We start from the raw sequence: 56,621 nt of genomic DNA on the forward strand, positions 1-56,621 counted from the left end.
AAGACCCACGCCAAAGTGTCGATGGTCGTTCGGCGAGAGGAGAAGGGATACCGCACCTACTGCCATTTCGGAACCGGGAATTACCACCCGCTGACGGCCCGCATCTACACCGACCTCAGCTATTTCACGGCCGAGCCGAAGCTGGGACGCGACGCTGCCAAGCTGTTCAATTACATCACGGGCTACCTCGAGCCGCGCAACCTCAAGCAATTGGTGCTGTCGCCGGCGACCCTCCGGTCCGAGCTCATCCGGCTGGTCGACGCGGAGATCGCCGCGGCGCGCCATGGCAAGCCCGCCGGAGTGTGGGCAAAGATGAACTCGCTGGTCGATCCGATCATCATCGAGAAGCTGTACGAAGCGAGCGCGGCGGGCGTGAAGATCGACCTCGTCGTGCGCGGCATTTGCTGCCTGCGGCCGGGCGTCCAGGGATTGTCCGAGAACATCTACGTCAAATCGATCGTCGGCCGTTTCCTCGAGCATGCGCGCCTGTGGTGCTTCGCCAACGGTCACGAGCTCCCGCATCCCGAGGCCAAGGTCTACATCAGCTCGGCCGACTGGATGCCGCGCAACTTCGACCGCCGGATCGAATATATGCTGCCGATCGAAAATCCGACGGTGCATGCCCAGCTCCTCGACCAGGTCATGGTCGCCAACCTCATCGACAACGAACAGAGTTGGCGGTGCAACCCGGACGGGACCTACAGCCGGCTCCAGCCCAAGCCGGGGCAGGAGTTCAACCTGCACAATTATTTCATGTCCAACCCGTCGCTTTCCGGCCGCGGCCAGGCGCTAAAGAAGGGCCGGATGGTTCCCAAGCTGCGTTTCCATCGCGGCCGCTAAGCCTGTAAGCGGCGGCTGGTGAGGAGCGCAGAGCCGGTCGCGATCATCGACATCGGGTCGAACTCGATCCGCCTGGTCGTTTACGCGGGCCCGCCACGGATTCCCACGCCGATCTTCAACGAGAAGGTCCTCGCCGGCCTCGGCTCGGGGCCGCCGGGTCAGCTGCCGGAAGAGGCGCGGGCGAGGGCGCTGACCGCGCTCAGCCGCTTCAAGCTGCTCATCGATCATATGCGGGTCAAGCGGACCCACGCGGTTGCCACGGCGGCGATCCGGGACGCCGGCAAGGAAGGCGCGAAGTTCATCCGCGAGGTCGGCAAGCTGGGCTTCGAATGCAAAGTCCTGAGTGCGGAGGAGGAAGCGACATTGGCAGGCGAGGGCGTGCTTTCCGGCATTCCCGCGGCCGACGGAATTGCGGGCGACCTCGGCGGTGGTAGCCTCGAGCTGGTGAGGGTCGGAGACGGACGGACCGAAGGCGGGATTTCCATGCCGCTCGGCGTGTTGCGTTTTGCCCGCACCGAGGATGCTGAGCACGCGGCGCGCAAGCTCCTCAAGAGCAGTCTCAAAGGGTCCGGGATTCGCGAGCGCAGCCGTGGGCGTCCGTTCTACATGGTCGGGGGATCGTGGCGCGCGCTGGCGCGGATCGACATGCTCGCTACGGACTTCCCACTGCCGATCACGCACCAATATCGGATGAAGCCGGGCCGGCCGAAGGAGCTGAAGAAGCTTCTTCGGGATCTCGATCCGCGGATGTCGGCCCTGATCGACCCGGCGCGATTGGCGACGTCCCCGCAGGCCGCCACCATCCTGCATATTCTTGCCGAGGAGCTCGAGCCGTCGGAGCTCATCGTATCCACGTTCGGGATCCGCGAGGGCCTGCTTTATTCGAGACTGAAGCCGGCGGTTCGACGCCGCGATCCATTGCTCGACGAGGCCCGCAACGCCGCGGGCGCCGAGCACCGCTTTGGGCAGCACGGCGACCTGCTGGATGAATGGATCGCGCCGCTGTTCGATGATTCTCCGGCAATGCGCCGGCTTCGGCTGGCGTCGTGCCTGCTGGCGGATGTTGCCTGGCAGGCCAGCCCCGATTTTCGGGCCGACCGGGGAATCGAAATGGCCTTGCACGGCAATTGGGTCGCGGTGAGTCCGGCGGGGCGTGTGATCATGGCCCAGGCCCTGTCCGCGAATTTCGGGCGCGACCGCCTGCCGGACGACCGGCTCGCCGAGCTGTGCAAGGACGGACAGCTGCGCCGCGCCCATTGCTGGGGCTTGGCGATGCGCCTCGGCCAACGGTTGTCCGGCGGCGTTGCAGCCGTGCTCGAGCGCACCAGCCTCAGCGCCGGCGACGGCTTCATCCAGCTCAATGTTCCGCGCGGCGAGGAGGCGCTGGTCGGCGACGCGGTCGAGCGCCGCTTGGTCCGGCTGGCCGAGATGCTCGGGTGCGAGCCGGTGATCAACAGCCAATGACGACGGGCGCGCCCGTCGCCACGAAATACACCTTCGATTTCGTGCGGCGAAGCCTGCCGGAACAGGCGCGATCGGTGCTCGAGATCGGCTGCGGCGCCGGGGAGCTGGCGGCGCGCCTGGCCGGCGCCGGTTTGCAGGTTCTCGCGCTGGATAGCGACTCGGCCTGCGTCGCAGAGGCCAAGGCGAGAGGTGTGGATGCGGTCGCGCTGGACTGGCCGTCGGCGATCGAACAGAGGTTCGACGCCGTGCTCTTCACGCGGTCGCTCCATCACATCCACGATCTCGACGGCGCGATCGCCGAGGCCGTGGCCGTGCTGCGGCCAGGCGAACGCGTAATCGTCGAGGACTTCCGCTCCGAAGGAGGCGGACCATGCGGTAGGGCTTGGTTCAGCGGTCTCGTAAGACTGCTGCATTCAGCCGGTGCGTTTCGTCCCGATTTCGACTTGGAACATACGCTCGGCAAGATCGAGACGGTCGATCATGAGCACCCGCTGCATTCGTCGGGCGCGATTGCCGATGCGCTGGCACGGGCGGGGCCGGTCGAAGCCGACGATTCGGCCTACTACTTTCGCTATCTGGAGGCGGATCTCCGCTCGCCCGATGCCGTCTGCCGGCTCCTCGAGTACGAGCTGGAGATGATCTCGGCCGACGCCATCGAAGCCCTCGGCAAGCGCTTCGTCCTCTCGACCTGACGGTGTGGCGTTCCGCCAGCGGCCCCGCTAGGAGCCCCGGCATGGGGGAATTGTCGTCCATCGAACAAGCCGCCGTCGAGCGCGCCGCGGTCGAGCCGATGCTCGACCAAGTGCTCGCCTGGTCGGCGATCAACAGCGGCTCGCGCAATCTCGGCGGGCTCGAGCGCATGGCCGACGTGCTGACCGACGCCTTTGCCGCACTGCCGGGGGTGCTTCGGCTCGACAAAGCGGAGCCGGTCGCATCGGTCGACAGCGCCGGCCGGTCGGTCCCGATCGAGCATGGACGGCACCTGCATTTGCACGTTCGGCCGATGGCACCCGTCCAGCTGCTGTTGACCGGCCACATGGACACTGTGTTCGCCATCGATCACGAATTCCAGGGCACCCGTTGGCTCGAAGAGGGGGTGCTCAACGGCCCCGGAGTCGCCGACATGAAGGGCGGCATTGCGGTGATGCTGGCGGCGCTCAAAGCCGTCGAGCTTAGCCCCCACGCCGACCGCATCGGCTATGAGGTGGTGATCAACAGCGATGAGGAGGTCGGCTCGCTGTCTTCGGCGCCGCTACTGGCGCAGGCCGCCGGCGGCAAGAAAGCGGCTTTGACCTATGAACCCGCCGCGCTACCCGACGGCACGCTCGCCGGTGCTCGGCCGGGAAGCGGCAACTTCGCGATGGTCGTCCACGGACGCTCGGCTCATGCCGGACGCAATCCCGAAGACGGCCGCAACGCGCTCCTCGCCGCCGCCGACCTCGCGCTGCGGCTCGGCGCCCTCCGGCGTGACGGCCTCAGCGTCAACCCGTCGCGGATCGAGGGCGGAAGCCCGAGCAACGTCGTGCCCGACCTCGCCGTGCTGCGCGTCAACCTGCGTCCGCGAACTCCCGAAATCGAGGCCGCCGCCCAAGCCGCGATCAACGAAGCGCTCGCCGCCGTTTCGGCTGAGCACGACGTGACGATCGACGTGTCCGGCGGGTTCGGCCGGCCGCCCAAACCGCTGACACCGGAGGCCGAGGCGCTGTTCAACCTCGTCAAGCAAGCCGGCGCGGACCTCGGCCAAAAGATCGCCTGGCAGCCTTCGGGCGGCGTTTGCGACGGCAACAACATCGCCGCCTGCGGCATCCCCGTCGTCGACACGATGGGCGTTCGCGGCGGCAAGATCCACAGCATGGAGGAGTTTCTGATCGTCGACAGCCTGGCCGAGCGCGCCGCCTTGTCCGCTCTCACGATCCTGCGCCTGGCCGGAAGCCGCGGATGAGCTTTCGCATTCGCCCGGCGCACGGCGAGGACTTCGCCGCGATCTACGAAATGGCCAAGCTGACCGGGGGCGGGTTCACCAACCTTCCGCCCGATCGCGGAACGCTGGTCGCCAAGCTGGAACGGTCGGAGAAGAGCTTCGCGCGAGCCGAGGACGCCCAGGAGGGCGACATGTACATGTTCGTCCTCGAGGACCCAAAGGAGCGGCTGATCCGCGGCACCTGCCAGATTTTCGGCCAGGTCGGGGTCATCCAGCCCTTCTATTCCTATCATCTGAGCACGCTCACCCAAACCAGCGCCGAGCTTGGCAAAACCTTCCGCAACCAGCGTCTGAGCCTGACCACCGATCTCGAAGGCTCATCGGAGGTCGGCGGGCTGTTTCTTCATCCGAAGTCGCGCGCCGGCGGCCTTGGCGCGCTCCTCGCGCGGAGCCGCTATCTGTTCATCAAGCAGCATCGCGGGCGGTTCGGCGAGCGGGTTCTCGCCGAGCTCCGGGGAGTGATGGACGAGGCCGGCAATGCGCCCTTCTGGGACGCGCTCGCCGGCAAATTTTTCGGCATGACCTTCCCCGAAGCCGACCAGTTCAATGCGGTGCATGGCACGAAATTCATCGCCGACTTGATGCCTCGCTCCCCGATCTATGTCGCCCTGCTCACCGACGAGGCACGGAGCACGATCGGCCAGCCACACCCGAGCGGCCGGGCCGCGTTGCGGATGCTCGAGGATGAAGGCTTCCGCTATGATCGCTACGTCGACATTTTCGATGGCGGACCGACCGTGACGGCGCCGACCGATTCGATCCGGACCGTCCGGGAATCGGTGGCCGAGACGATTTGCGAGATCGGCGAGGGCGGTCGCACCAAGATGCTGCTCAGCGCCGGGCGCCTGAAGGACTTCCGCGCCTGTTTCGCCGCCGCCAAACGTGTGCCGAAAAAGGGATTGTGCATCGACGCCGGGGCGGCGGAGCTGCTCCAGGTCAAAGTCGGCGACGCGGTCCTCGCGGCAGGACGCTGATGGCGCTTGTCGAGATCAATTTCGACGGCATCGTCGGGCCCAGCCACAATTATGCCGGGCTGAGCTTCGGCAACCTCGCCTCGACCAGGAACGCCGGCCAGTTGTCCCAGCCGCGGCGCGCGGCGCTCGAGGGCCTCGACAAGATGCGCGCCAATCTTGCGCTTGGCCTAACTCAGGGCATCTTTATTCCGCAGCCACGGCCCAATCGCCAATGGCTCGCCGCTCTCGGCGCCACGATCGAGGAAGCCGGGCCGGCGCTGGCAGCCAATGCGATGTCGGCTTCGGCGATGTGGGCGGCCAACGCGGCGACCGTCTCGCCCGCGCCGGATACCGCCGACGGCAAATGCCACCTGACGGTTGCCAACCTCCGGACTATGCCGCACCGCAGCCACGAATGGCCGGCGACCTTGGCTCAGTTGCGCACCGCCTTTCGAAACGAAGCCTTCGCGGTGCATGACCCCGTCCCTCCGGCCTTCGGCGACGAGGGCGCGGCCAACCACATGCGGATTGCCGCGGCGCACGGCGAGCCAGGTGTCGAGATCTTCGTGTACGGCGTATCGGGCGGCGCATTCCCCGCGCGCCAGCATATCGAAGCATCGAGCGCGATCGCGCGCCTGCACCGGCTCGATCCGGCGCGGACGCTGTTCGCCGAGCAGTCCGAACAGGCGATCGCCGCCGGCGCCTTCCACAATGACGTCGTCGCGGTTGCCAACGAGCGCGTGCTGTTCGCGCACGAGCATGCCTTCGCCGACAAGGCCAGCCTGGTCGCGGGGTGCGAGCGGCTCGTGCCCGGCTTTGAATATGTGGAAGTCGGCGAGACCGACGTTCCGCTCGCCGATGCCGTCAAAGCCTATCTGTTCAACGCGCAGCTGGTGACGCCGCCTTCGGGCGAGACGACGCTGATCGCTCCCGCGGAGGCGCGCGAAACCGCCTCGGTGTGGAGCTGGATCGAACGGCATATCGCCGGCAACGGCCCGATCCGCCGGGTCGAGGTGGTCGACGTCCGGCAATCGATGGCCAACGGCGGCGGGCCTGCCTGCCTGCGGCTTCGCGTCGTCGCCGACCCAGCCACGGTCGACCCGCGCTTCCTCGTCGACGACACGAAGCTCGATCGGCTTGCGGAAGTGGTGGCAAGCCATTGGCCCGAGCATATCGATCATGCCGAGCTGCAAGAGCCGGCACTCATCCGAACGGTCGAGGACGCGCGCAGCGCCCTGCTGGGCGCGCTCGACCTGGCAGAACTCGCCTAGAAAGTCCCGAAGCGGCACGACTCCCCAAGTATTATCGCGACTTTAACCTTGTCTCTTAGCACTTAAACGGCTCAAATCAGCCGAACACGCGTTTGGGTGTTAACGATGCTGAACAAGATCGGTCGCCTATTCCAGATCAAGACGCGCCTCGAGGCGTGGCTGGTGATCTATGCGATCGCTCTGGGCGCCGTCGAACGCGGTCGCCATTACCTTGAAACCTATCCGGGCTGGGGCGGCTGGATGCTCGCGGTCGCGTGCACCGGCGTCGTGTTTCTTGCCGGCGCCAAGCTGCTCGATTCCGTGCGGCGGCCGGTGCCTGCCGTCGCGATGGGGCCTTATGCGGCGCCGGTGAAGCGCCGGTCTGCTATTGGTCGTAGTCGACCCAGGCGCCTGCCGACGGATCGCGCTGCAGCGTTACGGACTTCACGTCGCATAGATTAACGCCGGCCCAGGTGACCGGTCCCGAGCCAGGGACCGAGGCGCGAATGTCGAACGCGCAATCGGGATCGCTGAACTGAATCGAGCCGCGAGCGCCCGCGGATGGAGCGGCGCCCAGCGTCTTCCACTCCGCCGTGCCGGCGCGGCGGATCGACAGCTCGGCGAGCGCGCCGCTGGTTCCGTTGACCAGGGTGAAGTTCGACGCGCCGGCCCAAGCCGGGGCCGACGAAGCCAGCAGGACGATGAGGGCGAGTCTTTTCATGCACTGGAGTATATACCCCAGCGCATTGGTCGGAAACGGGAATTTTGCGTCAGGCGGCGTTGAGCTCGGCGTAGTTCGGGCGGGCGCCGCTCCAGAAGGCGACGTTCGCGGCCGGGCCGCGGTTCGACGCTTCCTTGAGCGGCAGCGCGGTCGAGCAGAATGCGCACTCGGCGGAGACGCGGCCGATCAGCCAATGCGTCCGCCCGCAGCCGGGGCAGTGGTTGATCTCTCCGTCGTGATAGACGGCGTGATAGCCGCGGCTGCTCGGGTTGAACGCCTTGCGGGATTCGATCGAACTCAACATGGTGTTTTCCTTCGAAACCATTCGGTCACCCTAACGAGCGGCGAATCGTTAGGTTTCACCGATGATCCGTGAACGCGGCCAATGTGTCACGCGCCGGGACATCGATGTTCCAAGGTGGGACAGAAACGCTCATCGTGGCCGTTTCGGAGCCACTTATCCCCAGCCGCTGTGGATATTAACCATCGGTTAGCTATTCGCAGCGATGGTCCAAAGGTTCTCTGCGGAGAGGGGGACCAGTGGAATCGAATGAGCGTTATTATCGGCGCCGCGCGGTCGAGGAACGCATGGCCGCTCAGCGCGCGATGACCGAAACCGCTCGGGCCTGGCATGCCAAGCTTGCCGCGGAGTTCGCCGCGCGCTGCATCGACTGCACCGCAACCGCAACCGCAACCGCCACAGCGACCGGCAGCGCGCTCAGCGCCTGAGCCGTCAGGTTCGATCCGGAAGCAACCGGACTGCTTCGTCGAGCATTTGCAGGACATCCTTCCGTCCCAGGTGAAAAGCCTGCGCCTTCCACGCCGTTCCCGTCAGCCGCTCGAGCGCCATGAAGGCCGTGAAGCCTTCGCGCTGGGACCACCATTTGTCGTTGACGAAACCGGGCCGGACGTCGGCGGCCGGGACATCCGCGCCGTGCGGATCGACGAGCCAGCGATAGGCCATCCACTGTCCCGAGCCTTCGAGGGTCAGCCAGACCGGCTCGGCCAGGGCGTGATAGGCGTTCTTCCCGGTGAACCAGCGCGCATAGCGGGCCTTCATCATCTGGCGAGCCGAACGGACTAGCCGGACGGCCTCGGCCCGGTTGCTTGCTTCGGACGCAGCGAGAAACAGCTTTGATTCGCGGTCGATCGAGCTCGCGAACCCGGGGTCCTTCCCGAACTGCTCCTGGATCGAATCGTCGCTCCACTCCTCGGGAAGGTGATAGCGATCAGCGATCGCCCCGATCCGCTTACCGTAGCTGGGCATCTGCGCCACGTGCGTTGCCTCGTGCATCATCACCGCGGTCATCAGATTCTCGAGCGTGGTTCCCTTTCCGCTCTTGTTCGCGGCTCGCCAGATGCTCGGCGTCGACATCACGAAATGCGATATCGACGCTTCCGATTGGGCGAACGAAATGACCTGAGGCTTGAGTTCCTGGCCGCCGGGCAACTTCACCGTTCCGCCGTGAAGGTGGCCCGACCAGCGGTTGGGGCCTCCATTCATCGCCGTGTCACTGGTGACGACGCAGCGGTCGTCGAAGACAATCGCCTGGATTTTCCTGACTCGCCCGATGCCGCTGATGCGCTGGCTGGCGTAGTCCCAGGCCTTCATCGAGCGGTCGAGCCAGGCCCGGTCGGCGGGCGACACGTCGCACTTGGCGGCCGGTTGCGCGGCGGCCGCGGCGAAGGCGAGGAGGGCGGTTCCGATCACGGGATCCACCTATCTCGCGAGGCCGCTGCCGACAATGAGCAAGGGTGGGTTGCGCGGGTCGGCGGACGCCCCTATGTCGCGCCCTCCGCTCGCCGGAGCGTCGCGCGCCCGTAGCTCAGCTGGATAGAGCACCAGACTACGAATCTGGGGGCCGGAGGTTCGAATCCTTCCGGGCGCGCCAATTTTCTCTTACAGCCGCGAACGATGTCCCGGCTACTCCTTTTCCCGATCGTCATGTTGAGCGCTTGCTCCTCGCCGGGCGGGCCCTATCCCTCGCTCCAGCCGAGGGCGGCGGAGCAGATCGATCCGCGGGTGCCGATTGAGCGGCCACTGAACGGCCGGCCGGTGACGCCCGCTCTCGCGGCGCAGTTGCGGACCTTGGTCGAGCAGGCACGCGGCGGCACCGCGGCGTTCGATTCCGCTGCCTCGCGGGCAGAGCAGCTGGCGGCTTCGGCGGGGGCGCCGCAAAGCGACGGCTGGACCGTCGCGCAGGAGGCATTGTCGGCGGCGATCGCCGCGCGCCGGCCGGTGACCGAGGCGCTGTCGCAGATCGATGCGACCGGCGCATCCGCGCTGCAGAGCCAAGGGGGGCTCGCGCCGAGCGACCTCGCGGCGGTTCAAAATGCGGGGGAGGAGGTCGGAGCGATCGATCAGCGCCAGGCCGCGCGGATCAAGGCGATCCAGCAGCGGCTGGGCGTTTAACCGCCCGAGCTCAATCGCGCCATTTGATGATCGGCAGGATGCTCGCGTAATCGTCCGTCCACTGATGGAAACCCGGCTGAGGCTGGAGGGGTGTCCATCTTTCGGCGCCGCTGGCCTGTTCGAGGTGGGCGATCGTCGACGGCGATGTCGACAAAGCGATCCACAGCGACCCCGACTGCGACAGCCGAGTCTCGGCAGGTGTGGGAGCGAAAAAGCGCGCACGCGCGACCCAGCCGTCGCGCACGTTGGCCGCGATGACCGGACGCAAGTCGAGATAACGGTTCGATATATGCACGAGCAGCAGGCCGGTCGGCGACAGGTGGCGGCGATAGGTCTGGAAAGCCTCCTTGGTCAGGAGATGCATCGGCACCGAATCCGATGAGAAGGCGTCGACGATCAGGACGTCGGCAGCGTTTGAAGCCGACCGCTCCAGAGTCAGCCGGGCATCGCCGATCGCGAATTTGCCGTCCGGCAGGCAACGCGAGAGGAAAGTGAATTGCTGCGGATTGCGGGCGATCCGCACGACCGCAGGGTCGATCTCATAATAAAGCCAATGCTGCCCCGGTCGGCTGTAACAGGCGAGGGTGCCGGCCCCGAGCCCGACGACGTCAATCCGCGCGTGGTCGCCGAACAATGCGGGGGCGGCGGTCAGCGCGAGCCCCGCGCCGGACCCGGGCGCGTAATAGCTGGTGGCCACGCGCTCATCTTCCGGCGAACCGCGGCGTTGAATGCCATGGATCGTGGTGCCGTGGATGAGGATCCGAGTATCGTTTGCCCCTTCCCGAACGGAATAGATGCCGAAGAAGCTGCGGGTCATCCGGTCGGGAGCCGTCGACAGCGAAATCTTGTCCCAGCCGCCCATGCTCAGCATCAGCGCCCCAGTGGCCGCAGCGAACACCACCCGGTTCCCACTCGCGAGCAGAGCCAGCGCGATCAGCACGAAGGAGGCGAACATCGCGACCAGCCGCGAATTGGGGAGTCCGAATGCGCCCTGTCCGACCAGCGACAGGATGAGCAGCAGCGGAATGCTCCAGCGGACCAGCCGTTCCGGCCCGCCGTTCTTCCAAAACTTCTCGAGGAACGGGTTGGTCCGACCCAGGACATAGGCCGCAGCCACCATCAGGATCGGATGCTCGTAGGTCCAGTCGAAGACCATTGGCGCGAGCAGCGCGCAGAATAGTCCTCCCAATACGCCACCGACCGACATCGCCAGGTAGAAGGTAGTCAGCTGCGACGGGTCCGGGCGGCGATCATACAACGCGCCGTGGATCGCGACCGATATAGAGAAGAGGCCGAGTAGCGACGCGATCGCGAGCAGCGACGCCGATACGGGAACGTCGCTGAACACCCCGCAGGCGGCGATCAGCAGCATGATCGGCGACAGCCGCGTGATCCATGCCGCGACTCGCCGGTCCTTCGCAAACGCGACCGTGAAGCTGAGGAGATAGAGGCCGAGCGGCAGCACCCATAAGAGGGGCATCGCCATGATGTCGGTCGTGATGTGGAGTGTCGTCGAGAGCATCAGGCCCGAGGGGATCGCCGCGAGCAATACCCAGGCAGCAAGCGTGCGACGGTCGACAGGAGCGGCTTTCGGCATCGCCGCGCGGGCCCCCGCCGCCGGCAAACGGAAAGCGCACCATGCGACGAGCAAAGCGAGGCAGCCGTAGCCGAGGCTCCACACCAGGCTTTGCGTCGCGAGCGACAGCAGCGGTTCGACGAGCAGCGGATAGACGATCAGTCCGCAAAAGCTGCCGAGGTTGGAGGCCGCGTAGAGCGGATAGGGATCGTCCCCATCGCTCAGCGTGAACCAGCGCTGCATGAGCGGTGCTTGGGCCGAGACGACCAGGAACAGGGGGCCGATCGACAACGCCAGGAACCACGGTACCCACAGGAAGACGTTGGCGTCGGCCGGCGGGGTCGTCCTGACCAATCTGATCGGTAGCATCGCCGCGGCAACCGCAAACAACGCCAGATGCACGGTCGCCTGCCGGCGTGGCGCGAACCGTCCAAGCCAGTGGCTGTAGGCGTAGCCGGCAAGCAGTAGCGCCTGATAGACCAGCATCGCCGAGTTCCACACGGCGGGCGCTCCGCCCAGTCGTGGAAGGGCCATGCGCGCGATCATCGGCTGGACCAGGAACAGCAGAAAGGAGCCGGTGAAAATCGTCGCGATGAAGGACAAGCGCGTCGATGCCTGCCGCCCACCAGCGATCAGCGCGGTACTGGCCATCCTGCTTGCTCTCCCCGCGCCGTCACGGGCGCGAGCAGAGGCTTAGCGAGAAGGCGATTGGAAAATGGTTAACGGAGGCGAAGCCGGGCGGTCTCGGCGATGATCTCAGCCACCGAGGGCCTCGGCGCCGCGAACAACCGCGTCGATCGAGTCGTCGACATGCTCGAGGTGAGTGCGGAAGGAGAGGATCGCGCAGCGCAAGCGATAGCTGCCGTCGATCTTCGTCCCGCTCATCATCACGCGGCCTTCCTGCTGGATTTGCTGCATGAGCCGTTCGTTGAACTGATCGACATCCCCGGACTTCGGCAGGTAGCGGAACGCAACCACCGAAAGGTCCGGCGCAGGCCCCGGGTCCCAACCGTCGATCTCCGACAGGCGGGCATGGAAATAGCGGGCGAGCGCGAGCTTCTCCGCCTGGGCGGCGCGGAAGGCAGCGACGCCGGCCATTTGCAGCGGGAGCCACAGGCGCATCGCCCGGAAATGGCGGGTCAGCTCGGGCGACAAATCGGCGGGCGAGGGGCCGACCTCGGACTCGCCAAGCGGACGAATATATTCGCCGCTGGCGCTGAATGCCTGTTGCAGGAGCTTCCCGTCGCGGACCAGCGCCGCGCCGGTTCCGTAGGGGAGGAACAAGGTCTTGTGGGGATCAAGCGCGACACTGTCGGCCTGCTCGATCCCGCGAAGCAAGGCGCGGCCCTCGTCGCACAGGGCGAAGAGCCCGCCATAGGCGCCGTCGGCGTGCAACCAGGCGCCGTAGCGGCGGCACAGCTCGGCGATCTGGGGCAATGGATCGATGGCGCCGGTGTCGACCGTTCCTGAGGAGGCGACGACCAGCCACGGACGAACACCGGCGCGACGGTCCTGTTCGAGCGCCTGTTCCAGCGCCTCGATCGACATTCGGCAATGATCGTCGGTCGCGACGATCCGTTTCGGGGCGCGGCCGCGGCCGGCGATGTGGAGTGCCTTATCGATGCAATAATGGGCGAAGCGCGTGACATAGACCGCACCGCCACCGTCCGGGTCGCGGGCTTCGCGGGCGGCGACGATGGCCGTGAGGTTGGCGATGCTGCCGCCCGAGGTGAGCGTTCCCGCGGCCTCCTTGGGATAGCCGATGACCTCCGCCAGCCATTGGGTGCAGGCATTTTCGATGCGAACGGCGCCTGGGCTGGCGGAGGCAAAGCCCGAATATTTGTTCGAGGCCGCCGCGAGCAGGTCGCCGAAGGCGGAATAGGGAACCGCGCCACCGGGGATATAGGCCATGAAGCGCGGGCTGGTGGTAGCGAAGCCGGGCGCATCCACGCACTCTCGCACATAATCGAGGACCGCCGCAGCGTCGCGGCCCTCCTCGGTGAATTCGGGGTCGAGCCGCTGGGCGAAAACCTCCGACCAGGGGCGGTTGCTAGAGGCTGCCTCGACCTGGTCCCAATAGGCCAGCGCATGGTCGAGCGCCTGCTCGCCGAATGCCCGGCGCTGACCGGCGTCGGGCTCGAGCGGGCGAGTCTGTGCGCGCAGCGCCTCGATCTCGGCCCGCAGCTGTTCGATCATAGCGCCTTGGTTATCCTGTGATCAGGCGCGCGGCGTCGAGCGCGTGATAGGTGAGGACGCCGGTCGCGCCCGCGCGCTTGAACGCGATCAGGGTCTCGAGGATCAGCGCGTCGCGGTCGCCCGCGCCCGCCGCCGCGGCCGCCTCGATCATCGCATACTCGCCGCTCACCTGGTAAGCGAAGGTCGGCACCCCAAACGCATCCTTCACCCTCGCGACGACGTCGAGATAGGGCAGGCCGGGCTTGACCATCACGAAGTCGGCGCCCTCGGCGATGTCGAGCTCGACTTCGCGCAGCGCCTCTTCGATGTTCGCCGGATCCATCTGATAGCCGCGCTTGTCGCCCTTGAGCCGGCCCTGGCTGCCGACCGCCTCGCGGAACGGGCCGTAGAAGGCCGAGGCGTATTTCGCCGCATAGGCCATGATCGCGACATTGTGGTGGCCGCCGTCCTCCAGAGCCGTCCGGATCGCGGCGACGCGGCCGTCCATCATGTCGGATGGCGCGACGATGTCGGCGCCCGCTTCCGCCTGGACCAGCGCCTGCTCGGTGAGGATCGCGACCGTGTCGTCGTTGAGGACGTAGCCGGTCTGGTCGGTTAGCCCATCATGGCCGTGCGCCGTGTAGGGATCGAGGGCAACGTCGGTGAGAACGCCGATCTCGGGCACCGCATCCTTGATCGCCTTGATCGCGCGGCAGATGAGATTGTCCTTGTTGAGCGCTTCCTCGGCGCGCTCGGTGCGGAGCTCGTTGGGCGTATTCGGAAACAGGGCGACGCAGGGAATGCCGAGGGCCGCGGCTTCCTTCGCTTTGGCGCCGAGCCGGTCGACGCTCCAGCGGCTGACCCCCGGAAGCGAGCCGATCGGTTCCTCGCAGTCGGACCCTTCGCAGACGAACAGCGGCCAGATGAAGTCGCTCGGGTGAAGGCGGTTCTCGGCGAGCATGTCGCGCATCCATGGCGCAACGCGGCCGCGCCGCATGCGGAGATAGGGGAAGGAAGACATAAACGCCCTCTATCGTCATTCCCGCGAAAGCGGGAACCCAGTTTTTCTTGCTTGGCTGGGTCCCCGCGTTCGCGGGGATGACGAAGAAAGTTACCCAGCGGGGTTCAGCGCGCCGCCCGGTTCGCGCGTCGCCAGCGCTTCCTCGGTCGTCTCGTCCTCGTCGGGGCAGGGCTCGGCCGCCATCCGCGCCTTCTTCCACCCACCCTGCAGATAGTAAGCAAGGGCGAGCCCAAGATTGATCAGCGAGGTGACCGGGAAGCTGGTCCAGATCGCGTCCGCGCCGAGCCAGCCGTAAGTCGCGAAGATCCAGCCGAAGCGGATCGGCACCAGTCCGACTGCAAGAATGATCAGCGGCGCCCACACCGCGCCGTTGGCGCGAACGGTTGCGAACAGCACCATCATCACCCCGAACAGCAGGAAGTTCCAGGTGGCGAGCAGGTGGATGTGCTGGGCGATCGGAAGCGCCGGGCTGTCGGGTCCCATAAACAGGCTCAGGACCGCGCGGTCGGCAAGCGTCATCAGCGCGATGAGCGCGCCGGTGATCAGCAGCGATTGGACGATGCCGACCTGCGTAATGCGGCCGACGCGCTCCCACTTGCCGGCGCCGATGTTCTGCGATGCCATCGCACTCACCGCGGCACCCAGCGCCATCGCCGGCATCTGGACGTAGGTCCACAGCTGCATCGCGACGCCGAAGGCCGCGGTGGTGTCGACGCCTTCGCGGTTGACCATGCTGACGAGCGTTAGCGCCGATAGCGAGATGACGATCATCTGCAGGCCCATCGGCAGGCCCTTGATCACCAGCGTCTTCAGGATCGCGCGGCTTGGAAGCAAATACGCAAGCTCATGGCCGCGCAGCCGCAGCGGCAAGTCCTTCGCGTAGATGTAAATGAACAGGCCGATCAGGCTCACGTAATTGCCGACCAGCGTCGACATCGCGGAGCCCGCGATCCCCATCTCCGGGAACGGGCCCCAGCCACGGATGAAGAATGGGTTGAGCCCGCTGTCGAGGGCAACGGCAACGATCATGAACCACAGCGGCGTCAGGCTGTCGCCCGAGCCGCGCAGCGCCATCATCAGCAGCGTCAGCAACAACAGCGCCGGAAGCGCGAGGAAGATGACCCGCAAATAAGCGAGCGCGAGCGGGGCGGCGTCGCCGGGCGTCCCGAGCAGCTGGAGAATCGCCGGCGCCAGGAACCAGCCGGCGACGGCAACGAGGATCGTGATCACCGCGAACGAGCCCGAGGCGGTGCCGAATACGCGCCGCGCCTGGTCCACGTCCTTGCGGCCCCAGGCCTGGCCGATGAGGATGGTCGAGGCCATGCCGAAGCCGAACACGAAGGACGACAACAGGAACATGACCATATTGGCATTGGAGGTGGCCGCTAAGGCGCCTTCGCCGAGGAAGCGCCCGACCCAGATCGCGTTGACGGTGCCGTTCAGGGACTGAAGGATCGAGCTCGCGAGCGTCGGCAGCGCGAAGGCGAGCAGGGTCTTCGCGATCGGGCCTTCGGTGAGGTTGCCGCGGCCGCTTCTTCGAGTTCCAGCGTCTGCCATCAGCCTAGCCGCTCCAACGCAGCGCGGAGGCGTTCGGCCTCAGCGGCCTTGGCGTCGTGGTCGGCGCGCGCTTTTTCGACCGCCTCGGGTTTGGCGCGCTCGGTGAAGTTGGGGTTGGCGAGGCGCTGCGCGAGGCTGTCCCGCTCTTTCTCCGCTGCGTCAGCGGCCTTCGTCAGTCGCGCCTTTTCGGCGTCGAGGTCGATCACACCTTCGAGCGGGACGACAAGAGTTGCACCTGGCGCCGAGATCCGAAGCACGCCGCCGGTCGGGATTTCGGATGAAGAAATCTCTATACGTCCTACTCGCTCGAACATGGCCTGCGCAGATGGAAGGCGCTTCCACAGATTGTGGGTAACGTCCTCTAAATACGCTTTGAGGCGCTGCCCCGGCGGAATGCCCGCGTCATTCTTCGCAGCACGCACAGCAACGATCGTTCTGATAATCCAGTCGAATTCAACACGGGCATCGACGGCCTCGCCATCCACGGTCGCGATTATCGGATTGGCGAGCGCCGCAGGCTCCGGCCATTTGGCGACGATGAGCTCGTACGGCCGCTCGCCCATCGCGCCCCACAATTCCTCGGTGATGAAGGGCATCAGCGGGTGGAGCATCACCAAGATCTGGTCGAACGCCCAGGCGGCGACGCGCTTGGTCTCGTCGTCGAACGCGCCTTTGATCAGCTCGACATACCAGTCGCAGAAGGTGCCCCAGACGAAGTGGTAGATGGCGTCGGCCATGTCGTCGTAGCGCAGTTCGTCGAACGCGCGGTTGAGCTTCGCGAGCGTTTCGACCACCTCGCCGATGATCCAGCGGTTGACGGGCAGCTCGGCCTCCGGGGCGGCGATGCTGTCGCTGGCGCCGACGCCATTCATCTGCAGGAAGCGCGCGGCGTTCCACAGCTTGGTCGCGAAGTTGCGGTAGCCCTCGACGCGCTTCTCATCGAGCTTGATGTCGCGGCCCTGGCTTTCCATCGCGGCGAGCGTGAAGCGCAGCGCGTCGGCGCCGTATTTGTCGATGAGGCCGAGCGGGTCGACGGTGTTGCCCTTCGACTTGGACATCTTCTGGCCCTTGGCGTCGCGGACCAGCCCATGAAGGTAGAGCGTCTTCCATGGCCGCTCGCCCATGAACTCGAAGCCCTGCATCGCCATGCGGGCGTCCCAGAAGAAGATGATGTCGAAGCCGGAAATCAGGACGTCGTTGGGATAGTGGCGCTCGAGGTCTTCTGTCTGTTCGGGCCAGCCAAGCGTGGCGAATGGCCAGAGAGCCGAGCTGAACCAGGTATCGAGGACGTCCTCGTCCTGGCGTAGCGGCTTGCCGCCGGCTTGAGCTTTTGCTTCCTCTTCCGTCTCGGCGACGTAAACGCTGCCGTCGTCTGCGTACCAGGCGGGAATGCGGTGGCCCCACCACAGCTGTCGTGACACGCACCAGGGCTGGATATTCTCGAGCCAGTTGAACCAGGTCTTCTTCCAGGTCTCCGGCACGACCGCGATATCGCCCGACCGCACTGCCTCGATCGCCGGCTTGGCCAGCGTCTCGGCATCGACGTACCATTGGTCGGTCAGCATCGGCTCGATCACCAGCCCGGAGCGGTCGCCGAAGGGCTGCATGATCAGCTTGTCCTCGACCTTGATCATCAGGCCTTCGGCATCGATGTCCGTAACCACCTGCTTGCGGGCCTCATAGCGGTCGAGTCCGCGGTAGGCGTCCGGCACGAGATTGAGCGTATCGATTTCTTCTGCGCTGGCCGGTTCGCCGCGCGCGATCGCCTGGGCGCGAGCGGCGGATTGGGCATAGGAGGGCCCGTCGCTACGCATGTGCGCGGTCGCATCCATCAACCGATACATCGGAATGCCGTTGCGCTGCGCCACGCCATAGTCGTTGAGGTCGTGAGCGCCGGTGATCTTGACCGCGCCCGAGCCGAAATTCGGGTCGGGATAGTCGTCGGTGATGATCGGGATCAGGCGCCGATGCTCCTTCGGCCCGACGGGAATCTCGCAAAGCTTGCCGATGATCGGCCGGTAGCGTTCGTCGTCCGGATGAACCGCGACCGCGCCGTCGCCGAGCATGGTCTCGGGCCGCGTCGTGGCGATCGAGATGTAGTCGCGCTCTTCCTGAAGGACGACGTTCCCGTCCTCATCCTTTTCGACGTAGGTGTAGGTCTCACCACCCGCGAGCGGATATTTGAAGTGCCACATGTGGCCCTGCACTTCGCGGCTCTCGACTTCGAGATCGCTGATCGCAGTCTGGAATTTCGGGTCCCAGTTGACCAGGCGCTTGGCACGATAGAGCAGTTTGCGCCGGTAGAGCTCGACAAAGACTTTGACGACGGCCTTCGAGAAGCCTTCGTCCATGGTGAAGCGTTCGTGCGCCCAGTCGCAGGAGGCGCCGAGACGCCGGAGCTGGCGGGTGATCGCCCCGCCCGACTGGGCTTTCCATTCCCACACGTGCTCGAGGAAGGCCTCGCGGCCGATCTCGGCGCGTTTGATGCCCTGACTCTCGAGATTGCGCTCGACCACCATCTGGGTCGCGATTCCGGCGTGGTCGGTGCCGGCGACCCACAGCGCATCCTTGCCGAGCATCCGCTCGCGGCGGGTGAGGACGTCCTGCAACGTGATGTCGAGAGCGTGGCCGATGTGTAAGCTACCAGTAACGTTGGGCGGCGGCATGACGATCGTCCACGGCTCGCGATCATTGCGATCGGGCCGGAACAAGCCGCGCGTCTCCCAGTGCGCGTACCAGCGTTCCTCGATGGTCTTCGGGTCGAAGGTCTTGGGAAGCTCGCTCATCGCCGGCACGCCTAGCGATGCCGCAATGCAGCATCAACCGTTGGCGGCTTGCGGGGTGCTGCGATCACCCGCACAACCCGGTCGATAACGTTCTCAGAATCGGAGACGCGATGAAGCGCTTGCTGCTCGGTTTGGCGGCATTTGCGACGGCCGGCGCGAGCGCCGCGGCGCCCGTGCCCGGCTTCCTTGGCGCGCAGGGACCACGCATCGTCGACGGCGACGGCCGACCGGTGATCTTGCGTGGGATCGGCCTTGGCGGCTGGATGCTCCAGGAAGGCTACATGCTGAAGCTTGGCGAGCTCGGCCAGCAGCATGTGATCCAGCGTCGCCTGGCCGAGCTGGTGGGCCGGGCTGCGGTCGAGGAGTTTGAGCGCGCGTGGCTCGATCATCACATGACCAAGGCGGACATGGACGCGCTCGGCCGTTGGGGCTTCAGCTCGGTTCGCCTGCCCATGCATTACGCGTTGTTCCTTGATCCCTCTGCGCCGGCCGGGACCGATCGCTGGAACGAGGACGGGTTCCGGCGGGTCGACCGGCTGCTCGAATGGGCGGCGGCCAACCGGATGTGGGTGATCCTCGACCTCCACGCGGCGCCGGGCGGTCAGGGCACCGACCTCGCCATCTCGGACCGCGATCCGGCGCAGGCTTCCTTGTGGGGCAGTGCCGAGAACCAGCGCCGCACCGTCGCGCTGTGGCGAGAAATTGCGCGGCGCTACACCGACAATCCGTGGGTCGGCGGTTATGACCTAGTGAACGAGCCCAATTGGGATTTCGACGGACCCGGCGGCGGCCACGGCTGTAACGACAAGAGCAACCGACCGATCGCCGCGCTCTATAAAAGGATCACCGCGGCGATCCGCGAGCACGACCGCAACCATCTGATCGTCATCGAGGGCAATTGCTGGGGTAATAATTACGCCGGGATCACGCCCGACTGGGACGATAAGCTCGTGCTCAGCTTCCACAAATATTGGAACCACAACGACGCCGGCTCGATTGCCGGGATCGTCAAATTGCGCGAGGCGACGGGACGGCCGATCTGGCTCGGCGAGAGCGGCGAAAATTCCAACGGCTGGGACCGGGATGCGATCAAGCTCGCTGAAGCGAACGACATCGGCTGGTCGTGGTGGCCACTCAAGAAGCTCGGCTTCAACAACCCGCTCGAGGTCACCCCGAACCAGGGCTGGCAGCGGATCGTCGAGTGGCTGACCGGCAAGGGCCCGCGGCCCGATCCGGCGGAGGCGCGGACGGCGATGATGAAGCTCGCCTCCCACGACGTCGATTATGCGAACAATGTGGTTCATCCGGACGTGGTCGACGCGATGATGCGCCAGACCCATTCCGATGCGACGGTCCCGTTCCGGGAGCACCGCTTGGGCAGCGTCCCTCTGGAGATCGCGGCGGTCGATTACGACCTCGGCCCGCCGGGCATTGCCTATGCGGACCGGGTTGAGGCCGACTACCACACCGATACCGGCGGCAAGCGGAGCGAGTGGAACGATGGCCGCACCTACCGCAACGACGGCGTCGACATTGCCCGCGAGCCTGACGGTTCGCCTTACATTTCGGCCTTCGAGCAGGGCGAGTGGATGCAATATACGATCGATGCCGAAGCCGAGGGTGGGCGCGGGGCGGCGCTAGTCGCCGCCGATGGCCCCGCCACGCTCGCGATCACGCTCAATGACGGTCTGCCGGTAACGCTGTCCGTGGCGGCGACCAATGGGTGGCAGACGATATCCGTGCCGCCGCTGCCGATGCTCCAGGGCACCAACCGCTTGAAGCTGGCCGTGGTCCGCGGCAGCCTCAGGCTGAAGACGATCCGGTTTCCTGGCTAGAGCGGGCGGCCGGTGATCCGCGTAATCTCGCGCTTGACATGTTCGTCGACCATCTGCGGGAGATGATCGTCGAGCCATTGCTTGAGCATCGGCTTCAGCATGTCGCGGATCATATCCTCGAGCGGGTTGACCTGCGGGGCCGCGGGCACGCTTGCGGCCACCGTCTGCAGCTGGGCGAGCGCCTCGCGGCTGTGGCCGGCGATCTCCTCGTCGAGCAGCGGCGGGCCGAGATCCTGCGGCGGCGCAAGGGGCTCGTTGAGCTCAAGCACGTCGGCATCCTCGTCCGAGCCGATGTTTTCCTCGGGCAGCGGCGAATCGTCGATCGATCCCGCGGCGACCGCGGTGCGCAGCTCTTTTTCCTCGGCGATGACCTTTTTGATCGACGCCAATATGTCTTCCATAGAGGGTTCGCGACCGGGCGACTGCATGCCGGCGAGCTATCGCTTATTGCGGTGGCTGAGTCACCCCTGCCGGGACAATCGCCGGCGAATCCGCCTGCTTCGGAGAAATCCCCGTTTGCGAGGCGGGGGGCGGGGTCTGCGGCGAACTGAGCAGCGGCTGCGTGACGACCGGCGTCGCCGGCATCTCCTGCGGGTCGACGGTCCGCGTCGCGACCGGATGATGCCGCGGATCCGACGCCCAGTCGCTCCAGTTGTTGGCGACGCGGCGGTAATTGCCGAGCGGATCATACAGCGGCCCGCCATCGAGCCCGAGGGCTTGCGCTTCGGCCTGGCCCATCGCGTTCAACAGCTGGAAGCCGGCAACGTAGGAGTCGCGCTTGGCGGTCACCAGCGCGACCTGCGATTGCAGCAGCTCCTGCTCGGCGTTGAGCACGTCGAGGACGGTGCGGGTGCCGACGCTCTGCTCGGCGCGGGCACCTTCCAGCGCCAGCTCATTGGCCTGGACGGCGACGGTATTGGACTGGATCGCCTTCTGTGCCGCATCGTAGGAGGCGAACGCCGACCGGGCGGTGGAGACCACGGCGCGCTCGGTGCCGACGACCTGCTCGAGGGTTTGGCCTTCGATCGCCTGCGCCTGGCGAGTCCGGGCCGACGGCAGTCCGCCCTGGAACAGTGGAACGCCAAGGTTGAGGCCAACGGACGTTTGACTTCCGGTGTTCGGCAGGTTCCCCGGGGCGCCGCCAAGCTGGTTCACATAGGTTCCGCTGCCAACAGCCGAGACGGTCGGGAGGCGCAGGGCCTCGGCAACGCGCACGTCATAGCCGGAGGCGACCGCTTCGCGAGTGACGGCGACGAGGTCGGGGTTGTTGGCGAGCGCGATCCGGACCGCTTCGTCCGCGGTTGCGGGCAGGGGCGGCAGCGGCGGGGGCGGCGCGAGCTGCCCCGGCTGATGACCGATGACCTGGCGGTAGACCGCCTCGCTTCCAGTCTCGCGTCCGATCGCGGTGGCGAGCTGGGACCGCCCAAGCTGCAGGCGTGCTTCGGACTGGGCGACGTCGGTGCGCGTCAGGTCGCCAATCTCGAACCGGTCGCGCGTCGCCTCGAGGTTGGTCTCCAGGACTTTGACGTTGTTCTGGTTGAGCTCGACGATGGCGCGGTCGCGGATGACGTCCATGTAGGCGGCGACGGCCTGGGTGAAGACGTCGCCTTCGACGGCGCGCAAAGTGGCGCGTCCGGACTCGACCCGGGTCTTCGCGGCATTCACCGAGTTCCTCACGCGTCCGCCGTTGAACAGCGGATAGCTGAGGTCGGCGCCGACCGAGACGTTGGTCTTCGAGCCGCCGGTGTTGAGGATACCCCGGCGGCTTAGGTCGCGGTTCAGCCCAACCGACGCGCTAACCTGCGGCCGGCCGGCGGCCTTGGCAATCGCGACATTGGCGTCGGTCGCCTTCAAGTTTTCGCGCTGGCCGGTCAGCGTCGGGTTGGTTCGATAGGCCGAGACCAGCGCGTCGCGCAGCGTATCGGCGATGGCCGAGCTCGCCAGCAGGGCAGCGATCAGTGAGCCGGTGATAATCCTGGGAAGCACTCGCTGGGAACCTTTAGAATGTGAATGCCGGGGGGCGGGCAAATCCGGGAAGCACTGGCACTCCCGCATCGCCGATGGAGAGATAACCGAATGCGATACCGGCCTTGCGCCCCACTATAAGGCGAGTGATGCCGCGATCTACAAGGGCCGCGCCGAGGCGCCCGCCATCGGCCAGCTGTTCGATGATCGGCTCGGGAATATATTCGACCGCGCCATCGATGAGGATCTGGTCGTAGGGTCCGCTCCTCTTATTGCCGGCATCGAGCGCGCCCTCGACAATTTCGATTCCAGCGGCGCGAGCCTTCTGCGCGAGGGCGGCCGAGCATTCAACGGCAGCAACCTCGAGGCCCATCGCCTCCAGAACGGCGGCTGAATATCCGGTGCCGGCACCGACCACCAAGGCTCGTTGACCTGGCAAGGGCATCATCTGCGTCAGGAGCTGGCCGAGCGCGCCCGGCGCGGTGAGGAAGCGACCGTCGCCGAGGGGCACCGCGCGGTCGGTGTAGGCGAGCGACCGAACCTCCTCCGGCACGAAGCGCTCGCGCGGCAGCGCGCCCATCACCTGCAGCACGGCGCGATCGGTCACGCCCTGGGGACGAAGCTGGCTTTCGACCATCGCCAGCCGGGCGGCCGCGAAGTCGGGAATCGGGGTCTGGACGGTCATTGCTGTTGTATGACTGTAATACACCTAATATTCAACCCGGTCATATCGACCCCATCGATCCGCGCCAACCGTCATTGATCGAATGATGGCCGAGTGTTGCCGCAAAGCGAGCCGCAAGGGTTGACCGCGCGGGTGCGCTTCTGGAAAGGCGGGGCCTCTCGGCCCGATGGCGGAGTGGTTACGCAGAGGACTGCAAATCCTTGCACGCCGGTTCGATTCCGGCTCGGGCCTCCACTCACCCTGCAAGCGAATGACCACGCGTCTTGTCCGCGTGCGAACAATGGCTGTCCGGAATCGGACACCGTCGCACCCGGTTTGGCTCCGGGGCGGGTTCGACCAGCTTCTCATAGGCAGTATCTGGCAAGAGATGTGCCAATCGGTTCAGCCCGGTTTAGGCGGAGCCAGCCTGTCGTCGTCGAGCACCGCCGACCAGTCCCACATCTGTCCAAGCCGTTGGTCGATCTCGGGCTTCAGAACCGTGAGCCCATTGCCCGGGGTGAACGTGAGCTCGCCAAGATAGGGCGCATCGTCGTCGTCGAGCAGGAAATCGACCCGGACGTAGCCAAGGTCCTTTCCGATCAATTGGGCAGCCTTCGCCATTCGGTCTTTCGCGGCCTGCGACGGCATGCGGAATTCGGCACGCGCGCCGGCCGCATTGTCGTACGGCGTCCAATCGGGCTCGAAGTTCGTTTTGCGGTACCCCTCGCTCAGCTTTTGATAGGCTGTCAGCCGGACGACCGTGCCTCCGACCACGACATAATTGAGTGAAGTGGTGAATTCCTCCGAGCCGATCGCCTTCTCGATCATCAGCTCGGGCGCGAAGCAATTATGCCACCAATTGCCGTTCTTGACGCCGTACCTCTTGTTGAGGACAGGCCTGAACCGCTCCTCCAGAGCGTCGGCCCGGTCGTCGCTCAGCGGGTAGTGAATGCGCTGGAACATGTCGCAGCCGTGGCTCGACTTCAGATAATATACGCCGGCCTCGATCTCGTTTCCGCGCGGGATCCGCTCCGTTCTCGAATGCCAGACGATCGGGGCGCAGGTCACCAGCGGCTCAGCCTCCGGCGGGATGAAGGAGGAGGTGAGCAGTTTGTTGGCGGTCTCCGGAATCTTGAAGAGGCGGAGGAATTTCGAAGCGAAGATTTTGTCGTTCAGAAGCTCGGGGGCGTACAAATTGGGATAGCGTCCGTGGACCGCGAAGAAGCGATTCGCGACTCCTCCAACGAGGAGCGGCAATTGCGCGGCCGAATAATAATCGATGCCGCGTTGGTATCCGCGGCGGGGCAGTTTGGTGAATGGGCCGCCGGGCTCGAGGATCAGGCGGCCGAGCTGGCGCAGGGTGGGATGGCCGGTCCCGGGCGCCGCGGCGGTCTTCCGGCTTGCAACGGTCGGGTGGTCGGCGATTTGCGGTTGGGGCACGCTGCTACTCATTGGTCGGACAGGCCGGCTGCATAGCCGCTCATGCGGCCGGAAGCGATTCAGGCCATTCAACGGCGGTTCACCCTGCCACGACGAGCCGAGCGCCCTTGGCGACGAATGCCGCTGCACTGGCGAGAGCCCGCGCGTTGTTACGGTCAGAAGGCTCCATTTCATTCGGAAAGGAGACGAGCCATGAAACTGATGACCAGAATGTTCGCTGGAGGCATTGGCCTGGCAGCGATGTCGGCTGCGGCTCCTGCCGCCGCGCAGTACCCGTACGGCTATACGAACCCGTACGCCTATACCAACACGTATGGCGCCTATGGCGTGAACACGTCGGCGGCGACCAGCCAGTGCACCGCCGCGGTCCAGAACCGGCTTTATAACCGGTCCTCGATCGGTGGGATCCTGGGTGCGATCCTCGGCTCCAACACTGCCACCGGTCGCGTCGTCTCGGTCACGCAGGTAACGCCGACCCGTAGTGGCGTCCGCGTCCGCGGCCTCGCGAGCAGTGGGCGTTATGCCTACAATAACTACAGCCCGTACGGCGTCGGCGCCTACGGCTCGCTCGGTTACGGCTACAACCAGGCTGCTGACCTGTCGTTCAGGTGCGACGTCGACTATCGCGGTTACGTCCGCAACGTCGACATTAACCGCCGCTAATCGCGGTCGAACCAACCAGAGAGAGCGCCGGGCAAGCCCCGGCGCTCTTTTTGTGTGCCCCGCAAATCACTCCCGACACCATCGTTTCAGTTGGGGTTCAGTTCGTGCGGCTATTGGGTGTAACACAGATGCCGTCCCCGTGCGTTGGGGCGCAGATTTCTCGGAGACGATCGCACCGCATGGCCATTTCATCCAAAGTCCTGTCCGGGGCGGCGATCGCGATCAGCGCCTTCGCCGCCGTCCCCTTGGCACTTGCCCCGTCGCCGGCGATCGCCGCTCGCCATGATCCCGGCGCCGGCGCGGTCGCCGACTTCTATCGGGCGCGCGGCGGTGCGCCGCTGTGGTTTTCGCCGCGGGCGGGGAATGCCGCGCAGCAGCTGTTGCTTCTGCTCAGCACGGCGCAGGCCGACAATCTAAAGCCGGGTCGCTACAACGCCAAGGGTGTCGCCCGGGCCATCGAGGCCGCGCGGCGCGGCGACGTACAGCGCGCCGACATGGTGCTGAGCCAGTCGTTCGTGGCCTTCGCCCGCGACGTCGATCGCGATCCCGGCGGCATCATCTATGTCGATTCCGACCTCAAGCCGACCCCGCCATCGGCCACGACCCTTCTCAACCGCGCAGCGTCCGCCCCCAATCTCGCCGACTACGTCCAGAATGTTGGCTGGATGAACCCGATTTACGGCAAGCTTCGGCTGGCGCTTGCCAGCCGCCTCTATCGCAGCGAGCGCGAACGCCAGCTCCTTGCGCTCAACCTCGAGCGGGCGCGCGCTCTGCCTTCGGGCGAGGGCCGCTACGTCATCGTCAATGCGCCCGCGGCCCGGCTCTACATGTACGAGAATGGACATGTGGTGGACTCGATGCGGGTCGTGGCCGGCCGCCCCGACCCGATCGCGCAGACGCCGATGATGAACGCCTACATTCGCTACATTGCGCTCAACCCGTACTGGAACTCGCCGGCCGACATCACGGCGAAGCGACTTGCGCCGACCATCCTCAAGGAAGGACGCGCCTACTTCAAGAACAGGGGCTACGAGCTCCTGTCGGACTGGTCCGACCATCCACGCGTCATCGACCCGATGTCGATCGACTGGCATGCGGTTGCCGCCGGGCGAGTGCAGGCTCGCCTGCGCCAGAAGCCCGGCCCGGCCAATTCGATGGGGAAGATGAAATTCATGTTCCCCAACGCGCAGGGCATCTGGCTGCACGACACGCCCGAGCAGGAAAAGATCGACGAGGCCGCTCGGTTGCAGAGCAACGGCTGCGTCCGGCTCGAGGATGCGGCGCGGTTCGCGCGCTGGCTGTTCAACGGGCGCCCGCCCAAGCCTCAGGGCGCCAAGCCGGAGCAGAAGGTCAACCTGCCGAGCATGGTGCCGGTCTATCTCACTTATTTGACGGCGGTGCCGAGCGGGACGTCGATCGTCTATTTCGACGATTTCTACGGCAAGGACCGGGCGCGCCTCGGGCGCCTGGCCAGCCTCTAGCGGCTGGCCTCGCGGCGATCGAGGTAGCCGGGCCGGAGCATGGTGTCTTGCGGCTTGTCGCGCTTGGGCGCGAGCCGACCGAGGTCGAACTGCTCTCCGAAATGAACCCCGAACTTGCCGGCCTGCGCCCAGCGAACGGTGCCAGTGACCGGCCCGACGCCGACAATGTCGATGACGATCTCCAGCCCTGGCGCAACCGACGCCGGACATTCGACCTGGGCGCCCATCGATGAGATGTTGCGAAGCTTCACTTCCATCGTCTCGCCGCCGATGCAGGACATCGCGCGCCGCATCAGGCGGTGACGAGGTTCGCGAATGCACTGGAAGCCGTCGGCCTCGACGTGCGCGCTATTCGCCAGCTCGCGGGCGGTCGCGGCGTCGCTTGGCCGGCCGAAGATATAGCCCTGGACCATGCTGACCCCGAGCTCGCGAATGAGCTGCAGGTCGTCATGAGTCTCGACTCCCTCGGCGCACGTATCCATGCCGAGCGTCTCGGCGAGGGTGACAATGGCGCGAATGATCGCGGCATTGCGGTTCGTCGCGCTGGTCGAGGCGGCGCCGCGGACGAAGCTCTGGTCGATCTTGATCTTGTCGAACGGCGCCTTCTTCAGATAGCCGAGCGAGGAGTAACCAGTCCCAAAGTCGTCAAGCGCGAGGCGAACTCCGAGATCTTTGAGCTTGGCGAATGTTTCGTCGGTTGAATCGCCTTCGGCGAGGAACACGCCTTCGGTGATCTCGAGCTCGAGGCGATTGGCGCGGACTCCAGTTTCCCGCAGATGGTTGGCGACCATCGTGATGACGCCAGGATCGTTGAACTGCAACGGAGATAGATTGACCGCGACGCGCAGATGGTCGGGCCAGTGCTTTGCTTCCTCCAATGCGGTCCGCAGCACCCATTCGCCGATTCGCCCGATCAAGCCGGCTTCTTCGGCGAGCGGGATGAATTTGGCTGGAGAAATCGGACCGCGGGCGGGATGTTGCCAGCGCACCAGCGCTTCGAATCCCGAGATCTCCTCGCCGGCAGCGTGGACGACCGGCTGATAATGCACCGAGAGCTCGTCCCGATCGATCGCCTGCCGCAGGTCGTTCTCGATCAACTGGCGCTCGGCGGCCTCGCTGTGCATCGAGGCTTCATAGAAGCAGTGCTTGCCGCGCCCCGCGGCCTTGGCGGCATAAAGCGCGAGATCGGCATTGCGGACCAGGGCGTCGGCCCCGGAGCGTCCAGGGTCGGCAATTGCGATGCCCAGAGACGCCCCGATGGTTACCTTATGCCCCTCGATCGAATAGACTCGCGAAACTTGCTCGATCAGCGTCCGGGCCAGCGATTCCAGAAGCCCGATGGCGACCGTGCCGGGAAGCACCGCCTGGAACTCGTCGCCGCCGAGGCGACCGACCTGGCCGTGATTGCCCATGACCGACTTCAGCCGCTCGCCGACCTGGCGCAGCAGCGCGTCGCCGACCGGGTGGCCGAGCGTGTCGTTGACGTTCTTGAAACGGTCGAGATCGATGAGGAACAGCGCGCAGCCCTTCTGGCGATGGGCCGAGTTGCGCAATGCTTCGTCGAGCGTCTGCCGCATCATCGAGCGGTTGGGCAGGCCGGTAAGCGAATCGAACCGCGCGAGACGGGAGATTTCCTGCTCGGACCGGCGCTGCTCGGTGAGGTCGGTGCCGATGCCGCGGAAGCCCAGGAAGCGGCCGTGATCGTCGAAGATCGGGTTGCCCGACAACGACCAGTGAACGTCCTGCTCGCTCGCCGGCCGCACCACCACGTCTGAGAAGGGAAAGCGGGCGGACAGATGGAAGCCGAGCGTCTTGCGCTCCTCGAAGACATCCGGAACGTGCGTGTCGACCGACAGCAAGTCGGTGAACTGGCGCCCGAGCAACGATTCAGGATCGCACTGGAAATCTTCGGCCAGCTGGCCGGAAACGTAGGACAGGGTGCCGAAAGAATCGGTCTCCCAGAACCAGCCGCGGCCGGTGTTCTCGAACTCATCGACGAAGTGGAGGGCCTTGCGTGCCTGCCCTTCGAGCTTGAGCCGGATGCGGCCGGTGGCAATGATCTTGCGCGTTCCGGCGATGCTGTAAGCGACCAGCATCAGCGACAGAATGGCGACGCCGGCTGGAACCAGCGGGGAATTGCCGAGAACGATCGCAGCCAGGGTGCAGACGACGGCATTCACCAGCGTCAACGGCGGGGAACTAATCGAAACGATCGTTCCCATGCTGATTCCGGCGCAAAGGATGATCTGCGCGGCGGAGATGGGAGTGACGAAGGCATCGTCCTGGACCGCATGGCCGAACCACGTCCACAGCAGCCCGCTGAGCGCGACATAGGCGCACAGCGAGCGCACGACGACGTGCGCGGAGAAATTGAAGCGGCGTCGAGTGAGCAGCGCCGCACACGCCCCGCCGTCCACGAGAAGCGCCAGCAGTGACGGGATCAGCGGGTTGTCGAACGTGACAGTCGTTGGGATTCCGTCCGCGAGGACGAGATAGGCGATCGTAAACAAGAGATGCGTGAAGCCGAGCAACATGGCCGTGAAATCGAGGCCCGCGACACGCCACTCGGCAAGCGAATGCTCTCCGCTGCTGTCGGATTTTCGCAGGTCGAAGCGCATCGCCTCGCGTACGGACGTACGCGCGAGAATCTCGTCGTTCGTTTCGAATGAAGCGGCGAATCGCGACCTGCGCATTGAACCCCACGCTAATCCGGCCGCAAGAAGGGCGGACGGACTGTTCCACACACAGAGGGTAACGCGCGCGAGTTAACGCGAAGCCAAACGAACGGGGTTAGCGGCCTCTTAAGCCTACTCGGGAAGAAACTCCGGAACGGACAAATAGCGCTCGCCGGTGTCGTAGTTGAAAGTGAGGACACGCGGCCGATCGCCGAGTTCGGGAAGTTTTTGAGCAACGCCGGCGAGCGCCGCACCGGACGAGATTCCGATCAACAAGCCCTCTTCGGTGGCCGCGCGCCGTGCCATTTCCTTCGCGTCATTGGCATCGACGTCGATCACTCCGTCGAGGATGTCCGTGTTGAGAATGGATGGAATGAAATTGGCGCCGAGGCCCTGGATCGGGTGCGGCCCCGGTTTGCCGCCGTTGAGAATCGGCGACAGCGCCGGCTCGACCGCGAACACCTTGAGGTTGGGCCATTCGGGCTTCAGCACCTCGGCGCAGGCGGTGATGTGGCCGCCGGTGCCGACGCCGGTGATGATGGCGTCCAGCGGATTGTCGGCGAAGTCGCGAAGGATCTCCTGCGCCGTCGTGCGGCGGTGGACTTCGACGTTGGCCGGATTGTCGAATTGCTGGGGCATCCAGCTGCCCGGCGTCTGATCGATCAGCTCCTGTGCCCGGGCTACCGCGCCCGACATGCCCTTTTCCTTCGGCGTCAGATCGAAAGTCGCGCCATAGGCGAGCATCAGTCGGCGGCGCTCGATGCTCATGCTTTCGGGCATGACGAGGATGAGCTTATAGCCCTTGACCGCCGCGACCATGGCGAGGCCGATGCCGGTGTTGCCGGAGGTCGGCTCGATGATCGTTCCGCCAGGCTGCAGCTTCTCCGATCGTTCGGCATCTTCGATCATCGCCAACGCGATGCGGTCCTTGATCGATGCTCCAGGGTTGGCTCGCTCGGACTTCATCCAGACTTCGGCGCGGTCGCCAAACAACCGGTTGATGCGAATGTGCGGGGTATTGCCAATCGTTTCGAGGATGTTGGCGGCCTTCATGCCTTAAGTCTCCTCCAGGGGGGCGGTGGCCAAATCGGGTGGATCGAAGGTTTTTGCAAGTCGTAGTTGGGGGAACCACCAAGCCCAGAGGAATACGACGGCGACCGCGCCGAAGCCGCCCGCGATCACTGCGGTTACTGGACCTATGAGCGCACCGAGGAAGCCCGATTCGGCCTCCCCGAGCTCGTTCGAGGCGGAGATGAAGAGAGACGAAACTGCGCCGACGCGACCGCGCATGGCGTCGGGTGTGTAGAGCTGGATCAAGGATTGGCGGACATAAACGGAGAACATGTCGGCGGCGCCGAGCAGCGCTAGGCAACTGAGCGACAGCGGCATCCAGCGGGAGAAACCGAAGACGATGGTCGCGGCGCCGAATATGCCGACCGCGCCGAGCATCTTGAGCCCCACATTGTGTTTCAACGGCCGGACCGAGAAGAAGACTGCCGTCAGAGTTGCGCCGACGGCGGGCGCGGCGCGGAGGTGGCCAAGGCCTTCCGGTCCGGCGTGAAGCACGTCGCGGGCGAACACCGGAAGCATGGCGGTGGCTCCCCCCAACAGCACCGCGAACAAGTCGAGGCTGATGGCGCCGAGCACCAGCTTGTTGTGGCGGACGTAGTGCAGCCCTTCGACCATCTGCGCCCACGGGCTCGGGCCTCTGGCAATGGTTGGGCGCTCGACGCGTTGGATTGCAACCAGCCCGCCAAGCGAGACGGCGAAGAGAAGCGCGCTGGCCGCATAGGGCGCGTACGGCGCGGCGGCGTAGAGATAGCCGCCGAGGGCCGGACCGAGGATCGCTCCGGTCTGCCACGCGATCGACGATAGCGCGATGGCGCGCGGCAGGATCTCGCGCGGCACCAGGTTCGGCGCGAGCGCGCTGAGCGCGGGGCCGGCGAAGGCGCGCGCGACTCCGAGCAAGGCGGCGACGACGTAAAGCACCTCAAGTGTCGTCGTGCCGGCCCAGGCGAAGGCTGCAAGTGCGAGGGCGCAACCGAGCTCGAGCGCGACGGAGGCTCGCGCGATCCATCGTCGGTCCACCCGGTCCGCGGTCCAGCCGGTGATCAACGTCAGCAGGAATAGCGGAACGAACTGGACGACGCCGATGATGCCGAGCCGCAGCGCGGCCTCCTTGAGCCCCATGGTCTCGCGGGCGATGTCGTAGACCTGCCAGCCGATGACGATGACCATCGCCATCTGGCCGATGGTTGCGGTCAGGCGAGCTAGCCAGAAGTACCGGAAATCACGGATGCGCAGCGGTTCGGGGAGAAAGCTCACCCGACCGCGCCTAGCGGCGCGCTTCGGGCGCTTCAACGGCGGTGAGCGATAGGCGCTTGATGAGCCACGGCATCGTCAGCCCCTGGACGAGGATCGAAAAGCCGACGACGACGAAGGCGACGACGATGATCGCGGTCCGCTCGGGAACGCTCGGCGGCACGGCCAGCGCCAGGGCCAGCGCGAGCGCCCCCCTGAGGCCGCCCCAGAACAACGTGTGCTGATAGCTGGCCGGAAGTTTCCACCGCGTTGCGCTGAACAAAGCGGCGAGCGGATAGATCGAGATCGCCCGTCCGAGGAGCACCAAGACAATGGCGATCGCGCCGACCGCGCCTAACTGCAGGAGCGGCAGGCTGGCGGTGTTCAGGCCGATCAGGATGAAGATCAGGCTGTTGGCGAGGAAAGCAAAATATTCCCAGGCGTGAAGAACGCGGGTCTTGCCTTCTTCGGACAAGGCGGCGCCCCAGCCGAGATTGCCGACCACCAGGCCGGCGGCGAGCGCGCTGATGATGCCTGAGGCATGCAGATCCTCGGCGAGCAGGAACGAGCCATAGGCCGCGATCGTGGTCAGCGTGATCTCGACCAGCGGATCGTTGGTGCGCCCGACAATAAGCAGGATGACGCCGCTGACGGCGAGGCCGATGGCGACCCCGCCGCCGAGCGTCCACAGGAACTCGGGAACGACGCTGGCCGCGCTCGCCGACGCGCCGGCCGCAATCGCCGAGAGGACCGCGAACCCGACCGCGGCGACGCCGTCGTTCAGGAGGCTTTCGGATTCGACCACCATCGACACCCGTGGGGCGCAGTTCATCTCGCGGAAGGCGGCGATCACCGAAACCGGGTCGGTGGCCGCGATCAGCACGCCGAACAGTGCGGCGCCGATCCAGCTCCAGCCGACGGCGTAATGCATTCCTGCCGCGACGACCGCGGCAGCGATCGCGACCCCGGCAAAGGCAAGCGTCAGGGTCAGCGGCAGCTCGTCCCTGAATCGCTTCCATTCGAGCTGCAGCGCGGCCTCGAACACCAAAGGTGGAAGCAGGACATTGAAGATCAATGCACGCGACAGCGGCAGCTGGGGAGCATTGGGCAGCAAGGCGATCGCGAACCCCGCGACGACCAGACCGACGATGTACGGCAGTCCGATCTTGCGGGTCAGCATCGCAATCAGGCAGGCGACGAGGAGGAGCACCCCGATCGGGGCAAGCGAGGCGCCGGTCATGGGCGGGCCTTAACAAGCGAAATCATCGCCGTCTGCCGAAAGCGTTCTTGCTGTGGTGGGGGCAGCATTCTACCGCACGGCGCTTCGCGGAGGAGAGGAACCAATGCGCCAATTCCTGACGGCATCGGCTATCGCTTTGGCATTGCTTGCGACCGGGTGTCGCGTCTCGAACACTCCCGAGGGCGGAAACGCCGCGGGCGCCGCGCAGACGAATGACTGGCCGTCCTTCGTCAACGCGTTCATCGAGGCGAGATTTCGCGCGGATCCAGGCTTCGCCGTGACGCAGGGTCGCCATGAGTTCGACGGGCAGATCGCCGACCTGTCCGGCCCCGCCATCGCGGCCGAGGTCGATCGCCTGAAGAAAGCCATTTCGGATGCCGAAGCCTTCGACAACCTCACCGCCGAGCAGCGTTACGAGCGCGATTACCTGGTCGCCGTCGCCCAGGGGCAGCTGTTCTGGCTCGACCCGGCCGGTGCCGATCGGCTCCATCACAACCCGGCGTCTTATCTCGGCTACCTCGACCCTTCGGTCTATGTGACGGTGCCCTATGCGCCCAAAGAACAGCGGCTGAAGTCGTACATAAAGTTCCTCCAGAACGTGCCGCGCGCGGCGGCGCAAATGCGCGCCAACATCCAGACGCCGATGGCGACGAGTTTCGTCGACTATGGGAAGAGCGCGTTCGGCGGCTTCGCCGAATATTATCCGGGTGACGGCATGGCGGCGTGGCAGGGCGTCGGGACGCCGGAGGACCAGCAGGCGCTGAAAACCGCGACCGACGATGCCGGCAAAGCGATGCAGGAGACTGCCGCCTGGGTCGAAAGCCAGCGCGCCTCGTCCAAACCCAATTTCCCGCTCGGCAAGGCCAAGTTCCAGCGCATGCTCGCCGATACCGAGATGGTGACGACCCCGGTCGAGGAGCTTGAGCAGATCGGCCGCGCCGACCTTGCCGCCAACCAGAAGCTGCTCGGCGAGGCATGCTCACGCTATGCCCCCGGCCAGGCGATCCCTGCCTGCATGGACAAGATGAACGCGAAAAAGCCGGCCGGCGGACCGGTTGCCGGCGCCAGGGCGCAGCTCGCCGGCTTGAAGCAGTTCATCATCGACCACGACATCGTGACGATCCCGGGCAACGAGCAGGCCAAGGTCGAGGAAGCGCCGGCCTACCAACGGCAAAACGCCGCCTACATCAACATCCCTGGGCCGTATGAGAAGGGCCTGCCGTCGGTCTATTACATCGCTCCGCCGGACCCGACCTGGTCGAAGGCGATGCAGGATGCGTTCATCCCCGGCGAAGCCGACCTGCTCTACACTTCGGTGCACGAGGTGTGGCCGGGCCACTTCCTGAATTTCCTTCACGCCAACCGCTCGAAGTTCCTGTTCGGACGGGTGTTCGTCGGCTACGCGTTCGCCGAAGGATGGGCGCATTACGCCGAGGAGATGATGCGGGTCTCCGGGCTTCGCGCGGGCGATGACGAGGCGCTGATCGGCCAGCTCTCCAATGCGCTGCTCCGGGATTGTCGCTTCCTCTCGGCGATCGGCATGCACACCGGGTCGATGACGCAGGCGCAGAGCTTCGATTTGTTCCGCAACCAATGCTACCAGGACGAAGGCAACGCGAAGCAGCAGGCGGCACGCGGCACCTATGACCCCGCCTATCTCAATTACACGATGGGCAAGCTGATGATCCGCAAGCTCCGCGACGACTGGGCGGCGACCCGCGGCGGACAGAAAGCGTGGAAGGCATTCCACGACCAGTTCCTGAGCTACGGCGGCCCGCCAATCCCGCTCGTCCGGCAGCAGATGATGGGCGGCAAGGCCGAGGCGGTGTTTTAGCGCTTCACGTTCGCTGTTTGTTCCGGTAAGCTGCAGCGATGGCGAAGGTCAAACCGCGTTACGTCTGCCAGGCCTGCGGGTCGGTGTCGCACCGGTGGCAGGGGCAGTGCGCCGATTGCGCCGAATGGAACTCGCTGGTGCAGGAATCGGCCGAGGTGTCGAGCATCTTCGCCGCCAAGCACAACCTCCAAGGCGGCGGGCGCCGGATCCAGCTGGTCGGACTCGAGACTCCAGCGGCGCTGCCCGACCGTCTACCGTCGGGGATCGCCGAGTTCGACCGTGCGATCGGCGGCGGCATCGTTGCGGGCTCGGCGCTGCTCGTCGGCGGTGATCCGGGGATCGGTAAGTCGACGCTTTTGCTCCAGGTCGCGGCGCGGCTGGCGGCGGCCGGGCGCGACGTCGTCTATGTCTCAGGCGAGGAATCGGCCGAGCAGGTGCGGTTGCGCGCGGTGCGGCTCGGCCTCGGCGCAGCGCCGGTGCGGCTCGCGGCGGCGACCTCGGTGCGCGACATCCTGACCACGGTCACCGATGACCCGCCTGCGCTGCTGGTCATCGATTCGATCCAGACCATGCACTCCGACCTGATCGAGGGCGCGCCCGGCACGGTCAGCCAGGTCCGCGCCTCGGCGCAGGAGCTGGTGCGATTCGCCAAGGAGCGCGGCACCGCAGTGGTGCTCGTCGGCCATGTCACTAAGGACGGCACCATCGCCGGCCCGCGCGTGCTCGAGCATATGGTCGACACCGTGCTGAGCTTCGAGGGCGAGCGCAGCCACCAGTACCGCATCCTCCGCGCGATGAAGAATCGCTTCGGCGGCACCGACGAGATCGGCGTATTCGCGATGGAGACCGAAGGGCTGACCGAGGTGCCCAACCCGTCGGCGCTGTTCCTGACCCACCGCGGCGAGCCGGTCAGCGGCACCAGCGTGTTCCCGGCGATGGAGGGTTCGCGGCCCGTGCTGGTCGAAATTCAGGCGCTGACCGTGCGGCTGGCGTCCGGCGCAACGCCAAGGCGTGCAGCCGTTGGCTGGGACAGTGGCCGGCTGGCGATGATTCTTGCGGTGCTGGAAGCGCGCTGCGGGATGAGTTTCGCGACCGCGGAAGTGTATCTGAACGTCGCCGGCGGTTACCGCCTGAGCGACCCCGCGGCGGACCTCGCGGTTGCGGCCGCTCTGGTTTCGGCGATGTCCGAGCGGCCGGTGCCGTCGGAAGCAGTCGTGCTGGGAGAGATTGCGTTGTCGGGCGAGATTCGACCGGTTGCGCACGCGGGATTGCGGTTAAAGGAATCGGCCAAGCTCGGCTTCGAAACCGGTTGGGTGCCGAAAGGCGTCAAAGGTGGCGAAGGGCTGCGATTGGCGGAATTCGGCAATCTGCGCGGGCTGGTGGATCAAATCCTGGGGCGCTAGGCGCAAGGGCTTGAGGGACTCTCGGAAGGCAGCGATCATGATCGTCCGCGATGCCCAGCCGCCGGACTATCCGGCCGTCGCGGAGCTGATGCGCGCTTTCATTCGATGGCATTATGACCGCCACGCCTCCGACCGGGCGCTGATCGACAGCTATTTCGATGATGCGACGTACGAGGCGGAGCTCGGCAACCTGCCCGGCTATTATGCGCCGCCGACGGGCGCTCTGCTCGTCGCCGAGATCGACGGCAAGGTCGTCGGCTGCGTCGCGTTGAAGCCGTTGGACGACCGGCGTTGCGAGATGAAGCGACTGTTTGTCGATCCCGCTGCGCACGGCACCGGGGCGGGACAGGCCCTGGCGCGCGCGATCATCGAGCGCGGGAAGCGGCTGGGCCATTCGAAGATGTTGCTCGACACAGGGCCAAAGCAAGTCGAGGCGCAGACGCTCTATCGCAAGCTCGGCTTTCGCGATGCGGAGCCTTATTACGACATGTCGCCGGAGCTGAGAGACTGGCTCGTGTTCATGGAGCGGGACCTCGGCGACTGAGACTCGCCCCTTCGCCCCTCAGTCGAACGCTTCCGCCACTTTGCCCCAAAGCGGTTCCGCGCCCGCGCCGCTCGAAGCAGCTTTGGCGCAATGGTCCGCATGTCCCCAGCATCGGCGGCCGCCCTGGCGGTCTCGCTCGCTTTTGCTCCCGGCGCCGCGCTCGCCCAAAGCCGCGCGGACGAGAATGCCGTTACGCAGGCCGAGGATGCCTTCGGCTACAGCGTGGGCCGCGAGAGCCTCGGCATTTACGACGCCGACGATGCGCGGGGCTTTTCGCCGACCGCAGCGGGAAACCTGCGCATCGATGGTCTCTATTTTGCTCCCGTCGTTGGCTTGCCCGGACTGCTAATTGAATCCCAATCGATAAAAGTCGGGCTTTCCGCGCAGGGGTACCCCTTCGCTGCCCCAAGCGGGATCGTCGACATAAGCTTGCGTCGGCCAGCCGACTCACCTGGCGCTTCGGTGATCGTGAACGGCGACAGCTATGGTACGCTGGGCGCCGAACTCGATGCGTCGCTGCCCGTGGCTTCGACACTGTCGATCGGAGTGGGTTTGAACATCGCCCGCTATCACTTCGCCGATGGGACTCGGAATCACGAGCACACGCAAGCTATGGTCGGCCGCTGGCGTCCAGCCCGGGGCGTCGAGATCGTGCCGTTCTGGAGCGCGTTTACCGACTACGATAACAACAGTTCGCCAGTTTACATCCCGGCCGGCGAGTTTCTCCCTCCACAACCCCGCGCCGGACACTTCACCGGACCCTGGTGGGACGGCATCAACCGCACGCACTTCAATTCGGGACTGCTGACCTCGGTCGCGCTGTCAGACAATTGGTTGCTGCGCGCGGGCGTGTTCCGCTCGATCCGGCACCTGCGCAACGGCTTCACCTATCTGTTCGCAGACCTCCAGCCCGATGGACTGACGCATCGGATCATGTTCGCCGATCAGCCGTCGAACAACCGCGGCATCAGTGGCGAGGCTCGCCTGACCCGCACCGTCAGCGAAGGGCCGCGGCTGCACACGCTGCATGTCAGCCTGCGCGGTCGCGAGGTTCGCCGCGAATATGGCGGCGAGGACGAGATCGACGTCGGCGTTGGGTCGATGTTCGAGGATATCGATAGCCCGCGGCCGCAGTTCGCGTTCGGCGAGCAGTCGCGCGATCATGTCAGGCAATGGATCTATGGCGTCGCCTATGACGGCCGCTGGAAAAGTGTCGGCGAGCTTAGCTTCAGCATCTCGAAAACGGCCTACCGCAAGGATACCGACACTCCCGACGTGGATCTAACGTCCCGCGCGTCGCCGCTGCTTTACAATGGAACCGTGACGCTGCTGCCGCTGCGCGGCGTCGCCGTTTACGGCGGCTATGCGCGCGGGTTCGAGGAGAATGGGTCGCCCCCGGCCAATGCCGTGAACCGCAGCGACGCGTTGCCGGCGATCCTCACCCGCCAGATCGATGGCGGCGTTCGCGTCGACCTCGCCCCGCACCTCAGGGCCGTCGCGGGCGTGTTCGATCTCAGCCGGCCCTATTTCGGCTTCGACCAGTCGAGCCACTATGTGCAGATCGGGACGACGCGCAGCCGCGGCGCGGAATTCTCGCTGTCCGGCAATGTTAGCGACCAGCTTGCCCTCGTCGCCGGCGGGGTCCTGCTGTCGCCCCGGGTCGAAGCCGATCCGAGCGCATCCGGCGCAATCGGCGCGCGCCCGGTCGGCATTCCCAGCCATATTTTCAGCCTCGATGCGAATTGGGACGCCGCGACGCTGGTTCGGGGCCTGTCCTTGGATGCGGCGCTGTCGCATCGTGGTCGGACGCCCGCGACCACGGACAATGCGGTTGAGCTGCCCGGGCGCGCCCAGCTCGACCTCGGCACGCGCTATCGGTTCGCCGTCGGCAAGGTGCGGGCGACCGCGCGCTTCCAGGTCGTAAATCTGTTCAACGAGCGCGGCTTCGTCGTCGGCGGACCCGGCGCCTACTTCCCGGTCGCCGCGCGCTCGGCTTCGGCGTACCTGACCGTCGACCTCTAATCCAAGCGCTCTCGCAAAGGGCATCAGACTTCGCTAGCCGAGCCGGGTGACCGCGCTCGACGTCTTCGTGTTCCTGCTCCTGTTCGGCAGCGCCGCCGTGGGGTTCGTGCGCGGGTTCGTGCATGAAGTCATCTCGCTGCTCGCCTGGATTGTCGCGATCGCCATGCTCAAGCTGTTCCACACCCAGCTGTGGACGGGGCTGATCAGCGCGTTCGGCTGGGGTTCGGCCGCCGCGGCGGTGATCGCCTTCGCGCTTCTGTTCGTGCCGAGCTTCCTGCTGGTGAAACTGCTCGCCCGCTCGATCGGTGGCCGAACGCGGCGGCACGCCGTGCTCGGCCCGTTCGATCGCGTGCTCGGCGGGGGATTCGGCGCGCTCAAGGGCCTGCTTGGGGCGACTTTGTTCTTCCTGCTCGCCAATCTCGCCACGGATATGGTCTATGGGCCCGAGGCCGAGCGGCCGGCATGGATGAGCCATTCGCGGACCTATCCGCTGCTGAACGCCAGTGGCCGCGCGATCGTCGACTGGGTCGAGGCGCGGCGGCTGCACCCCAAAAAGGTCGGCGAGGAATGATCCGCCTTCACGATACCATGACCCGCGAGAAGCGCGAGTTCCGCCCGGCCGATCCCGAGCGCATCACCATGTATGTTTGCGGACCGACGGTCTACGGCCGCGCGCATATCGGCAATGCCCGGCCGGCGGTGGTGTTCGACACGCTGGCGCGACTGATCCGCCACGAGTTTGGCGAGAAGAGCCTGGTCTATGCCCGCAACGTCACCGACGTCGACGACAAGATCATTGCGTCGGCTGAAGCGGAGTGGGTCGAGCCCTCGGTAATCACCGAGCGCTACGAGCGCTTCTATCTCGAGGACATGGGCACGCTTGGCGTTGCGCCGCCCGATATCGCTCCGCACGCGACGCAGGAAATCGCCGGGATGATCGCGATGATCGAGCGGCTGATCGCGCATGGCAACGCCTATGAGGCCGAGGGCCATGTGCTGTTTTCAGTGCCGAGCGATCCAGATTATGGGGTCCTAAGCAAGCGCGACCGCGAGGCGATGCTCGCCGGCGCGCGGGTCGAGGTCGCACCGTACAAGCGCGACCCAGCCGACTTCGTGCTGTGGAAGCCGAGCGGCGAGGGCGTGATCGGCTGGGATTCACCATGGGGCCACGGCCGCCCGGGTTGGCACGTCGAATGCTCGGCGATGATCGAGCGGCATCTGGGCGAGACGATCGACATCCACGGCGGCGGGCTCGACCTCATCTTCCCGCATCACGAGAACGAGATCGCACAGAGCCGCTGCGCCCACGGCGGTCTGCCGCTCGCGCGTTTCTGGGTCCACAACGGCTTCGTCGACATGGGCTCGGAGAAGATGTCCAAGTCGCTCGGCAACATCATTACCCCGAATGAGCTGCTCGCTCGGGGCCACAAGGGCGAAACCCTGCGCCTGGCGCTTCTCTCCGCGCATTACCGGCAGCCGCTGAGCTGGACCGAGGACTTGATTGCCCAGGCTAAGACAAACCTCGACCGGCTCTATCGAGTGGCGGGCGATGCCGACGCCGGACCGGTTGATAGCGGCGTCGTCGAGGCATTGTCCGACGACCTCAACACACCGCTCGCGCTGGCCCGATTGATGGCGCTCGACGATCCCGCCGCAATCAAGGCGAGCGCGGCTCTGCTTGGCCTGCTGCAAGGCTCGGTCGATCAATGGTTCAAGGGCGGCGACGCAGATGAAGGGGCGATCGAAGCCCGCATCGCAGAACGAACTGAGGCGAAGGCCTCGCGCGATTTCGCGGCCGCCGACCGGATCCGCGATGAGCTGAAGGCCGAAGGCATCGTCTTGGAGGATGGGCCGAACGGCACTACGTGGCGGCGGGAATGAAGAGGCCGGTCTACACGACGGAAATCTTGCGGCTGGCGGCATCGCTCAACGAGCCGCGCGAACTTCCGCGTCAGGACGGCAAGGCAGAGCTTCGTTCACCGACCTGCGGCAGCCGCATCACGCTGGTCGTCCAGCTGGACGAGGATCGGCGGATCGAGGCAATGTCGCAAACGGTCCGCGCTTGCGCGTTCGGGCAGGCGACCGCCGCGCTGGTCGAGCGCCATGCGCGGGGCCGCACCCATAATGACGTGGCGGAAGCGATGCTCGCACTTAGCCGCTGGCTATCCGACGAGCACGCCGACGAAGCGGATTGGCCCGGCCTGGTGGCCCTCGAGCCGGCGCGCACGCGAAAGGCTCGCCACGGCGCGATCCTCCTTCCTTTCCGGGCCCTGCTCGCCGCTATCGAGGCGGCGAGTTGACGACGCCCGCGGAGACGGCGCAGGCGACCACCGCGATCCTCGAAAGCGGCGCGATCATGCTCGGGGCCGCGCTGGTGTTCGTCACTTTGTTCCGGCGGCTTAAGCTCGGCGCAACCCTTGGTTACATTGTCGCCGGCGCCCTGATCGGGCCGCAGGTCCTCGGGCTCATCCATGATCCCGAGCAACTGACCAGCGTCACCGACATCGGCATCGCGCTGCTGCTGTTCATTGTCGGGCTCGAGCTCCAGCCGAGCCGGCTGTGGCGGCTGCGCAAGGACATCTTCGGAATGGGCCTGGCCCAGGTCGTGCTGTGCGGCGCGGCGCTCAGTTTGTTCATCTGGGTTGTGCTCGGCGTTTCTCCGGAGGCGGCGCTGGCGATCGGCCTGCCGCTGGCACTGTCGTCGACCGCGCAGGTGCTGCCGATGCTGCGCTCCGACAATGAGCTGAACACGCCGCAGGGCGAACGGGCCTTCTCGATCCTGCTGTTCCAGGACCTGTCGATCATCCCGCTGATCACGATCATTGCCGCCATGGCCCGGGTGCCCCCGGATCCCGGCGCGCCGAGCGGCGGATTGTTGGTGCTGTTCACGGTGCTGGCGGTGATCGGCCTGGTGCTGGTCGGTCGGCTGGTCATGAACCCGCTGTTCCGGCTGATCGGCCGGTTCGGCGAGCGGGAGTTGTTCGTCGTCGCGGGACTGTTCACCGTGGTTGGCGCAGCGGCGGTGATGCACACGCTTCATCTCTCGGTGGCGCTGGGCGCGTTCGTCGCCGGCGTGGTGCTCGCCGAATCGCCCTATCGGCATGAGCTGGAGACCGATGTCGAGCCGTTTCGCTCGATCCTGCTCGGTCTCTTTTTCCTGTCCGTCGGGATGCTGCTCAACCTTAGCGTAATTGCAGCCAACCCGCTCCGCGTTGTCGGCATCGCCGCCGGGCTTATCGTCATCAAGACGACGCTGATCACGCTGCTCACTCGCGTGTTCGGCTGCAACTGGGCCCTGAGCATTCGGCTCGGGCTGTTGCTCAGTCAGGCTGGCGAGTTCGGCTTTGTCCTGTTCGCCATGGCCGCGACGGCGTTGTTGATCACGCCCGAGGCCGCCTCCCTATTTGGGGCCGTGGTCACCCTGTCGATGGCGGCGACGCCGTTCCTGATGCGGTTCATCGATTTCCTGGAACGGCGCGAAGTCCGCCATCGCGACGATCTCGACGGCCCGGAAGAGTCGCCCGAGACCAGCGCGATCGTGGTCGGCTATGGCCGGTTCGGGCAGACCGTCGCGCAGATGCTGATGGCCAAGAGCATCGGCGTCACGCTGATCGACAAGAAGCCCAGCATGATCGAGACGGCCGAGGAATTCGGCACCAAGGTCTATTATGGCGACGGCCTGCGGCTCGACCTGCTGCGCGTTGCCGGAGCGGACACGGCGCGGGTGATCGCCTTCTGCAATGACAATGAAGGCGGCGAAATGTCGCGGAGCGCGCTCAAGGCGGTCCTCGAAGCCTTCCCTCAGGCGGCAATCATGGTGCGCGCCTTCGATCGGCGGCATTTGATCGAACTCGACGGGCTCGACCTTGCCTTTGCGCAGCGCGAACTGTTCGAGAGCGCGGTGGTCATGGGCCGCGCGGCGCTCAAGGCCAGCGGGATCGACCGCGGCGAAGTCGAGCGGGTGGAGCGCGAGTATCGCATGCGCGATTGCGACCGGCTCGAACGCCAGAGTTCGACCGGTGACCTTCACGCCGGCCAGGAAACGTCCTTTACCGAGGCTCCTCTGCCGGACGAGGCGGCGGTGGGGCCGGCAGGTTAGAATCGACGCGGGCGAGATGGTCTTCGATCGCCCGAACGATATCCTCGACGACTTCCCGGTGGGCGCCGTTGCCGCTCTTCACGTGGATGTGAGCTTCGGCATAAGCTTGCCGCTCGCTTTGGGCGAGCCGCTCGAGCGTGCCCTTGCGATCGCCATCCTTGAGCATGGGACGGGTGTCGCGACGGCCCGTCCGTTCGGCCAGGACGTCGACCGGCGCGTCTAGCCAGACCGTGATCGTCCGCTCGTTGAGCAGCGAGCGCGTCCTCGGGTCGACGAATACGCCGCCGCCCGTGGCGATCACGCGCACCTGGCCGTCGACGAGCCGCGCGACGAGGCGCCGCTCGCCGTCGCGATAATCTTCCTCGCCATAGCGCTCGAACAGCTCGCCCCAGGGAAGGCCGACGGTCTCCTCGATCTCCGAATCGCTGTCGATGAAGGGCAAGCCGAGCCGTTTGGCCAGCCGCCGGCCCACGGTCGACTTTCCGACACCCATCAGGCCGACAAGAACCACCGGCCGGTCGAGACGCTTCACCAAATCCATCGCTTAGGGGGCTATACAGCGGCTTCCGCGCTCGGCAAAAGCGCCCGCGATCCAGTCAGAAACGGAACATAATGTCGCGATTGGTTGTGCTGATTATTGTTGTCGTGCTGATCATCGGCGCCTTGGTCTTCCTGTCCACGCTTCCCAAGGAACGGCCGACCAAGACGATCGAGGTGTCGGTGCCGCAACCGGGTCCTGCAAGCGGCAATGCGCATTAAGCCAGTCCTGATCGCATCGACCGCGCTCGCGCTCGCGCTGCCGGCGCTTGCGCAACAGGCGGTCCAGCCCGCGACGCAAGCGCAACCGCAGCCGGCGACGCCGCCGCTGACGCAACCCTCGACCGGCACGCCGGCAACGAGCCAGCCGGGGGCAAGCGGCGCCGCTGACGAAGGCGCGATTCAGGAAATCACCAGCCAAAGCCAGGGGGAGCCGAAGCCCGCCGTCGAATATCCGGGCTGGGCGCGGCGCGATCCGTGGACGGTCGGGGCGCTCAACCCGACCGATGCCGGTCTCAACGACGCTCCGTGGGGCGCGGCTAGCGGTGCCTTCCTGTCAACGCTGCTTCGGCGCATGGACACGCCCATCGCCTCGCGTTGGGCGCACATCGCACTAAGGGACGGGCTTCTCGCCAAGACCCGCGCGCCCCAGAGGGTCAACCCGGTCGATTGGGTCGCCGAGCGCGCCTGGCTGCTGCTGCGCATGGGCGAAGCCGACGCCGCGCGGATGCTGGTTGCCGGCGTCGATGCCGATCGCTTCACCCCCAAGATGGTGCAGGTCGGGGTCCAGTCGGCGCTTGCCACGGCGGATCCGCCCGCCCTTTGCCCGCTCGAAGACGGCATCCGGAAGTACGAGCCAAGCGTCCGCGCGCTCGTTCAGGCGATGTGCTCGTCGCTGGCCGGAGAGCCGGAGACCGCCTCCGCAATGATCGATGACGCCCGGCGTCATGGCCGGATCGGCGGGATCGACCTGACGCTTGCCGAAAAGGTCGTCGGCGCCGGGACCGACACCGGCCGCGCGGTGACGATCGAGTGGGACCCGGTCGACCGGCTTACGGCGTGGCGCTTCGGGCTTGCCACGGCGACGGGGATCGCGGTGCCCGCCCGCCTTCTCCAGGGCGCGTCGCCCCAGCTTCGCGCATTCCAGGCGCGGGCACCGCTGCTGTCGCCGCAGCAGAGGCTGGATTCGGCGCTGATCGCCGGCGGGCTCGGGGTCTTCTCATCCCAGTCGCTGGTCGACCTTTATTCGGCGGTTTATGATTCGACCGATCCCGACGACTTGCCGGGTACCGATGCGTGGCAGCTGCGGCAGGCCTTCGCCGGGAAGGACCAGGCCGCCCGCGTGGCGGCGATCAAGCGCCTTCTCGGGACGGGCAAGGATCCGCTCCAGAAGGAAGCGATGCGAGCGGTCGTGGCGCGCGCCGCATCCCTGATCGCGCCGAGCAAGGACCTCCAGGACGATGCGCCGGAATTGATCTCGGCGATGCTTGCCGCGGGCTACGATCGAGCGGCCGCGCGGTGGGTCCCCGTCGTACGCAGCATGAACGACGCGAATGCCGACCGTTGCTGGGCGATGCTGGCGCTCGCAGCCACCGATGTGAGCCGGGCCGAAATCAGCTCGGGCCGAATCACCAGCTTCATCGGCCGCGACCAAAGCAAGGATAAAGTACGCAGCGCGCTGCTCGTCGCCGGGCTCGCCGGCCTCAATCGGATCAGCACCGATACCGCCAATTCGCTCAATCGCCGCTATGGCCTGGGCCTCGGACGAGTTACCAGCTGGACACGGATCATCGATGCCGCCGCGGGCCGGGGCCAGGCCGGAACAGTCCTCATCCTGATGGGCACGGGTTTCCAGACGGCCAGCTTCGATCGCCTGCCGCCGGCGCATTTGTATCATGCTATCGCCGGGCTCGAGCGGACCAGTCAGGATTTCAGCGCGCGGATGATCGCGGCCGAGGCCCTGTCACGGACGTGACCACGGATAACCGAGCGCTGGTCGATCGGTTCCTCGACATGATGGCGGCCGAAGCGGGCGCATCGCGACATACGCTGGCAGCATACCAAAACGATCTCGAGCGCACCGCCGAGGCATTGCAGGTTCCATTCTCCATTGCATCGACCGATGATTTGGCGCGGCTGGGGTCGCGGTGGGCGGAGCTTTCTCCGGCAACCGTCGCGCGCCGCGCTGCCGCCTTGCGGCGCTTCTTCGGCTTCCTCGTCGATGACGGACTGCGTGGCGATGATCCGTCCGCGGCACTTCCGCGCCCCCGGCTCGAACGGCCGCTGCCGCGAATCCTCGACGAAGGCGAGATCGCGCGAATGTTCGAGGCCGCCGAAGACCGGGCTGCGAGCGGCGACGGGTTGGCGCTCAGGAACCTCGCGCTGCTCGAACTCCTCTATGGCTCCGGGTTGAGGGCGAGCGAGTTGGTCGGCCTGCCGCGGGGTGCCATTCGTCAGGGTCAACCGTTCCTCATGGTCCGCGGCAAGGGCGAGAAGGAGCGCCTCGTGCCGATCTCCTCGCGCGCCGAAATGGCGGTCAAGGCATGGCTCGAGCTGGTCCCGGATGGGCCATGGCTCTTCCCCAGCGGCAAGAAGCATCTCAGCCGGGTTCGACTATTCCAGATCGTTCGCCAGATGGCGGCCGACGCCGGGATCGCGCCGGACCGGGTCAGCCCGCACGTTCTCCGCCATGCCTTTGCAACCCATCTTTTGTCAGGCGGCGCCGACCTCAGGGTTCTCCAGTCGCTGCTTGGGCATGCTGATATCGCGACCACCCAAATCTACACCCACGTCGACAGCGCGCGGCTGGTTGAGCTGGTCAACGCCCGCCATCCGCTCACCGACCGTACTCGTTGACGGCCTGGGCAGCTTCGTCCTACCCGCCCGCTCGACATGCTGACCTATCTCGATTTCGAGAAGCCAATCGCCGAGCTCGAAGCGCGCGTCGCCGAGCTGCGCGAGACCGCGAACCGCTCGGACGATATCGACATCGAAGCCGAGGTTGGACGGCTGGAAGCCAAGTCGTCCAAGCTTCTGCGCGATACCTATGCCAAGCTGACGCCGTGGCAGAAGGCCCAGGTCGCAAGGCATCCCGAGCGGCCGCATTTCAAGGACTATCTCGCCGGCATCGTCGACGACTTCGTTCCGCTCGCCGGCGATCGCTCGTTCGCCGACGACCCGGCGATCATCGGTGGCCTGGCGCGGATCGATGGCCGGGGGGTGATGCTGATCGGCCATGAAAAGGGCGACGACACAGCGACCCGCCTCAAGCACAATTTCGGCATGGCCAAGCCCGAGGGGTACCGCAAGGCGATCCGCCTGATGCGGCTGGCCGACCGGTTCGGGCTGCCGGTGGTGACCTTGGTCGATACCCCGGGGGCGTTTCCGGGCGTGGAAGCCGAAGAGCGCGGCCAAGCCGAGGCGATCGCGCGCGCGACCGAGGAATGCCTGGCGCTCAAGGTCCCGCTGATCGCGGTGATTGTCGGGGAGGGCGGGTCGGGCGGAGCGATCGCAATCGCCGCCGCCAACCGCGTGATGATGTTCGAGCATGCTGTCTATTCGGTGATTTCCCCGGAAGGGTGCGCGTCGATTTTGTGGCGGACGGCCGACAAGGCGTCCGAGGCCGCCGAAGCAATGAAGATCACCGCCGCCGACCTGCACGGGCTCGGTGTCGTCGACCGCATTGTCGATGAGCCGCTTGGCGGCGCTCACCGCGACCCCGAAGCGGCGATCGGGGCCTTGAAGGGCGCGATCCTCGAGGAGCTCGATGGCTGCGCGGCTTTGGGTCCGGACGAGCTGCGCAAGCAGCGCCGAGCGAAGTTCCTTGCCATCGGCTGACGGCCCCGGAACTCGGCCAGTCATTTTCCGTTCAAAATCGTCGCGCTTAGGTCCATCCGCCAAAACGGGAGATGTAATCCATGCGTAAAGGCGTCCTGTTGGTTGCGGCGGCAGCGCTCGCCGTCACGCCCGCGCTCGCCCAGCGCGCGGAGCGCTATCTCAATCCGCAGGACGTCGCCGAAGCGCAGCGGACGCACGCCGTGATGGTGCAGGAACTGGGCGGCGCCGAGACCGGGCCGCGCGCCGCTTACGTCGAATCCGTCGGACGCCGGGTCGGGCGCGTTTCCGGTGTCGCCAATCCCGGCCAGGCGCTCCACTTCACCTTGCTCAATTCGCCGGTCGAGAATGCCTTCTCGGTCCCGGGCGGCTACGTCTATGTCACCCGCCAGCTGATGACGTTGATGGACGATGAGTCCCAGCTCGCTTTCGCGCTGGGGCACGAGGTCGGGCACGTGGCCGCCAATCATGCCCACATTCGCGAAGCTTATGCGCGGCGCAATCCGTTGGGCGTGTTCGGTCAGATTTTTGGCAGGATCCTTGGTCCGGGATTAAGCAACGTACTCTCTTCGCGCTCCAGACTGGATGCGTTGAGCTTCTCGCGCGACCAGGAATATCAGGCCGACACGCTCGGCCTGCGCTATCTGATCGCCTCCGGCTACGATCCCGCGGGGGCCGCGCGATTGCTTTCCGCGCTCAGTCTCGAGACCGCGCTCGAAGCGCGGCTTCAGGGCAAGACCAATCGCCAAACTCCCGAATGGGCGCGGACCCACCCGCTAAGCGAAAACCGCATGCAGCGCGCGCTCGCCGAAGCGCGGGCAACGGGCAAGCTCGGCACCGGCATCCGCAATCGCGAGACATTCCTCAACGAGATCGAGGGATTGTTCGTGGACGACGATCCCGCGCAAGGCGTGATCGACGGTCCGACCTTCACCCACCCCGATCTGCGCATCCAGTTCAGCGTCCCGCCGGGCTATCTCATGTCCAACGGCGCGACGGCGGTCACCATTTCGGGTTCGGCGGGCAAGGCGCAGTTCAGCGGCGGCCGCTTCTCCGGCACGCTTGAAAATTACATTCTTCGTGTGTTCCAGTCTTTGATGGGCGGGCAGAACCAGGTTCCGATCCCGCCGCCGCAGCGCGTGACGATCAACGGCATGTCGGCCGCGCTGACTTCGGCACGCGTCAACGCCGGTTCGGGCCCGATCGACGTCAGCGTCGTCGCCTATCAGTGGGATGCGCAGCGCATCTACCATTTCGTAATGCTGACTCCGGGAGGGTCAGGCGTCGGGCCGTTTGCGCAGATGATCAACTCGTTGCGGAAGGTGACTCCGGAGGAAGCCGCCGCGATTCGCCCTCGGGTGATCCATGTCGTGACCGTGGGACCCGGAGACACGGTCCAGTCGCTCGCGAGCCGAATGGCGTACCGCGACTACAAGCTCGATCGTTTTCTTGTGCTCAACGGATTGGGCCCGAACGCCACGGTGGCGCCGGGACAAAAGGTGAAGCTCGTCGTGTACGGCCCTCGGCGCGGCTAGGCGCCGCAGCTCACATATAAGCGTTCATGGTCGCCAGAAGCTGGCCCCATTTGCCGCCGACGCCGCCGCCCAGCGCTTGCATAGCGCCGAGGCAGGCGACCGAAATGAGTGCCGCTAGCAAGCCGTATTCAATCGCCGTCGCCCCGCGCTGGTCTGCGCGAAGCATGCGCATAAATCCTCGGATAGCGTCCACGCCACCCTCCTCTGGTCCACGTCCACACGGCGGTTGTAAGTCGGGTTCGGTTAACAACTCTTCCAGCGGATAGAGTTAACGGCGCTTCACCCTTCGCTGCCTTTCCAAGCAACGAAATGAAGGATTTCGAAGACTTCCGTGGTGCGTCCATCCGTGGCCTTCTCGACGAAGGCCTGGCAAGCGGCGCGATAGGCCGAGCCCGACAGGAAGCGCCGGGAACGTTCGGTGAGGACGTTGGTTGCCCCCATGGCGCGGAGGTCGTTCACTAGGCGCCCAAGGTCCGGGTAGCGGACTTCGACGCGATCGACGTCCACGACAGGCATGACGAAGCCCGCGCGCGAGAGCAGCGGCGCCAAGGCTGATGCTTCGATGCGCGGGTGGACATGGGGCAGGGCCGGACCGGCGGCCGCGTCTGCCGCGCGCATGGCGCCACGCAATCGCGGAAGCGTATCGCCGCCGGACACCGCGCCAATCAACAGAGCGTCGTTGGTCATCGACTCGAAGAGTAGGCGTAGGGCTCGAGGCAAGTCGTTGACGGTGTCGAGCGTCCCGATCGACACGACCAGGTCATAGGTGCTGCCGTTGGGACTCCAGTCGTCTTCGGTGATCAGCTCGCCACCGGCACGCTCCGCGAACAGCGGGCCGGGATCGCGGATATCAACCCGATCCGCGGGCAAGCGGGCCGGCCAACCTTGGTCCGGACAGCCGATCAGCAAGGCATTGCCGAAGCGGCGCGGAACCAGAGTCAGCCGGTCCAGGCAGTCGGCGAACACATGCTCGGCGAGAAACAGCTCGGGACCGATCCGCGACGCACGGTCCCGGCGTTGCGCGCGGAGGTCGATGTCGAACAGGGCCGTCACGCACCCGCTTGTGCGTTGGGCGATGCCGGGCGACAAGGGTGACATGATCGCCGTCGCGGTTGGCACGTCAATGCGCTGGGCGCTGGATTTCGCGCTTCCGCCCCGCTGCGCGGGGTGCGGCGCGATCGTCGCCGAAACCCACAGCTTCTGCCCGGAATGCTGGCGGCAGGTCGACTTTCTTGGCGAGGCCGGATGCGAAAGCTGCGGGACACCGCTTCAGGCGACGGACATCCGGACGTGCGCAGCCTGTCTCGCGAAACCACCTCGCATCGCCCGCACGCGCGCCGCTGTCGCTTATGGAGAGCTAGCGCGAAGCCTGGCGATCCGCCTCAAATATGGGCGCAAGGTGGCGATCGCGCGGACCATGGCCCGCTATATGGCGCCCTTGGTAGCACCGTCGGAGAATGCGCTGCTGGTGCCGGTGCCGCTGCATCGAACGCGGCTGTGGGGTCGCGGTTTCAACCAATCGGCGCTGGTTGCCCGCGAACTCTCCCGCCGCCTGGCGATCGCGACGGATCCGTTCGTGCTTAGGAGGATCAGGCGCACCCCGCCGCTCAAAGGAATGAGCCCGCTGCAGCGGCGCAAGACGGTTGCCGGCGCGTTCGCGGTTCGGGACAAGGCCACAGTCGCCGGCAAGACCGTGATCCTCGTGGACGATGTGCTAACCACCGGCAGCACCGCGGAGGCCTGCGCCCGGACCCTGCGGCGCGCGGGCGCGGCCCGCGTCGAATTGATCAGCTGGGCGCGGGTGGTGCGCCCGACGCAGTTGATACGTTGATGTGCATGCCTAAGTTGATCGGCGAGAGGAGTGATCGTGCCGGCTGTCGAAATCTATACCAAGACCACCTGCCCTTATTGCTGGCGCGCCAAGCACCTGCTCAAGGTCAAAGGTGTCGCATACAAAGAGATCGTGGTCGATTTCGGCGGACCGGAAAAGCAGGTCATGATCCAGCGTGCCAATGGACAGATGACCGTCCCGCAAATCTTCATCGGCGAGCGTCACGTCGGCGGTTGCGACGACCTTCTGGCGCTCGACCGGGCCGGCAAGCTCGACGCATTGATCGCGGCCTGAAGCGATGACCAGGATCGCTCTTTTCCAGTCGCGGACAGGGATCATTCCGCAAGCCAATGTCCGGGCGCTGGTCGCCGCGATCGGCCAGGCGGCGGACGGTGGCGCCGAAATACTGTTCACGCCGGAAATGTCCGGGCTGCTCGATCGTGACACCCAACGCGCACGCCTGAACCTTCGGAGCGAGGACGAGGATGCCGTTCTCGCGGCCTCGCGCGAGGCCGCGAAAGGACATGGCATCTGGGTTTATCTTGGCTCCCTTGCGGTGCTGCTTGACGATGGAAAGGTCGCCAACCGCGCCTTCCTCATCGATCGCGAAGGCAAGATCCGGGCTCGCTACGACAAGATCCATCTGTTCGACGTGGACCTGCCGACGGGCGAGAGCTGGCGCGAATCGTCGACTTATTCGGCGGGCCGGGATGTCGCCGTCGTTAATGGCACGCCGGTTGGCAAGCTCGGGCTGACGATCTGCTACGACCTGCGGTTCCCGACGTTGTTCGCGCGGCTCGCCGAAGCCGGCGCGGACGTGATCGCCGTGCCGGCCGCCTTCACCGTTCCCACCGGACGCGCGCATTGGCACGTCCTGCTCCGCGCCCGCGCCATCGAAGCGGGCCTGTTCGTCGTCGCCGCGGCGCAGGTCGGGCGTCACGAAGACGGCCGCCAGACGTTCGGTCATTCGCTGGTGGTCGATCCGTGGGGCGAGGTGCTGCTCGACATGGGCGATGAGGAAGGTGTCGGGTTCGCGGACATAGACTTGGCGCGGATCTCCGATGTGCGTTCGCGGATACCGGCGCTCAACCACCGACGGCCGATACCCGAAGCCGTGACGGTATGATCGTCTTCGACCTCCAGTGCAGTGACGGCGGCGAGACATTCGAGGTGTGGTTCCGCTCGAGCTCCGACTTTGACGAGCAGAGTGCAGGTGGCCTGATCGAATGCCCCTTCTGCGGCTCGATCAAAGTGGCCAAGGCGCCGATGGCCCCCCGCCTTCCGCGCAAGGGAGCGAGCGACCCGCTCGCCAGACTGGCCGCTGCCCAGGCGGAGTTGCTCAAGAATTCGCGCTGGGTCGGCGATCAGTTCGTGAACACCGCGCGGGCGATCCATGCCGGGGAAGCCGAGCCCGAGCAGGTTCACGGCAATGCGACGATTGCTCAGGCAAAGTCGCTCGCGGAAGACGGCGTGCCGGTCGCGCCGCTGCCGCTCCCGGTGGTTCCGCCCAGCCAAGTCAATTGATCGGGCGCGCGCGAACCCTTATTCGACGGCGCGGGACCCCGTAGCTCAGCAGGATAGAGCATCAGATTCCTAATCTGAGGGCCACAGGTTCGAATCCTGTCGGGGTCACCAGGGGTTTTTAGAGGGCAACCGGATGGCGACCAACCAAATCGAACCCAAGAAAGGCGTCGTTGACCGCCTCTTCCTCGAGCATCCACGCTCGCTGGGGATCAGCTGGGCGAAGCACGGCGGGGGCGCAGTGAGGATCGGCTTCCAGCTGATCGGCGCCGGGTTGGCGGCCTTGGTCCACGCCGTGATTCCAGGTTGGTGCACCGATACCGCGGGTCGCAGGGTGACTGAGACCTACCATTACATCCAGAAGATAAGGGCTGGGTCGTCTAGGCCGGAGAATTGGTCCGATTATGACATCTGACCGGGCGCCGGTCGCGATCATCGGTGGCGGTTTTTCCGGAACGATCGTCGCGGCGCAGCTGGCCCGGCGGGGGATCGCTTCGGCGCTGATCGACGGCAGTGGCCGCGCCGGCAAGGGCGTTGCCTATTCGACCACCGAGCCCGCACATTTGCTCAATGTCCGCGCCGAGGGGATGAGCGCCTGGGCGGGGGAGCCCGACCATTTCACACGGCGTTTCGAGGCTGAGGGAGGCGATCCTCGCGGCTTCGCGCAGCGGCGCCTCTTCGCGCGCTATCTCGGCGAAATCCTTGGAGAGGCAGTCGCCGGCGGTGTCGAGGTGATTGACGGCACCGCGTCCAAGGCGGCGCGGTCCGACGGCGGCTGGCGGATTGCCTTCGACGATGGGCAAATGCTTGACGCCGATGCGGTCGTGCTGGCGACCGGCAATCAGGAGCCGGGATCGCTGGCGGCGTTCGCCGGCACGGGCGAGCGCTATCTCCGCAACCCATGGGGCGCCGAAGCGCGCGCCGCCGTCGAGGACCTGGCCGCAACGAACCAGTCTGCGCTGCTGGTTGGGACCGGACTGACCATGGTCGACCTGGTGCTTTCGCTGGATGCCTCAGGGCATCGCGGCAGGATCGTCGCGTTGTCGCGGCGCGGTCTGATCCCGCGCGGGCATGCCGATTTCGAGCCGGCCCCGGTGGCGGAAGAGGATGTACCGGGCGGCAACCTCCGGATGCTGTCGCGCTGGCTCCGCAGGCGCTCTGGGCAGGTCGGCTGGCGCGCCGCGGTCGACAGCCTCAGGCCCTACAGCCATCCGCTGTGGCAAGGCCTCGACGCCGACGAGCAACATCGCTTCCTGCGCCATGTGCGGCCGTGGTGGGACGTGCACCGCCACCGCATCGCGCCGAACGTTGCTCAAACGGTGGCGAGCATGGTCGCCGATGGGCGGCTCGAGATTGTGGCCGGGCGCATCGTTTCCGCCAGCGACACGAACGAGGCGCTCGAAGTCTCCTATCGGCGCCGCGGCGCGGCCTCGATCCAGTCGGAGCGCTTCGCCTACGCATTCAACTGCACCGGCCCGCTTCATTCGATCGCGCGGACCAAGGATTCGCTGCTCCGCAGCTTGCTCGATGCCGGCCAGGTTCGTCCCGACCACCTGGGTATCGGCCTCGAGGTCGACCAGCATTCGCGGCCCATCGGCAGTGAACGACTGTGGGCGCTCGGGCCTCTCACCAAGGGCCGCTACTGGGAGATCATCGCCGTGCCTGATATTCGCGAGCAGGCGGCGGACGTGGCCGCGGATATTGCGCAGGAGCTTGGGCGATGACCCCGGAACATGGCGATCCAGAGGATGGCGACCTGGTCGAAGCCGCGCCGGAGTGCGAAATCCCGGCGGAGGTCGGCGAAGCCGTCCGTACCCTCATCCGCTGGGCCGGGGACGACCCCGACCGCGAAGGCCTGTTGGATACGCCGCGCCGCGTGGCGAAGGCCTGGCGCGAATATGCGCGGGGCTATGCCGAGGACCCTTCGGCCCACCTCACCCGCACGTTTGACGAAGTCGGCGGCTACGACGAGATCGTCCTGCTCAAGGACATTCCGTTCCAGTCGCATTGCGAACATCACATGGCGCCGATTATCGGCAAGGCGTCGATTGCCTATCTGCCGCGCGATCGGGTGGTCGGGATCAGCAAGCTCGCGCGCGTGCTTCATGGCTTTGCGCGGCGGCTGCAGGTGCAGGAACGGCTGACCGCGCAGGTCGCCGACACGATCTGGGAGCACCTTCAACCCAAGGGCGTGGCGGTGATCATCGAAGCCACCCACGCCTGCATGACTGCGCGCGGGGTCAATACGCCGGGCGTGATGATGACGACGAGCCGGATGATGGGAACTTTCCGCGAGGACGAGCGCAGCCGGCGCGAGGTGCTCGCGCTCATGGGTTACTGAATCGGCAGGCGGGGCGGCTCCGCTGGCCGGAGAGCCGCCCCGCGCCCCACCCCCAATGGGGGAGGGCGGATGTTTGTCCTAGGACGAAGCTTCCATGCCGTGCTTCAAATGGCTCATCTGGTCGTGGCCCTCGCGCACCGACTGGTAGCAGCGCTCGACCGCCGCGCGCGTCTCGCCGCTTAGATTGTCCTCGTTCAGCGCGGCCTCGAACTTCGCTTTCAGATAATCCTCGCCGCGCTCGACCTCGTTGATGATCGCTTTTTCATCGCGGCCGGTGATTGCCGCCTTGAGGTCCTCGAAGCGCTGATGGGCCTTGCCGAGGAACGACCCCGAATCGTCGGGCTCGCCGCCGAGCCGGCGGACCTGGGCCCGAAGGTCTTCGACGATCTGCTGGCGTTCATTGGCGCGCTGGCGGAAGGTTTCGCGGAAACGCTCATTGTCGATGTTGGCCGCGGAATCCTCATAGCCGGTGATGCTGTCGATGGTCGTCGCGATCAGGGTGTTGAGGGTTGCGATTTCGTCTTTGTGCTCGGTCATGCCCGTACTCCTTGAATTAGGGGAAAGCGTAGAAGCAAACGCGCGAAGCGCGCTGGCGATGCGGCCGCTTTTCTTTTTGCGGGCGCAGGCCCCGAATTTTTGTCAGTCTGCCGCTGAAACGAGCGACGAGGGGTGAGTCGCATGGCACTGACGAGACGCGCGCTTCTCGAGCAGGTCGGGGCAGTGGGCGGCGGGGCGGCCGTCTATCTCGCGATGGAGGCGCTCGGCCTCGCCATTCCGACGGCGGCCGGAGCGGAGAAGTTCGAGCTGCCGCGCGCGAGCGGCGCGGGAAGGTCGGTGGTCGTCCTGGGCGCCGGAATCGCCGGCCTGGTATCAGCGTATGAGCTGCAGCGCGCGGGCTACAGGGTCACGGTCCTCGAAGCTCGCGATCGGATCGGCGGGCGGGCGTGGACCATCCGCGGCGGCGGCCGCATCGCTCAGAACGGCCGCGAGGATCAGCGCCCGGCCTTTTCGCCCGGCCTCTATTTCAACGCCGGTGCGGCCCGCATCCCGTCCACGCATCGGGTAATCCTCGGCTACGCGCGGAAGCTCGGCGTGACGATGGAGCCCTTCATCAACGTCAATCGCAACGCCGGATGGGACTTCGGCGGCAAGGTCCAGCCCGAGCGGCGCATGATCAACGATATGCGCGGTCACCTCGCCGAGCTCTTGGCCAAGGCGATCGACCGCAAAGCCCTCGACGGCATCATCTCGGCCGATGAGTTGACGACCGTTCGGCAATTTCTTGCGCCGTACGCCGGCGTCGGAGCCAACGCGGTGTACGCCCCGGGAGGGTCATCGGGCTTTGCGGTCGAGCCGGGCGGATACGATCAAGCCCCGCGGGTCCCGCCGCCGCTTGGCTTTGGGGAACTCTATCCTTCGGGCGCGGTCACATTGCCATACCTGTTCGAGCATATCTGGGACATGCAATCGACGATGCTTCAACCGGTTGGCGGCATGGATCGCATCGCCGAAGCAATCTACGCGCGGGTGAAGCCGTCGGTGCGGCTCGGGACCCCGGTCAGGGCGATCCGGCGGGTCGGCAACCGCGTTCGTGTCGAGCATGGGCCGAGGCAGTTGATGACCGAAGCGGACCATTGCGTTTGCACGCTTCCTGCCCACCTGCTCGAACGTATCCCCAGCGACTTCTCGCCAGCCAAGAAGGCCGCGCTGAAGAATATCCGTTACCTCGCGAGCGTGAAGGCCGCGTTCGAGAGTCCGCGCTTCTGGGAGGATGAGGGCATTTACGGGGGATTGGCGTGGACCGACCGCGCCAACGAGAATCTGATCTATCCGCCGCACGATTTCGGGGCACCCAAGGGGGTGTTGGTTGCCGCCTATGTCTCGGGCTGGACGAACCAGGACAATCCCCAAAAGTTCGCGGCTTTCAGCGATGCGGAACGCCTGCGAGTTTGCCGTGAGTCGGTTGAAGCGCTTCATCCGGGCCGATCGAAACTGCTCGAGAACGGCGTCAGCGTCGGCTGGGGCTTGGTCCCTTACTCCGAGGGCGCCGGCGCCCAATGGGGCGGGGGCCCCGGCGACATTGCACCGCGCGGCGCGCAATACGCCGAACTTTTGAAGC

Annotated in this window: 52 protein-coding genes and 3 tRNA genes (2 of these 55 cut by a window edge); 35 read left to right on the top strand and 20 right to left on the bottom strand. The window is 65.9% G+C overall.

Going from position 1 to position 56,621, the window contains the following annotated elements:
* The 6 genes in view from N539_RS0109190 to N539_RS0109215 are tightly spaced (at most 41 nt apart) and all read left to right on the top strand, a layout consistent with a single transcriptional unit that may run on beyond the window.
* On the top strand, positions 1 to 840 hold the 3' portion of the coding sequence (locus N539_RS0109190) for an RNA degradosome polyphosphate kinase (RefSeq protein ID WP_028970027.1). Its footprint begins 1,308 nt before the window's first position; 840 of the gene's 2,148 nt are visible here — the last part of the coding sequence; its start codon lies off the left edge, out of view; it ends in the stop codon at positions 838 to 840.
* A gap of 18 nt (positions 841 to 858) precedes the next feature.
* Positions 859 to 2,304, top strand: coding sequence for a Ppx/GppA family phosphatase (locus N539_RS0109195; RefSeq protein WP_028970028.1), 1,446 nt, complete (start codon positions 859 to 861; stop codon positions 2,302 to 2,304).
* Complete coding sequence (locus N539_RS17795) at positions 2,301 to 2,996, top strand: class I SAM-dependent methyltransferase (protein WP_051531689.1); 696 nt, start codon at positions 2,301 to 2,303, stop codon at positions 2,994 to 2,996. Before N539_RS0109195 ends, N539_RS17795 begins: the two co-directional genes overlap by 4 nt.
* Before the next feature lie 41 nt (positions 2,997 to 3,037).
* On the top strand, positions 3,038 to 4,246 hold the full coding sequence (locus N539_RS0109205; protein WP_028970029.1) for a hydrolase: 1,209 nt from the start codon (positions 3,038 to 3,040) through the stop codon (positions 4,244 to 4,246).
* A complete protein-coding gene (locus N539_RS0109210) occupies positions 4,243 to 5,259 on the top strand; it encodes an arginine N-succinyltransferase (protein WP_028970030.1) in 1,017 nt (338 codons plus the stop codon). The genes N539_RS0109205 and N539_RS0109210 overlap by 4 nt, the downstream gene beginning before the upstream one ends.
* Positions 5,259 to 6,509, top strand: a complete 1,251-nt coding sequence (locus N539_RS0109215) for an N-succinylarginine dihydrolase (protein ID WP_028970031.1) — start codon at positions 5,259 to 5,261, stop codon at positions 6,507 to 6,509. Before N539_RS0109210 ends, N539_RS0109215 begins: the two co-directional genes overlap by 1 nt.
* 364 nt (positions 6,510 to 6,873) lie before the next feature.
* Here the strand turns inward: N539_RS0109215 and N539_RS0109220 are convergent, their stop codons facing one another.
* Together N539_RS0109220 and N539_RS16355 are read right to left on the bottom strand one after the other, a co-directional pair.
* On the bottom strand, positions 6,874 to 7,209 hold the full coding sequence (locus tag N539_RS0109220) for a hypothetical protein (protein WP_028970032.1): 336 nt from the start codon (positions 7,207 to 7,209) through the stop codon (positions 6,874 to 6,876).
* A 49-nt stretch (positions 7,210 to 7,258) separates the two neighbouring features.
* Complete coding sequence (locus N539_RS16355; RefSeq protein ID WP_156029857.1) at positions 7,259 to 7,513, bottom strand: hypothetical protein; 255 nt, start codon at positions 7,511 to 7,513, stop codon at positions 7,259 to 7,261.
* A gap of 236 nt (positions 7,514 to 7,749) precedes the next feature.
* Here N539_RS16355 and N539_RS0109230 point away from each other — a divergent pair, with 236 nt between their 5' ends.
* Complete coding sequence (locus tag N539_RS0109230) at positions 7,750 to 7,938, top strand: hypothetical protein (RefSeq protein ID WP_028970033.1); 189 nt, start codon at positions 7,750 to 7,752, stop codon at positions 7,936 to 7,938.
* Positions 7,939 to 7,942: 4 nt separating this feature from the next.
* Here the strand turns inward: N539_RS0109230 and N539_RS0109235 are convergent, their stop codons facing one another.
* Positions 7,943 to 8,920, bottom strand: a complete 978-nt coding sequence (locus N539_RS0109235) for a hypothetical protein (protein ID WP_156029858.1) — start codon at positions 8,918 to 8,920, stop codon at positions 7,943 to 7,945.
* A gap of 104 nt (positions 8,921 to 9,024) precedes the next feature.
* Between N539_RS0109235 and N539_RS0109240 the strand changes: the two genes are divergently transcribed.
* Together N539_RS0109240 and N539_RS0109245 are read left to right on the top strand one after the other, a co-directional pair.
* A tRNA-Arg gene (locus N539_RS0109240) sits at positions 9,025 to 9,101 on the top strand.
* Between the two features lie 23 nt (positions 9,102 to 9,124).
* A complete protein-coding gene (locus N539_RS0109245; RefSeq protein WP_028970035.1) occupies positions 9,125 to 9,622 on the top strand; it encodes a hypothetical protein in 498 nt (165 codons plus the stop codon).
* Positions 9,623 to 9,632: 10 nt separating this feature from the next.
* Here the strand turns inward: N539_RS0109245 and N539_RS0109250 are convergent, their stop codons facing one another.
* The 5 genes from N539_RS0109250 to N539_RS0109270 all read right to left on the bottom strand — a co-directional run bounded on the left by N539_RS0109250 (position 9,633) and on the right by N539_RS0109270 (position 18,737).
* A complete protein-coding gene (locus N539_RS0109250) occupies positions 9,633 to 11,849 on the bottom strand; it encodes a spermidine synthase (RefSeq protein ID WP_028970036.1) in 2,217 nt (738 codons plus the stop codon).
* A gap of 105 nt (positions 11,850 to 11,954) precedes the next feature.
* A complete protein-coding gene (locus N539_RS16360; protein WP_051531691.1) occupies positions 11,955 to 13,394 on the bottom strand; it encodes a pyridoxal phosphate-dependent decarboxylase family protein in 1,440 nt (479 codons plus the stop codon).
* A 10-nt stretch (positions 13,395 to 13,404) separates the two neighbouring features.
* Complete coding sequence (hemB, locus tag N539_RS0109260) at positions 13,405 to 14,394, bottom strand: porphobilinogen synthase (RefSeq protein WP_028970037.1); 990 nt, start codon at positions 14,392 to 14,394, stop codon at positions 13,405 to 13,407.
* A gap of 90 nt (positions 14,395 to 14,484) precedes the next feature.
* Complete coding sequence (locus N539_RS0109265; RefSeq protein WP_037552719.1) at positions 14,485 to 15,951, bottom strand: MATE family efflux transporter; 1,467 nt, start codon at positions 15,949 to 15,951, stop codon at positions 14,485 to 14,487.
* Positions 15,951 to 18,737, bottom strand: coding sequence for a valine--tRNA ligase (locus N539_RS0109270; RefSeq protein WP_028970039.1), 2,787 nt, complete (start codon positions 18,735 to 18,737; stop codon positions 15,951 to 15,953). Before N539_RS0109270 ends, N539_RS0109265 begins: the two co-directional genes overlap by 1 nt.
* Before the next feature lie 110 nt (positions 18,738 to 18,847).
* Here N539_RS0109270 and N539_RS0109275 point away from each other — a divergent pair, with 110 nt between their 5' ends.
* Positions 18,848 to 20,572, top strand: a complete 1,725-nt coding sequence (locus tag N539_RS0109275) for a cellulase family glycosylhydrolase (RefSeq protein WP_028970040.1) — start codon at positions 18,848 to 18,850, stop codon at positions 20,570 to 20,572.
* Here N539_RS0109275 and N539_RS0109280 read toward each other — a convergent pair.
* Genes N539_RS0109280 through N539_RS0109290 form a run of 3 tightly spaced genes read right to left on the bottom strand, consistent with a single transcriptional unit; the run spans position 20,569 to position 23,222 of the window.
* Positions 20,569 to 21,000, bottom strand: coding sequence for a DUF2497 domain-containing protein (locus tag N539_RS0109280; RefSeq protein WP_028970041.1), 432 nt, complete (start codon positions 20,998 to 21,000; stop codon positions 20,569 to 20,571). The two genes, N539_RS0109275 and N539_RS0109280, sit on opposite strands and share 4 nt — an antisense overlap.
* 16 nt (positions 21,001 to 21,016) lie before the next feature.
* Positions 21,017 to 22,558, bottom strand: coding sequence for a TolC family outer membrane protein (locus tag N539_RS16365; RefSeq protein ID WP_051531693.1), 1,542 nt, complete (start codon positions 22,556 to 22,558; stop codon positions 21,017 to 21,019).
* 13 nt (positions 22,559 to 22,571) lie between these two features.
* Entirely contained in the window at positions 22,572 to 23,222 is a 651-nt protein-coding gene (locus tag N539_RS0109290; protein ID WP_028970042.1) for a protein-L-isoaspartate O-methyltransferase family protein, read from the bottom strand.
* Between the two features lie 160 nt (positions 23,223 to 23,382).
* Here N539_RS0109290 and N539_RS0109295 point away from each other — a divergent pair.
* A tRNA-Cys gene (locus N539_RS0109295) sits at positions 23,383 to 23,456 on the top strand.
* A 147-nt stretch (positions 23,457 to 23,603) separates the two neighbouring features.
* On the opposite strand, the gene N539_RS0109300 is transcribed toward N539_RS0109295, so the two are convergent.
* Positions 23,604 to 24,641, bottom strand: a complete 1,038-nt coding sequence (locus N539_RS0109300; RefSeq protein ID WP_028970043.1) for an ATP-grasp fold amidoligase family protein — start codon at positions 24,639 to 24,641, stop codon at positions 23,604 to 23,606.
* Positions 24,642 to 24,833: 192 nt separating this feature from the next.
* Here N539_RS0109300 and N539_RS0109305 point away from each other — a divergent pair, with 192 nt between their 5' ends.
* A complete protein-coding gene (locus tag N539_RS0109305; protein WP_028970044.1) occupies positions 24,834 to 25,304 on the top strand; it encodes a hypothetical protein in 471 nt (156 codons plus the stop codon).
* 179 nt (positions 25,305 to 25,483) lie between these two features.
* Positions 25,484 to 26,785: a L,D-transpeptidase family protein gene (locus N539_RS16370; protein WP_037552720.1), complete on the top strand. Its 1,302-nt coding sequence runs from the start codon at positions 25,484 to 25,486 to the stop codon at positions 26,783 to 26,785.
* Here N539_RS16370 and N539_RS16375 read toward each other — a convergent pair.
* From N539_RS16375 to N539_RS0109330, 4 genes are all read right to left on the bottom strand, one after another.
* Positions 26,782 to 29,478 (bottom strand): EAL domain-containing protein, encoded by a 2,697-nt coding sequence (locus tag N539_RS16375; RefSeq protein WP_051531694.1) that lies wholly within the window; start codon positions 29,476 to 29,478, stop codon positions 26,782 to 26,784. The genes N539_RS16370 and N539_RS16375 overlap by 4 nt on opposite strands.
* A 114-nt stretch (positions 29,479 to 29,592) precedes the next feature.
* On the bottom strand, positions 29,593 to 30,513 hold the full coding sequence (cysK, locus tag N539_RS0109320; RefSeq protein WP_028970045.1) for a cysteine synthase A: 921 nt from the start codon (positions 30,511 to 30,513) through the stop codon (positions 29,593 to 29,595).
* A 3-nt stretch (positions 30,514 to 30,516) separates the two neighbouring features.
* Entirely contained in the window at positions 30,517 to 31,785 is a 1,269-nt protein-coding gene (locus tag N539_RS0109325) for an MFS transporter (RefSeq protein WP_028970046.1), read from the bottom strand.
* A gap of 10 nt (positions 31,786 to 31,795) precedes the next feature.
* Entirely contained in the window at positions 31,796 to 33,001 is a 1,206-nt protein-coding gene (locus N539_RS0109330; protein ID WP_028970047.1) for a cation:proton antiporter, read from the bottom strand.
* 103 nt (positions 33,002 to 33,104) lie between these two features.
* Between N539_RS0109330 and N539_RS0109335 the strand changes: the two genes are divergently transcribed.
* The 8 genes from N539_RS0109335 (at position 33,105) to N539_RS16385 (ending at position 42,903) form a co-directional block, all read left to right on the top strand.
* Positions 33,105 to 34,835 (top strand): DUF885 domain-containing protein, encoded by a 1,731-nt coding sequence (locus N539_RS0109335; protein ID WP_028970048.1) that lies wholly within the window; start codon positions 33,105 to 33,107, stop codon positions 34,833 to 34,835.
* Between the two features lie 38 nt (positions 34,836 to 34,873).
* Positions 34,874 to 36,238 carry a DNA repair protein RadA gene (radA, locus tag N539_RS0109340; protein WP_028970049.1) on the top strand — a complete coding sequence of 455 codons (1,365 nt, stop codon included), beginning with the start codon at positions 34,874 to 34,876 and terminating at the stop codon, positions 36,236 to 36,238.
* Positions 36,239 to 36,248: 10 nt separating this feature from the next.
* Complete coding sequence (locus N539_RS0109345) at positions 36,249 to 36,782, top strand: GNAT family N-acetyltransferase (protein ID WP_156029859.1); 534 nt, start codon at positions 36,249 to 36,251, stop codon at positions 36,780 to 36,782.
* A gap of 90 nt (positions 36,783 to 36,872) precedes the next feature.
* A complete protein-coding gene (locus N539_RS16380) occupies positions 36,873 to 38,804 on the top strand; it encodes a TonB-dependent receptor domain-containing protein (protein WP_051531695.1) in 1,932 nt (643 codons plus the stop codon).
* Positions 38,805 to 38,850: 46 nt separating this feature from the next.
* A complete protein-coding gene (locus N539_RS0109355) occupies positions 38,851 to 39,375 on the top strand; it encodes a CvpA family protein (protein WP_028970051.1) in 525 nt (174 codons plus the stop codon).
* Positions 39,372 to 40,685 (top strand): cysteine--tRNA ligase, encoded by a 1,314-nt coding sequence (cysS, locus tag N539_RS0109360; protein WP_028970052.1) that lies wholly within the window; start codon positions 39,372 to 39,374, stop codon positions 40,683 to 40,685. The genes N539_RS0109355 and cysS overlap by 4 nt, the downstream gene beginning before the upstream one ends.
* Positions 40,682 to 41,104 carry an iron-sulfur cluster assembly scaffold protein gene (locus N539_RS0109365; RefSeq protein ID WP_028970053.1) on the top strand — a complete coding sequence of 141 codons (423 nt, stop codon included), beginning with the start codon at positions 40,682 to 40,684 and terminating at the stop codon, positions 41,102 to 41,104. The genes cysS and N539_RS0109365 overlap by 4 nt, the downstream gene beginning before the upstream one ends.
* A 56-nt stretch (positions 41,105 to 41,160) precedes the next feature.
* A complete protein-coding gene (locus N539_RS16385; protein WP_051531848.1) occupies positions 41,161 to 42,903 on the top strand; it encodes a monovalent cation:proton antiporter-2 (CPA2) family protein in 1,743 nt (580 codons plus the stop codon).
* On the opposite strand, the gene N539_RS16390 is transcribed toward N539_RS16385, so the two are convergent.
* Positions 42,854 to 43,444, bottom strand: a complete 591-nt coding sequence (locus tag N539_RS16390; protein ID WP_051531696.1) for a shikimate kinase — start codon at positions 43,442 to 43,444, stop codon at positions 42,854 to 42,856. The two genes, N539_RS16385 and N539_RS16390, sit on opposite strands and share 50 nt — an antisense overlap.
* Before the next feature lie 71 nt (positions 43,445 to 43,515).
* On the opposite strand from N539_RS16390, the gene N539_RS18520 reads away from it, so the two are divergent.
* The 5 genes from N539_RS18520 (at position 43,516) to N539_RS0109400 (ending at position 48,809) form a co-directional block, all read left to right on the top strand.
* Entirely contained in the window at positions 43,516 to 43,662 is a 147-nt protein-coding gene (locus N539_RS18520) for a hypothetical protein (protein WP_156029860.1), read from the top strand.
* Entirely contained in the window at positions 43,652 to 45,415 is a 1,764-nt protein-coding gene (locus N539_RS0109385; RefSeq protein ID WP_028970054.1) for a hypothetical protein, read from the top strand. Before N539_RS18520 ends, N539_RS0109385 begins: the two co-directional genes overlap by 11 nt.
* A gap of 38 nt (positions 45,416 to 45,453) precedes the next feature.
* A complete protein-coding gene (locus N539_RS0109390; RefSeq protein WP_051531849.1) occupies positions 45,454 to 46,296 on the top strand; it encodes a tyrosine-type recombinase/integrase in 843 nt (280 codons plus the stop codon).
* Positions 46,297 to 46,332: 36 nt separating this feature from the next.
* The gene (locus N539_RS0109395) at positions 46,333 to 47,277 is read left to right on the top strand and encodes an acetyl-CoA carboxylase carboxyltransferase subunit alpha (protein ID WP_028970056.1); all 945 of its coding nucleotides are present in this window, start codon (positions 46,333 to 46,335) and stop codon (positions 47,275 to 47,277) included.
* 80 nt (positions 47,278 to 47,357) lie between these two features.
* On the top strand, positions 47,358 to 48,809 hold the full coding sequence (locus N539_RS0109400) for a M48 family metalloprotease (protein ID WP_028970057.1): 1,452 nt from the start codon (positions 47,358 to 47,360) through the stop codon (positions 48,807 to 48,809).
* Between the two features lie 10 nt (positions 48,810 to 48,819).
* Here N539_RS0109400 and N539_RS18205 read toward each other — a convergent pair whose 3' ends face one another.
* Both N539_RS18205 and N539_RS16395 read right to left on the bottom strand, forming a co-directional pair.
* On the bottom strand, positions 48,820 to 48,981 hold the full coding sequence (locus tag N539_RS18205; RefSeq protein ID WP_081774301.1) for a Flp family type IVb pilin: 162 nt from the start codon (positions 48,979 to 48,981) through the stop codon (positions 48,820 to 48,822).
* 107 nt (positions 48,982 to 49,088) lie between these two features.
* Positions 49,089 to 49,907: a methyltransferase domain-containing protein gene (locus N539_RS16395; protein ID WP_443027624.1), complete on the bottom strand. Its 819-nt coding sequence runs from the start codon at positions 49,905 to 49,907 to the stop codon at positions 49,089 to 49,091.
* On the opposite strand from N539_RS16395, the gene N539_RS0109415 reads away from it, so the two are divergent.
* From N539_RS0109415 to folE, 8 genes are all read left to right on the top strand, one after another.
* On the top strand, positions 49,906 to 50,640 hold the full coding sequence (locus tag N539_RS0109415) for a ComF family protein (protein WP_028970058.1): 735 nt from the start codon (positions 49,906 to 49,908) through the stop codon (positions 50,638 to 50,640). The genes N539_RS16395 and N539_RS0109415 overlap by 2 nt on opposite strands.
* Positions 50,641 to 50,676: 36 nt before the next feature.
* Complete coding sequence (grxC, locus tag N539_RS0109420; protein WP_028970059.1) at positions 50,677 to 50,934, top strand: glutaredoxin 3; 258 nt, start codon at positions 50,677 to 50,679, stop codon at positions 50,932 to 50,934.
* Between the two features lie 4 nt (positions 50,935 to 50,938).
* Entirely contained in the window at positions 50,939 to 51,766 is an 828-nt protein-coding gene (locus N539_RS0109425; protein WP_028970060.1) for a carbon-nitrogen hydrolase family protein, read from the top strand.
* Positions 51,763 to 52,164, top strand: a complete 402-nt coding sequence (locus N539_RS0109430) for a DUF1178 family protein (protein ID WP_028970061.1) — start codon at positions 51,763 to 51,765, stop codon at positions 52,162 to 52,164. The genes N539_RS0109425 and N539_RS0109430 overlap by 4 nt, the downstream gene beginning before the upstream one ends.
* 34 nt (positions 52,165 to 52,198) lie before the next feature.
* Positions 52,199 to 52,275, top strand: a tRNA-Arg gene (locus N539_RS0109435).
* 22 nt (positions 52,276 to 52,297) lie between these two features.
* Positions 52,298 to 52,576, top strand: a complete 279-nt coding sequence (locus tag N539_RS16400) for a DUF6356 family protein (protein WP_037552723.1) — start codon at positions 52,298 to 52,300, stop codon at positions 52,574 to 52,576.
* The gene (locus tag N539_RS0109445; RefSeq protein WP_037552724.1) at positions 52,566 to 53,885 is read left to right on the top strand and encodes an FAD/NAD(P)-binding protein; all 1,320 of its coding nucleotides are present in this window, start codon (positions 52,566 to 52,568) and stop codon (positions 53,883 to 53,885) included. The genes N539_RS16400 and N539_RS0109445 overlap by 11 nt, the downstream gene beginning before the upstream one ends.
* Positions 53,882 to 54,502 carry a GTP cyclohydrolase I FolE gene (folE, locus tag N539_RS0109450; protein WP_028970063.1) on the top strand — a complete coding sequence of 207 codons (621 nt, stop codon included), beginning with the start codon at positions 53,882 to 53,884 and terminating at the stop codon, positions 54,500 to 54,502. Before N539_RS0109445 ends, folE begins: the two co-directional genes overlap by 4 nt.
* 78 nt (positions 54,503 to 54,580) lie before the next feature.
* On the opposite strand, the gene N539_RS0109455 is transcribed toward folE, so the two are convergent.
* Complete coding sequence (locus N539_RS0109455; RefSeq protein ID WP_028970064.1) at positions 54,581 to 55,039, bottom strand: ferritin-like domain-containing protein; 459 nt, start codon at positions 55,037 to 55,039, stop codon at positions 54,581 to 54,583.
* Positions 55,040 to 55,180: 141 nt separating this feature from the next.
* Here N539_RS0109455 and N539_RS19130 point away from each other — a divergent pair, with 141 nt between their 5' ends.
* On the top strand, positions 55,181 to 56,621 hold the 5' portion of the coding sequence (locus tag N539_RS19130) for a flavin monoamine oxidase family protein (protein WP_028970065.1). Its footprint extends 122 nt past the window's final position; 1,441 of the gene's 1,563 nt are visible here — the first part of the coding sequence; it begins with the start codon at positions 55,181 to 55,183; its stop codon lies off the right edge, out of view.

The organism is Sphingomonas sp. URHD0057, assembly GCF_000620665.1.
Classification (GTDB): Bacteria; Pseudomonadota; Alphaproteobacteria; order Sphingomonadales; family Sphingomonadaceae; genus Sphingomicrobium.

Bases quoted from the DNA above. Each gene is read 5' to 3' on its own strand.
- N539_RS0109385 (WP_028970054.1), top strand. From the start codon at position 43,652: ATGCGCATTAAGCCAGTCCTGATCGCATCGACCGCGCTCGCGCTCGCG.
- N539_RS16355 (WP_156029857.1), bottom strand. From the start codon at position 7,513: ATGTTGAGTTCGATCGAATCCCGCAAGGCGTTCAACCCGAGCAGCCGC.
- N539_RS0109220 (WP_028970032.1), bottom strand. From the start codon at position 7,209: ATGAAAAGACTCGCCCTCATCGTCCTGCTGGCTTCGTCGGCCCCGGCT.
- N539_RS0109290 (WP_028970042.1), bottom strand. From the start codon at position 23,222: ATGACCGTCCAGACCCCGATTCCCGACTTCGCGGCCGCCCGGCTGGCG.
- cysS (WP_028970052.1), top strand. From the start codon at position 39,372: ATGATCCGCCTTCACGATACCATGACCCGCGAGAAGCGCGAGTTCCGC.
- N539_RS0109305 (WP_028970044.1), top strand. From the start codon at position 24,834: ATGAAACTGATGACCAGAATGTTCGCTGGAGGCATTGGCCTGGCAGCG.
- N539_RS0109275 (WP_028970040.1), top strand. From the start codon at position 18,848: ATGAAGCGCTTGCTGCTCGGTTTGGCGGCATTTGCGACGGCCGGCGCG.
- N539_RS16395 (WP_443027624.1), bottom strand. From the start codon at position 49,907: ATGTCACCCTTGTCGCCCGGCATCGCCCAACGCACAAGCGGGTGCGTG.
- N539_RS0109445 (WP_037552724.1), top strand. From the start codon at position 52,566: ATGACATCTGACCGGGCGCCGGTCGCGATCATCGGTGGCGGTTTTTCC.
- radA (WP_028970049.1), top strand. From the start codon at position 34,874: ATGGCGAAGGTCAAACCGCGTTACGTCTGCCAGGCCTGCGGGTCGGTG.
- N539_RS16400 (WP_037552723.1), top strand. From the start codon at position 52,298: ATGGCGACCAACCAAATCGAACCCAAGAAAGGCGTCGTTGACCGCCTC.
- N539_RS0109425 (WP_028970060.1), top strand. From the start codon at position 50,939: ATGACCAGGATCGCTCTTTTCCAGTCGCGGACAGGGATCATTCCGCAA.
- N539_RS0109245 (WP_028970035.1), top strand. From the start codon at position 9,125: ATGTCCCGGCTACTCCTTTTCCCGATCGTCATGTTGAGCGCTTGCTCC.
- N539_RS0109455 (WP_028970064.1), bottom strand. From the start codon at position 55,039: ATGACCGAGCACAAAGACGAAATCGCAACCCTCAACACCCTGATCGCG.
- N539_RS18205 (WP_081774301.1), bottom strand. From the start codon at position 48,981: ATGCGCATGCTTCGCGCAGACCAGCGCGGGGCGACGGCGATTGAATAC.
- cysK (WP_028970045.1), bottom strand. From the start codon at position 30,513: ATGAAGGCCGCCAACATCCTCGAAACGATTGGCAATACCCCGCACATT.
- N539_RS18520 (WP_156029860.1), top strand. From the start codon at position 43,516: ATGTCGCGATTGGTTGTGCTGATTATTGTTGTCGTGCTGATCATCGGC.
- N539_RS17795 (WP_051531689.1), top strand. From the start codon at position 2,301: ATGACGACGGGCGCGCCCGTCGCCACGAAATACACCTTCGATTTCGTG.
- N539_RS16375 (WP_051531694.1), bottom strand. From the start codon at position 29,478: ATGCGCAGGTCGCGATTCGCCGCTTCATTCGAAACGAACGACGAGATT.
- N539_RS0109330 (WP_028970047.1), bottom strand. From the start codon at position 33,001: ATGACCGGCGCCTCGCTTGCCCCGATCGGGGTGCTCCTCCTCGTCGCC.
- N539_RS0109215 (WP_028970031.1), top strand. From the start codon at position 5,259: ATGGCGCTTGTCGAGATCAATTTCGACGGCATCGTCGGGCCCAGCCAC.
- N539_RS0109365 (WP_028970053.1), top strand. From the start codon at position 40,682: ATGAAGAGGCCGGTCTACACGACGGAAATCTTGCGGCTGGCGGCATCG.
- N539_RS0109335 (WP_028970048.1), top strand. From the start codon at position 33,105: ATGCGCCAATTCCTGACGGCATCGGCTATCGCTTTGGCATTGCTTGCG.
- N539_RS0109270 (WP_028970039.1), bottom strand. From the start codon at position 18,737: ATGAGCGAGCTTCCCAAGACCTTCGACCCGAAGACCATCGAGGAACGC.
- N539_RS16385 (WP_051531848.1), top strand. From the start codon at position 41,161: ATGCTCGGGGCCGCGCTGGTGTTCGTCACTTTGTTCCGGCGGCTTAAG.
- N539_RS0109205 (WP_028970029.1), top strand. From the start codon at position 3,038: ATGGGGGAATTGTCGTCCATCGAACAAGCCGCCGTCGAGCGCGCCGCG.
- N539_RS16360 (WP_051531691.1), bottom strand. From the start codon at position 13,394: ATGATCGAACAGCTGCGGGCCGAGATCGAGGCGCTGCGCGCACAGACT.
- N539_RS0109415 (WP_028970058.1), top strand. From the start codon at position 49,906: ATGATCGCCGTCGCGGTTGGCACGTCAATGCGCTGGGCGCTGGATTTC.
- N539_RS0109210 (WP_028970030.1), top strand. From the start codon at position 4,243: ATGAGCTTTCGCATTCGCCCGGCGCACGGCGAGGACTTCGCCGCGATC.
- N539_RS0109400 (WP_028970057.1), top strand. From the start codon at position 47,358: ATGCGTAAAGGCGTCCTGTTGGTTGCGGCGGCAGCGCTCGCCGTCACG.
- N539_RS0109265 (WP_037552719.1), bottom strand. From the start codon at position 15,951: ATGGCAGACGCTGGAACTCGAAGAAGCGGCCGCGGCAACCTCACCGAA.
- folE (WP_028970063.1), top strand. From the start codon at position 53,882: ATGACCCCGGAACATGGCGATCCAGAGGATGGCGACCTGGTCGAAGCC.
- N539_RS16370 (WP_037552720.1), top strand. From the start codon at position 25,484: ATGGCCATTTCATCCAAAGTCCTGTCCGGGGCGGCGATCGCGATCAGC.
- N539_RS0109280 (WP_028970041.1), bottom strand. From the start codon at position 21,000: ATGCAGTCGCCCGGTCGCGAACCCTCTATGGAAGACATATTGGCGTCG.
- N539_RS0109430 (WP_028970061.1), top strand. From the start codon at position 51,763: ATGATCGTCTTCGACCTCCAGTGCAGTGACGGCGGCGAGACATTCGAG.
- N539_RS16380 (WP_051531695.1), top strand. From the start codon at position 36,873: ATGGTCCGCATGTCCCCAGCATCGGCGGCCGCCCTGGCGGTCTCGCTC.
- N539_RS0109390 (WP_051531849.1), top strand. From the start codon at position 45,454: ATGATGGCGGCCGAAGCGGGCGCATCGCGACATACGCTGGCAGCATAC.
- hemB (WP_028970037.1), bottom strand. From the start codon at position 14,394: ATGTCTTCCTTCCCCTATCTCCGCATGCGGCGCGGCCGCGTTGCGCCA.
- N539_RS16390 (WP_051531696.1), bottom strand. From the start codon at position 43,444: ATGGATTTGGTGAAGCGTCTCGACCGGCCGGTGGTTCTTGTCGGCCTG.
- N539_RS0109250 (WP_028970036.1), bottom strand. From the start codon at position 11,849: ATGGCCAGTACCGCGCTGATCGCTGGTGGGCGGCAGGCATCGACGCGC.
- N539_RS0109395 (WP_028970056.1), top strand. From the start codon at position 46,333: ATGCTGACCTATCTCGATTTCGAGAAGCCAATCGCCGAGCTCGAAGCG.